General features: G+C 73.4%; 53 protein-coding genes (2 of these 53 cut by a window edge). 31 read left to right on the forward strand and 22 right to left on the reverse strand.

The window, feature by feature from the left end; all coding sequences use genetic code 11:
• Together JK356_RS18260 and JK356_RS18265 are read right to left on the reverse strand one after the other, a co-directional pair.
• On the reverse strand, nt 1–1,290 hold the 5' portion of the coding sequence (locus tag JK356_RS18260; RefSeq protein WP_307815711.1) for a PH domain-containing protein. 81 nt of this gene lie to the left of the window's left edge; only the first 1,290 of its 1,371 coding nucleotides appear in the window; the start codon lies at nt 1,288–1,290; the stop codon falls past the left edge of the window.
• 18 nt (nt 1,291–1,308) lie between these two features.
• Nucleotides 1,309–1,779, reverse strand: coding sequence for a PH domain-containing protein (locus tag JK356_RS18265; RefSeq protein WP_201869614.1), 471 nt, complete (start codon nt 1,777–1,779; stop codon nt 1,309–1,311).
• A 97-nt stretch (nt 1,780–1,876) separates the two neighbouring features.
• Here JK356_RS18265 and JK356_RS18270 point away from each other — a divergent pair, with 97 nt between their 5' ends.
• The gene (locus tag JK356_RS18270) at nt 1,877–3,037 is read left to right on the forward strand and encodes an NADH-quinone oxidoreductase subunit D (protein WP_201869615.1); all 1,161 of its coding nucleotides are present in this window, start codon (nt 1,877–1,879) and stop codon (nt 3,035–3,037) included.
• A gap of 7 nt (nt 3,038–3,044) precedes the next feature.
• Here JK356_RS18270 and JK356_RS18275 read toward each other — a convergent pair whose 3' ends face one another.
• Nucleotides 3,045–4,028 (reverse strand): SAM-dependent methyltransferase, encoded by a 984-nt coding sequence (locus JK356_RS18275; RefSeq protein WP_307815712.1) that lies wholly within the window; start codon nt 4,026–4,028, stop codon nt 3,045–3,047.
• A gap of 106 nt (nt 4,029–4,134) precedes the next feature.
• Between JK356_RS18275 and JK356_RS18280 the strand changes: the two genes are divergently transcribed.
• From JK356_RS18280 to JK356_RS18340, 13 genes are all read left to right on the forward strand, one after another.
• Nucleotides 4,135–5,367 (forward strand): sensor histidine kinase, encoded by a 1,233-nt coding sequence (locus tag JK356_RS18280; RefSeq protein ID WP_201869628.1) that lies wholly within the window; start codon nt 4,135–4,137, stop codon nt 5,365–5,367.
• 78 nt (nt 5,368–5,445) lie between these two features.
• Complete coding sequence (locus JK356_RS18285) at nt 5,446–6,108, forward strand: response regulator transcription factor (RefSeq protein WP_201869748.1); 663 nt, start codon at nt 5,446–5,448, stop codon at nt 6,106–6,108.
• A gap of 117 nt (nt 6,109–6,225) precedes the next feature.
• Nucleotides 6,226–7,173: a Rossmann-like and DUF2520 domain-containing protein gene (locus JK356_RS18290; RefSeq protein ID WP_201869630.1), complete on the forward strand. Its 948-nt coding sequence runs from the start codon at nt 6,226–6,228 to the stop codon at nt 7,171–7,173.
• Nucleotides 7,170–8,078, forward strand: coding sequence for a pantoate--beta-alanine ligase (gene panC / locus JK356_RS18295; RefSeq protein WP_201869632.1), 909 nt, complete (start codon nt 7,170–7,172; stop codon nt 8,076–8,078). Before JK356_RS18290 ends, panC begins: the two co-directional genes overlap by 4 nt.
• The gene (locus JK356_RS18300) at nt 8,075–9,796 is read left to right on the forward strand and encodes an L-aspartate oxidase (RefSeq protein ID WP_201869634.1); all 1,722 of its coding nucleotides are present in this window, start codon (nt 8,075–8,077) and stop codon (nt 9,794–9,796) included. Before panC ends, JK356_RS18300 begins: the two co-directional genes overlap by 4 nt.
• Nucleotides 9,793–10,866: a carboxylating nicotinate-nucleotide diphosphorylase gene (gene nadC / locus JK356_RS18305; RefSeq protein WP_374100673.1), complete on the forward strand. Its 1,074-nt coding sequence runs from the start codon at nt 9,793–9,795 to the stop codon at nt 10,864–10,866. The genes JK356_RS18300 and nadC overlap by 4 nt, the downstream gene beginning before the upstream one ends.
• 3 nt (nt 10,867–10,869) lie before the next feature.
• Entirely contained in the window at nt 10,870–11,667 is a 798-nt protein-coding gene (locus JK356_RS18310) for a type III pantothenate kinase (RefSeq protein WP_201869636.1), read from the forward strand.
• Nucleotides 11,668–12,124: 457 nt separating this feature from the next.
• Nucleotides 12,125–12,313, forward strand: coding sequence for a hypothetical protein (locus JK356_RS18315; protein WP_201869638.1), 189 nt, complete (start codon nt 12,125–12,127; stop codon nt 12,311–12,313).
• Nucleotides 12,314–12,397: 84 nt separating this feature from the next.
• The gene (locus tag JK356_RS18320) at nt 12,398–12,829 is read left to right on the forward strand and encodes a BlaI/MecI/CopY family transcriptional regulator (protein WP_201869640.1); all 432 of its coding nucleotides are present in this window, start codon (nt 12,398–12,400) and stop codon (nt 12,827–12,829) included.
• Nucleotides 12,830–12,838: 9 nt separating this feature from the next.
• Nucleotides 12,839–13,360 (forward strand): amino-acid N-acetyltransferase, encoded by a 522-nt coding sequence (locus JK356_RS18325; RefSeq protein ID WP_201869642.1) that lies wholly within the window; start codon nt 12,839–12,841, stop codon nt 13,358–13,360.
• A gap of 158 nt (nt 13,361–13,518) precedes the next feature.
• Nucleotides 13,519–13,851, forward strand: a complete 333-nt coding sequence (locus JK356_RS18330) for an Lsr2 family protein (protein WP_201869644.1) — start codon at nt 13,519–13,521, stop codon at nt 13,849–13,851.
• Nucleotides 13,852–14,460: 609 nt separating this feature from the next.
• Nucleotides 14,461–16,986 carry an ATP-dependent Clp protease ATP-binding subunit gene (locus JK356_RS18335; protein WP_201869646.1) on the forward strand — a complete coding sequence of 842 codons (2,526 nt, stop codon included), beginning with the start codon at nt 14,461–14,463 and terminating at the stop codon, nt 16,984–16,986.
• Between the two features lie 425 nt (nt 16,987–17,411).
• The gene (locus JK356_RS18340; RefSeq protein ID WP_201869648.1) at nt 17,412–17,627 is read left to right on the forward strand and encodes a hypothetical protein; all 216 of its coding nucleotides are present in this window, start codon (nt 17,412–17,414) and stop codon (nt 17,625–17,627) included.
• A 41-nt stretch (nt 17,628–17,668) separates the two neighbouring features.
• Here the strand turns inward: JK356_RS18340 and JK356_RS18345 are convergent, their stop codons facing one another.
• From JK356_RS18345 to JK356_RS18370, 6 genes are read right to left on the reverse strand one after another with little or no spacing between them, the layout of a single operon-like run.
• A complete protein-coding gene (locus tag JK356_RS18345; protein WP_201869650.1) occupies nt 17,669–19,162 on the reverse strand; it encodes an FGGY-family carbohydrate kinase in 1,494 nt (497 codons plus the stop codon).
• A 41-nt stretch (nt 19,163–19,203) separates the two neighbouring features.
• The gene (locus tag JK356_RS18350) at nt 19,204–20,622 is read right to left on the reverse strand and encodes an L-fucose/L-arabinose isomerase family protein (protein ID WP_201869651.1); all 1,419 of its coding nucleotides are present in this window, start codon (nt 20,620–20,622) and stop codon (nt 19,204–19,206) included.
• 35 nt (nt 20,623–20,657) lie between these two features.
• Nucleotides 20,658–21,539 carry a carbohydrate ABC transporter permease gene (locus tag JK356_RS18355; protein WP_201869653.1) on the reverse strand — a complete coding sequence of 294 codons (882 nt, stop codon included), beginning with the start codon at nt 21,537–21,539 and terminating at the stop codon, nt 20,658–20,660.
• Complete coding sequence (locus tag JK356_RS18360) at nt 21,529–22,470, reverse strand: carbohydrate ABC transporter permease (protein ID WP_201869655.1); 942 nt, start codon at nt 22,468–22,470, stop codon at nt 21,529–21,531. The genes JK356_RS18355 and JK356_RS18360 overlap by 11 nt, the downstream gene beginning before the upstream one ends.
• Entirely contained in the window at nt 22,467–23,825 is a 1,359-nt protein-coding gene (locus tag JK356_RS18365; protein ID WP_201869657.1) for a sugar ABC transporter substrate-binding protein, read from the reverse strand. Before JK356_RS18365 ends, JK356_RS18360 begins: the two co-directional genes overlap by 4 nt.
• A 16-nt stretch (nt 23,826–23,841) precedes the next feature.
• Nucleotides 23,842–24,936, reverse strand: coding sequence for a glycoside hydrolase family 172 protein (locus JK356_RS18370; RefSeq protein ID WP_201869659.1), 1,095 nt, complete (start codon nt 24,934–24,936; stop codon nt 23,842–23,844).
• 253 nt (nt 24,937–25,189) lie between these two features.
• Here JK356_RS18370 and JK356_RS18375 point away from each other — a divergent pair, with 253 nt between their 5' ends.
• Together JK356_RS18375 and JK356_RS18380 are read left to right on the forward strand one after the other, a co-directional pair.
• Nucleotides 25,190–26,218 carry a LacI family DNA-binding transcriptional regulator gene (locus JK356_RS18375; protein WP_201869660.1) on the forward strand — a complete coding sequence of 343 codons (1,029 nt, stop codon included), beginning with the start codon at nt 25,190–25,192 and terminating at the stop codon, nt 26,216–26,218.
• A 67-nt stretch (nt 26,219–26,285) separates the two neighbouring features.
• On the forward strand, nt 26,286–26,885 hold the full coding sequence (locus tag JK356_RS18380; protein ID WP_201869662.1) for a DNA-3-methyladenine glycosylase I: 600 nt from the start codon (nt 26,286–26,288) through the stop codon (nt 26,883–26,885).
• A gap of 137 nt (nt 26,886–27,022) precedes the next feature.
• Here JK356_RS18380 and JK356_RS18385 read toward each other — a convergent pair whose 3' ends face one another.
• Nucleotides 27,023–27,868 carry a helix-turn-helix transcriptional regulator gene (locus tag JK356_RS18385; protein ID WP_201869664.1) on the reverse strand — a complete coding sequence of 282 codons (846 nt, stop codon included), beginning with the start codon at nt 27,866–27,868 and terminating at the stop codon, nt 27,023–27,025.
• A gap of 104 nt (nt 27,869–27,972) precedes the next feature.
• Between JK356_RS18385 and JK356_RS18390 the strand changes: the two genes are divergently transcribed.
• Nucleotides 27,973–28,704, forward strand: coding sequence for an SDR family oxidoreductase (locus JK356_RS18390; protein WP_201869666.1), 732 nt, complete (start codon nt 27,973–27,975; stop codon nt 28,702–28,704).
• A gap of 4 nt (nt 28,705–28,708) precedes the next feature.
• Here the strand turns inward: JK356_RS18390 and JK356_RS18395 are convergent, their stop codons facing one another.
• Complete coding sequence (locus tag JK356_RS18395) at nt 28,709–28,942, reverse strand: hypothetical protein (protein WP_201869668.1); 234 nt, start codon at nt 28,940–28,942, stop codon at nt 28,709–28,711.
• A gap of 62 nt (nt 28,943–29,004) precedes the next feature.
• Nucleotides 29,005–29,253, reverse strand: a complete 249-nt coding sequence (locus tag JK356_RS18400) for a hypothetical protein (RefSeq protein ID WP_201869670.1) — start codon at nt 29,251–29,253, stop codon at nt 29,005–29,007.
• Nucleotides 29,254–29,556: 303 nt separating this feature from the next.
• Here JK356_RS18400 and JK356_RS18405 point away from each other — a divergent pair, with 303 nt between their 5' ends.
• The gene (locus JK356_RS18405; RefSeq protein WP_201869671.1) at nt 29,557–30,042 is read left to right on the forward strand and encodes a hypothetical protein; all 486 of its coding nucleotides are present in this window, start codon (nt 29,557–29,559) and stop codon (nt 30,040–30,042) included.
• An 86-nt stretch (nt 30,043–30,128) separates the two neighbouring features.
• Here JK356_RS18405 and JK356_RS18410 read toward each other — a convergent pair whose 3' ends face one another.
• Nucleotides 30,129–31,043 carry an A/G-specific adenine glycosylase gene (locus tag JK356_RS18410; protein ID WP_201869673.1) on the reverse strand — a complete coding sequence of 305 codons (915 nt, stop codon included), beginning with the start codon at nt 31,041–31,043 and terminating at the stop codon, nt 30,129–30,131.
• 153 nt (nt 31,044–31,196) lie between these two features.
• Between JK356_RS18410 and JK356_RS18415 the strand changes: the two genes are divergently transcribed.
• Nucleotides 31,197–32,036 (forward strand): hypothetical protein, encoded by an 840-nt coding sequence (locus JK356_RS18415; RefSeq protein ID WP_201869675.1) that lies wholly within the window; start codon nt 31,197–31,199, stop codon nt 32,034–32,036.
• A gap of 7 nt (nt 32,037–32,043) precedes the next feature.
• Here JK356_RS18415 and JK356_RS18420 read toward each other — a convergent pair whose 3' ends face one another.
• The 3 genes from JK356_RS18420 to JK356_RS18430 all read right to left on the reverse strand — a co-directional run bounded on the left by JK356_RS18420 (nt 32,044) and on the right by JK356_RS18430 (nt 39,086).
• Nucleotides 32,044–34,500 carry a glycoside hydrolase N-terminal domain-containing protein gene (locus JK356_RS18420; protein WP_201869678.1) on the reverse strand — a complete coding sequence of 819 codons (2,457 nt, stop codon included), beginning with the start codon at nt 34,498–34,500 and terminating at the stop codon, nt 32,044–32,046.
• Nucleotides 34,501–34,692: 192 nt separating this feature from the next.
• On the reverse strand, nt 34,693–36,651 hold the full coding sequence (locus JK356_RS18425) for an OmpL47-type beta-barrel domain-containing protein (RefSeq protein ID WP_201869680.1): 1,959 nt from the start codon (nt 36,649–36,651) through the stop codon (nt 34,693–34,695).
• Between the two features lie 32 nt (nt 36,652–36,683).
• Nucleotides 36,684–39,086 (reverse strand): ThuA domain-containing protein, encoded by a 2,403-nt coding sequence (locus JK356_RS18430; protein WP_374100675.1) that lies wholly within the window; start codon nt 39,084–39,086, stop codon nt 36,684–36,686.
• Nucleotides 39,087–39,268: 182 nt separating this feature from the next.
• Here JK356_RS18430 and JK356_RS18435 point away from each other — a divergent pair, with 182 nt between their 5' ends.
• Nucleotides 39,269–40,222: a multicopper oxidase domain-containing protein gene (locus JK356_RS18435; protein ID WP_201869687.1), complete on the forward strand. Its 954-nt coding sequence runs from the start codon at nt 39,269–39,271 to the stop codon at nt 40,220–40,222.
• Nucleotides 40,223–40,310: 88 nt separating this feature from the next.
• On the opposite strand, the gene disA is transcribed toward JK356_RS18435, so the two are convergent.
• Both disA and radA read right to left on the reverse strand, forming a co-directional pair.
• Nucleotides 40,311–41,393, reverse strand: coding sequence for a DNA integrity scanning diadenylate cyclase DisA (gene disA, locus JK356_RS18440; RefSeq protein ID WP_236671531.1), 1,083 nt, complete (start codon nt 41,391–41,393; stop codon nt 40,311–40,313).
• 144 nt (nt 41,394–41,537) lie between these two features.
• A complete protein-coding gene (gene radA, locus JK356_RS18445) occupies nt 41,538–42,929 on the reverse strand; it encodes a DNA repair protein RadA (RefSeq protein WP_201869689.1) in 1,392 nt (463 codons plus the stop codon).
• A 136-nt stretch (nt 42,930–43,065) separates the two neighbouring features.
• On the opposite strand from radA, the gene JK356_RS18450 reads away from it, so the two are divergent.
• Nucleotides 43,066–44,910, forward strand: a complete 1,845-nt coding sequence (locus tag JK356_RS18450) for a sigma-70 family RNA polymerase sigma factor (RefSeq protein WP_201869691.1) — start codon at nt 43,066–43,068, stop codon at nt 44,908–44,910.
• 12 nt (nt 44,911–44,922) lie between these two features.
• Here the strand turns inward: JK356_RS18450 and JK356_RS18455 are convergent, their stop codons facing one another.
• Together JK356_RS18455 and JK356_RS18460 are read right to left on the reverse strand one after the other, a co-directional pair.
• Nucleotides 44,923–45,615: a TetR family transcriptional regulator gene (locus JK356_RS18455; RefSeq protein ID WP_201869693.1), complete on the reverse strand. Its 693-nt coding sequence runs from the start codon at nt 45,613–45,615 to the stop codon at nt 44,923–44,925.
• Nucleotides 45,612–46,439, reverse strand: a complete 828-nt coding sequence (locus JK356_RS18460; protein WP_201869695.1) for a sugar phosphate isomerase/epimerase — start codon at nt 46,437–46,439, stop codon at nt 45,612–45,614. Before JK356_RS18460 ends, JK356_RS18455 begins: the two co-directional genes overlap by 4 nt.
• Nucleotides 46,440–46,503: 64 nt before the next feature.
• On the opposite strand from JK356_RS18460, the gene JK356_RS18465 reads away from it, so the two are divergent.
• On the forward strand, nt 46,504–47,310 hold the full coding sequence (locus JK356_RS18465) for an ABC transporter ATP-binding protein (RefSeq protein ID WP_201869697.1): 807 nt from the start codon (nt 46,504–46,506) through the stop codon (nt 47,308–47,310).
• A complete protein-coding gene (locus JK356_RS18470) occupies nt 47,307–48,044 on the forward strand; it encodes an ABC transporter permease (RefSeq protein WP_201869699.1) in 738 nt (245 codons plus the stop codon). Before JK356_RS18465 ends, JK356_RS18470 begins: the two co-directional genes overlap by 4 nt.
• Before the next feature lie 9 nt (nt 48,045–48,053).
• Here the strand turns inward: JK356_RS18470 and JK356_RS18475 are convergent, their stop codons facing one another.
• Nucleotides 48,054–49,004: a Ppx/GppA phosphatase family protein gene (locus JK356_RS18475; protein WP_201869702.1), complete on the reverse strand. Its 951-nt coding sequence runs from the start codon at nt 49,002–49,004 to the stop codon at nt 48,054–48,056.
• Between the two features lie 36 nt (nt 49,005–49,040).
• Between JK356_RS18475 and JK356_RS18480 the strand changes: the two genes are divergently transcribed.
• From JK356_RS18480 to proC, 6 genes are all read left to right on the forward strand, one after another.
• Nucleotides 49,041–49,883 (forward strand): hypothetical protein, encoded by an 843-nt coding sequence (locus JK356_RS18480; RefSeq protein ID WP_307815714.1) that lies wholly within the window; start codon nt 49,041–49,043, stop codon nt 49,881–49,883.
• A 112-nt stretch (nt 49,884–49,995) separates the two neighbouring features.
• The gene (gene ilvD, locus JK356_RS18485; protein ID WP_201869704.1) at nt 49,996–51,840 is read left to right on the forward strand and encodes a dihydroxy-acid dehydratase; all 1,845 of its coding nucleotides are present in this window, start codon (nt 49,996–49,998) and stop codon (nt 51,838–51,840) included.
• Between the two features lie 112 nt (nt 51,841–51,952).
• A complete protein-coding gene (locus JK356_RS18490) occupies nt 51,953–52,450 on the forward strand; it encodes a hypothetical protein (RefSeq protein ID WP_201869706.1) in 498 nt (165 codons plus the stop codon).
• Nucleotides 52,451–52,540: 90 nt separating this feature from the next.
• Entirely contained in the window at nt 52,541–52,903 is a 363-nt protein-coding gene (locus JK356_RS18495; protein WP_201869707.1) for a winged helix-turn-helix domain-containing protein, read from the forward strand.
• A complete protein-coding gene (locus JK356_RS18500) occupies nt 52,900–53,217 on the forward strand; it encodes a hypothetical protein (RefSeq protein ID WP_374100676.1) in 318 nt (105 codons plus the stop codon). The genes JK356_RS18495 and JK356_RS18500 overlap by 4 nt, the downstream gene beginning before the upstream one ends.
• A 76-nt stretch (nt 53,218–53,293) precedes the next feature.
• Nucleotides 53,294–54,100, forward strand: a complete 807-nt coding sequence (proC, locus tag JK356_RS18505) for a pyrroline-5-carboxylate reductase (protein WP_201869709.1) — start codon at nt 53,294–53,296, stop codon at nt 54,098–54,100.
• 42 nt (nt 54,101–54,142) lie between these two features.
• Here proC and JK356_RS18510 read toward each other — a convergent pair whose 3' ends face one another.
• The gene (locus JK356_RS18510; protein WP_201869716.1) at nt 54,143–54,589 is read right to left on the reverse strand and encodes a GNAT family N-acetyltransferase; all 447 of its coding nucleotides are present in this window, start codon (nt 54,587–54,589) and stop codon (nt 54,143–54,145) included.
• Nucleotides 54,590–54,611: 22 nt separating this feature from the next.
• Between JK356_RS18510 and JK356_RS18515 the strand changes: the two genes are divergently transcribed.
• Both JK356_RS18515 and JK356_RS18520 read left to right on the forward strand, forming a co-directional pair.
• On the forward strand, nt 54,612–55,547 hold the full coding sequence (locus tag JK356_RS18515; protein ID WP_307815716.1) for a hypothetical protein: 936 nt from the start codon (nt 54,612–54,614) through the stop codon (nt 55,545–55,547).
• A gap of 10 nt (nt 55,548–55,557) precedes the next feature.
• A protein-coding gene (locus tag JK356_RS18520; RefSeq protein WP_201869724.1) for a Ku protein crosses the window boundary here: on the forward strand, nt 55,558–56,357 show its 5' portion. 241 nt of this gene lie beyond the right edge of the window; 800 of the gene's 1,041 nt are visible here — the first part of the coding sequence; it begins with the start codon at nt 55,558–55,560; its stop codon lies off the right edge, out of view.

Raw genomic sequence — 56,357 nt, forward strand, 5'->3', positions numbered from 1 at the left:
CTCTGCCTGCGCGCTGACCTCGCCCAGCGCCTCCGCCGCGCCCAGCAGGCGCGCCGTCGCCGTGCCGCCTGCGCCGTGGTCCACATGCACGTCCGCCAGGCCGAGCAGCCGCCCCCACGGGCCCTGCGTCATGCGCACGCTCTGCACCTTGGCGTGCGGCACCAGCACGTGCCGCCGCCGCAGCAGCCCGCGCCGGGCCACGAACACCCCGTCCGTCACCCCGTGCCCGTACCCCCGGTGCCACACCGGCGCGGCCCACCGGGCGCGGCCCGGGACCGGCCGCACCGACGCCAGCGCCTTGATCACGTCCACGTCCGGCAGCACCCGCCCGACCAGCTCCGCCGCCTCGTCCCGGCCGGCGACCGGCAGCAGCGTGCCGCCCTGGTTGCCCGTGCCCGCCACGTCCAGCTCCACCCGGACCCAGCCGCGCCGCCGCCACAGCAGCGGCTCCACGATCCGCACCGCCTGCACCCGGCCCGGCGGCACCGTGGCGTGGTCCCGCTGGAGCAGCCCGTGGTCCAGCCGCAGCCCGTCCGGGGACTCGCTGACCGTCCAGCCGTACTGGGTCAGGAACGTGCCCAGGCTGCCCTGCCACAGCGCGACCAGCAGCGGCACGGCGACACCCAGCATCAGGAAGACGTTGCCCGACAGCCACCACACCACCGGCACCACCGCCGCCACCGCGAGCAGCGCCCCCCAGCCGGTGGCCAGCAGCGCCATGGCCACCGCCAGCGTGCGCGAGTCCGCCCGGTACAGCGCGCGCGACGGGGCCTCGCCCGCCTGCGGCGCCGCCTCCGGCGCGATGCCCGCCGCCCGGGCCAGCAGCTCCGCGCGCAGGTCCCGCGCCTCGCCCTCGCCGAGGAACGCCAGCTCATCCGGGGTGCCGGGGCCGCCCGCGCCGACCACCGTCATCTTCAGCTTGGCCACGCCCAGGGCCCGCGCCAGCAGCGGCCGCGTCACGTCGACGGACTGGATGCGGTCCAGCCGCAGGTGGGCCGTGCGGCGGAAGACCAGGCCCGTGGTGATGCGCAGCTCGGTGTCGGTGACCTGGTAGCGGGTGACGCGCCACGACAGGTAGCCGTACAGGGCGGCGCCCGCCAGCAGCACGATGACCAGCAGCGTCAGCCAGCCCAGGCCCAGGGCGGCGAGCCAGTCGTCGAGCCGCTCGGCGTTGTTCAGCGCGATCGCGAACAGGCCCGCCAGCGGCGCCCACGCCCGCCGCCACGGCGTGACCGGATGCAGCCGCTTGCCGTCGCCGCCGCTGCCGGAGTCACGCCCAAAGTCGCGCACGGTGCCGCCCACCGCCGCTCACAGCCCCGCCGAGCGGGCCTCGCCCAGGGCGGTGAGGCGGTCGCGCAGCCGCTCCGCCTCATCGGGCGCCAGACCGGGAATGGCCGCGTCCGTGGCCGCGGCGGCCGTGTGCAGCTGCACCCGCGCCAGCCCGAAGCGCCGCTCCAGCGGCCCGGACAGCACCTCGACCAGCTGCATCCGCCCGTACGGCACGACGGTCAGCTGCCGCCACAGCACCCCCCGGTCGATCAGCAGGTCGTCGTCGCGCTCCAGGTACCGCCAGGAACGCCAGTTCCGCCCCAGCGCCCGCCACCCCCAGGCACCGCCCGCCAGCACCGGCAGCGCGAGCAGCGCCCACGCCGGCCCCAGCAGCAGCCAGGGCACCACGGCGGCGGCCGCGGCCAGCGGCACCACCGCCGCCGCCAGCAGCCGCCGGCGCATCGTCAGCAGCGCGGGCTCAAGACCCCGCCAGCCGTCAGCGGCCGTCATGCCGCGCCCCGTCGCTGCGCCGCCCGCGCGTGCTCCCCGTGCATGCGGTGAAGCTTAGAACGGGTCCGCCGCCGCGGTGAGGTGACAGACTGGGCGCATGGCGGAGACCACGGCGCACACGACGACGGTCATCGGGGTCGGCGGGGCGGCCCAGACCACCGACATGGTGCTCAACATCGGTCCCCAGCACCCCTCCACGCACGGCGTGCTGCGGCTGCGGCTCGTCCTGGACGGGGAGCGGATCACCAGCGCCGAGCCGGTCATCGGGTACATGCACCGGGGCGCCGAGAAGCTGTTCGAGGCGCGCGACTACCGGCAGATCATCGTGCTGGCGAACCGTCACGACTGGCTGTCGGCGTTCTCCAACGAACTGGGCGTCGTGCTGGCCGTGGAACGCATGCTCGGCATGGAGGTGCCCGAGCGGGCGGTGTGGATCCGCACGCTGCTCGCCGAGCTGAACCGCGTGCTCAACCACCTGATGTTCCTCGGCTCCTACCCCCTGGAGCTGGGCGGCCTGACCCCGATCTTCTATGCCTTCACCGAGCGGGAGTGCCTCCAGCAGGTGATGGAGGAGGTCTCGGGCGGGCGCATGCACTACATGTTCAACCGCGTCGGCGGGCTGAAGGACGAGCTGCCCGCCGGGTGGACCGGCCGGGCGCGGCAGGCGGTCGCGGCGGTGCGGGGGCGGATGGGCCAGTTCGAGGACCTGGTGCTGGGCAACGAGGTCTTCCGCGCGCGCACCCGCGGCATCGGCGTGCTCAGCCCTCAGGACGTCCACGCCTTCGGCGTCTCGGGCCCGATCGCGCGGGCCAGCGGCGTCGACTTCGACCTGCGGCGCGACGAGCCGTACCTGGCGTACGGGCAGCTGGGGGACGTGCTGCGGGTGGTCACGCGGGAGGCGGGCGACTGCCTGGCCCGCTTCGAGGTGCTGCTGGAGCAGGTCACGGTCTCGCTTGACCTGGCCGACGCCTGCCTGGACCGGCTGGCCGAGCTGCCGCCGGGGCCGGTCAACCAGCGGCTGCCGAAGGTGCTCAAGGCGCCGGAGGGCGCCACGTACGCGTGGACGGAGAACCCGCTGGGCATCAACGGGTACTACCTGGTCTCCAAGGGGGAGAAGACGCCGCACCGGCTGAAGCTGCGCTCGGCGTCGTTCAACAACATCCAGGCGCTGAGCCGGGTGCTGCCCGGGACGCTGGTGAGCGACATGGTGGCCATCCTCGGCTCGTTCTTCTTCGTCGTCGGCGACATCGACAAGTAGCCGGAGGTCACCACGGCGGGGCCATGCCCACGCCGTGCGCCACCCAGAAGAACCCGCCCAGGCCGCCGGCTGACCTCAGCTCGGCGGCCTCCCCGGCCCGCGCCAGCGCCCGCACGTACCCCGCCGGATCGCGCCGCGCCCGCGCCGCGTCCGGCCGCCGCCCCGACACCCCGAGCCGTCCCAGCGCCTCCCGCTGCCGCAGCACCGTGCCGCCCGGCAGCCGCGCCGCGCACGCGTCCACGGCCACGTGCGCCGTCAGGTCCGCAGAGCCGTCCGGCACCGGCGGCACCTGCCGCCCGTCGCGGTAGCCGGTGAGCGTGCCGAACGGCGGCCGGTCCTCGCGCGTGTGCCCGTAGTCCACGGCCACGGCCAGCCCGCGCGCCAGGCAGGACACCGCCCGGGCCCACGCCTCGTCGCGCGGCAGCCCGATCTCCGCCCGCCACCCCGGCTCGTCCGGCGGCAGCGGCCACCAGCGGCGCAGCCACGCGGCGTCGGCCCCGGCCACCGGCTCCCCCGGCCGCTCCCGCCCGGCGGCGTCCACCAGCACGTACCGCGCCCGGCCGTCGTCGCCCATCTCGGCCACGTCCACCGGCACGTTGTCCAGCCACTCGTTGGCGAACAGCAGCCCGGTCACCCCGCGCGGCGGCTCGGCCCGCCACTCCACCCGGGCATCCAGCCCCGCCGGGCGCGCGGCGCGTTCCACCGCCACCGCGTGCACGCGCGCCGCCGTCCGCTCCGGCAGCGCGGCCAGCACCCCGGCCGCCAGCTCGCCGCCGCCCGCCCCCATGTCCACGAACGCCAGCCGTCCGGGCCGTCCCAGCGCCTCGTCGACGCGCACCAGCAGCCGCGCCACGGCCTGCGCGAACAGCGGCGAGGCATGCACCGACGTGCGGAAGTGCGCCGACGGCGGCTGCCGCAGATAAAAGCCGTCCGGCCCGTACAGGGCGCGCTCGGCCGCCGCGCGCCAGCCCGTCTCACCCGGTCTGATCACAGCGGCCACCGTAAGGCGTCCGTCCACCTTGAGGAGTAGATGAACGCTGAACGTATCGGTCGCCGGGCTGACTCCCCTGCCGCACCCGGTGCCTACCGTGGGTGACGTGAACCGGCTGTACGACGTCCTGCGCCGCCACCCGACGACGGTGGACGGCTTCTGGGCGTGCGTGCTGCTGGTCACGTCGCTCGCGATGATCGGCTCCACCGCCGCCGACAGCCCCGGCAGCCCGTACTTCCCCTCCCGCTGGCTCGCCGTCGTGGCCGCCGTGGCGCTGAGCGCCGTCGTGCTGCTGCGCCGGCGCGCGCCCAACCGTGCGCTGGGCCTCGCGTTCGGCACCGGCGTCTTCCAGGTCGCCGCCGACGTGCCGCCGATGCCGGGCAACTTCGCGTTCCTCGTCATCATCTACACGGTCGCCACGCTGCCGCCCCGCCTGCCGTCCCGGCTCGCCCTGGCGGGCGGCCTGGCATCGCCCGTCATCTGCGAGCTGCGCTGGCCTACCGAGGTGCTGGACGGCGACGGCTCCCGCACCAGCGTCGCCGTGGGAAACGTGCTTTTCCTCACCGTCGCCAGCTGCCTGGCCTGGGTGCTCGGCGACTCGCTGCGCACCCGCCGCGCCTACTACGCGGAGCTGGAGGAGCGCGCCACCCGGCTGGAGCGGGAGCGCGCGACCCAGGCGCGCATGGCCGTCGCGGCCGAGCGGGCGCGCATCGCCCGCGAGCTGCACGACGTGGTGGCGCACAACGTCTCGGCGATGATCGTGCAGGCCGACGGCGCGGCGTACGTGCTGGAGAGCGAGCCGGAGCAGGCCAAGAGCGCCCTGCGCACCATCTCGGACACCGGCCGCCAGGCGCTCACCGAGATGCGCAGGCTGCTGGGCGTGCTGCGCGGCGAGGACGGTGAGGCCACCAGCCAGGACTACGTGCCGCAGCCGGGCGTCGAACAGCTCGCCGAGCTGATAGACCAGGTCAGGGACACCGGCCTGCCGGTCACCTTCCGCATCGAGGGCAGGCCCCGGCCGCTGCCCACAGGCGTGGAGCTGACGGCCTACCGCATCGTGCAGGAGGCCCTGACCAACACCCGCAAGCACGGCGGCCCGCACGCCGGGGCCACGGTGCGGCTGGAGTACACGCCCGACGCGCTGACCGTGCTCGCCGAGGACGACGGCCAGGGCTCGCCGCTGGGGCGGCACGAGGAGCGCGGCGCCGACGGCAGGGGCCACGGCCTGATCGGCATGCGGGAGCGCGTCGGCATGGTCGGCGGCGTCCTGGTAGCGGGCCCGCGGCCTGGCGGCGGCTTCCGCATCAGCGCCACACTGCCCCTGGACGGCGGCGACTGACCGGCCACCGCCGCACCACAGGACCGATCACACGAAAGACGAGGGAGTCACGCCGTGCCGACCGAACCGATCCGCGTCATGCTCGTGGACGATCAGGTCCTGCTGCGCACCGGATTCCGCATGGTGCTCGCGGCCCAGCCCGACATGGAGGTCACCGCCGAGGCGGGCGACGGCATCGAGGCGCTGGAGATCCTGCGGTCCACCGCGGTGGACGTCGTGCTGATGGACGTGCGGATGCCGCGCCTGGACGGCGTCGAGACCACCCGCCGCGTCTGCCAGGGCGGCGAGGGCGGGCCCGGCTCGCCGAAGGTGCTCATCCTGACGACCTTCGACCTGGACGAGTACGCCTTCTCCGGCCTGAAGTCCGGCGCCTCCGGCTTCATGCTCAAGGACGCCCCGCCGGAGGAGCTGCTCGGCGCGATCCGCGCCGTCCACAGCGGCGACGCCGTCGTGGCCCCCTCCACCACGCGCCGCCTGCTCGACCGGTTCGCCTCCCTGCTGCCGAGCGCCGAGCCGCCGACGCACCCGGAGCTCGACCAGCTCACCGACCGCGAGCGCGAGGTGCTGGTCCTCATCGCCCAGGGCCTGTCCAACGGCGAGATCGCCGCCCGCCTCTTCGTCTCCGAGGCCACGGTCAAGACGCACGTCGGCCGCATCCTCGCCAAGCTCAACCTCCGCGACCGGGTCCAGGCCGTCGTCCTCGCCTACGAGACCGGCCTCGTCCGCGCCGGGGGGACGTGACCCACGCATCAGACGCCGGCAGTGGCGGCGCCGTAGCATGGGGCACCGACGTCCGGCCGGCGTCCGGAACCCGGCATACGGACCGGAACGCACCGAAGCTCGAAAGAGGCCCCCGCCGTGAACGCCGACGCGAACGCCCCCCGGGCCACCGAGGCGCGGCACCGCCCCGCCCGCCTGAGCGTCGGCGTCGTCGGCGCCGGCCGCGTCGGGCCGGCGCTCGCCGCCGCGCTGCGCCTGGCCGGGCACCGCCCGGTCGCCGTCTCCGGCGTCTCGGAAGCCTCCCGCCGCCGCGCCGCCGCGCTGCTGCCCGGCGTGCCGCTCGTGGAGCCGTCCGAGGTGCTGGCCCGCGCCGACCTGGTGCTGCTGACCGTGCCCGACGACGCCCTGCCCGCCCTGGTCTCCGGCCTGGCCCGCACCGGCGCCGTCCGCCCGGGGCAGCTGCTGGTGCACTGCTCGGGGCGCCACGGCATCGCCGTCCTCGAGCCCGCCCTGCGCGCGGGGGCCCTGCCGCTCGCGCTGCACCCCGTGATGACGTTCACCGGCACCTCCGTGGACGTGCAGCGCCTGGCCGGCTGCGTCTTCGGCGTCACCGCCCCCGCCGAACTGCGGCTCGCCGCCGAAGCGCTCGTCATCGAGATGGGCGGCGAACCCGAGTGGATCGAGGAACGCGACCGCCCGCTCTACCACGCCGCGCTCGCCCTCGGCGCCAACCACCTGGTGACCCTCGTCGCCCAGGCCATGGAGCTGCTGCGCACCGCGGGAGTGGCCGCGCCCGACCGCATGCTCGGGCCGCTGCTCGGCGCCGCGCTGGACAACGCCCTCCGCTCCGGGGACGCCGCCCTGACCGGGCCCGTCGCCCGCGGCGACGCCGAGACCGTCGCCTCCCACCTCGCCGAGCTGCGCGCCCACGCCCCGCACGCGCTGCCCGGCTACCTGGCGATGGCCCGCACCACCGCAGACCGGGCGCTCGACCACGGCCTGCTCAAGCCCGAACTCGCCGAGAAACTCCTCGGCGTGCTCGGCGAGACCACGCGGGGCGGAGAGGGACAGCAGGGACAGGGATGACGAACACCGCACCAGGCGGCGCGCCCGGCATAACCGTGGCCCGCCGCGCGGACGAGCTGCCGCCGCGGCCCGCAGACCCGGCCGCCCGGCGCGCCGTCGTGATGACCATGGGAGCGCTGCACGAGGGCCACGCCGCGAACATCCGCGCCGCCCGCGCCCGCGTCGGCCCCGGCGGGCAGGTCCTCGTCACCGTCTACGTCAACCCGCTCCAGTTCGGCGAGGGTGAGGACTTCGACCGCTACCCCAGGACCCTGGACGCCGACGTCGTCGTCGCCGCCGAGGCGGGCGCCGACGTGGTGTTCGCCCCCGCCGACAGCGAGGTCTACCCGGCCGGGCAGCCCCTGGTGCGGGTCAGCGCCGGACCGCTCGGCGAGGTGCTGGAGGGCGCCTCGCGGCCGGGCCACTTCGACGGCGTGCTGACGGTCGTCGCCAAGCTGCTCCACCTCACCCAGCCCGACCTGGCGTTCTTCGGGGAGAAGGACGCGCAGCAGCTGGCGCTGGTCCGCCGCATGGCCGCGGATCTCAGCTTCCCGGTGGAGATCGTGGGCGTGCCCACCGTCCGCGAGCCCAGCGGGCTGGCGCTGTCCAGCCGCAACCAGTACCTCACCGAAGCCGACCGGGCCACCGCCCTGGCGCTGTCCCGCGCGCTCTTCGCCGCGCAGGCCGCGCCGCCGCGCGCCAGCGCCGCCCGCCAGGCCGCGCGCGCCGTGCTGGACGAGGCCGCCACCGCCGAGCCGCCGCTGCGCCTGGACTACCTCGCGCTGGTGAACCCGGCCGACTTCCGCGAGGTGGACGACACCTACCACGGCGAGGCGCTGCTGGCCGTCGCCGCCCGCGTCGGCGCCCCCGGCCAGGAGACGCGCCTCATCGACAACGTCCGCCTCACGCTGGGAGCCCCGGCATGACCGCCGGACGCCCCCTGGCGCCCCCGCCCGGCTGGGCCGTCACCGCCGACGTGGCCGTCGTCGGCTCCGGCGTCGCCGGGCTGACCGCCGCCCTCAACTGCGCCGCCGCCGGCCTGCGGACCGTGATCGTCACCAAGGCCCGCCTGGACGACGGCTCCACCCGCTGGGCCCAGGGCGGCGTGGCCGCCGCCCTCGGCGAGGGCGACACCCCGGCCGACCACCTCGCCGACACCCTGACCGCCGGGGCCGGGCTGTGCGACGAGCGCGCCGTCGAAACCCTCGTCACCGAGGGTCCGGCCGCCGTGCGGCGCCTCATCGGGCTCGGCGCCCGCTTCGACACCGGCCCCGGCGGCGGGCTCGCCCTCACCCGCGAGGGCGGCCACCACCGCCGCCGCATCGCCCACGCGGGCGGCGACGCCACCGGCGCGGAGATCTCCCGCGCGCTGCTCGCCGCCGTGCGCGAGGCCGGGATCGAGACCATCCAGAACGCGCTGGCCCTCGACCTCCTCACGGACGCCCGGGGCCGCGCGGCGGGCGTCACGCTCCACGTCATGGGGGAGGGGCGCCACGACGGCACCGGCGCCGTGCACGCCCCCGCCGTTGTCCTCGCCACCGGCGGCATGGGCCAGATCTACTCGGCCACCACCAACCCCGCCGTCTCCACCGGCGACGGCGTGGCCCTCGCGCTGCGCGCCGGGGCGGAGGTCTCCGACCTGGAGTTCGTGCAGTTCCACCCCACCGTGCTGTACCTGGGGCCCGAGGCCGAGGGCCAGCAGCCGCTCATCTCCGAGGCGGTCCGCGGCGAGGGTGCCCATCTCGTCGACGACACCGGCGCCCGCTTCATGACCGGCGTCCACGAGCTCGCCGAGCTGGCCCCGCGCGACGTCGTCGCCAAGGCCATCACCCGCCGCATGCGGGAGCGCGGCACCCGCCACGTCTACCTCGACGGCCGCCACTTCGGCGCGGAGATGTGGCGCCGCCGCTTCCCCACGATCCTCGCCGCCTGCCGCGCCCACGGCATCGACCCCGTCACCGAGCGCATCCCGGTCGCCCCCGCCGCCCACTACGCCTCCGGCGGAGTCCGCACCGACCTGTACGGCCGCACCACCGTCCCCGGCCTGTACGCCTGCGGCGAGACCGCGTGCACCGGCGTGCACGGCGCCAACCGCCTGGCCTCCAACTCGCTGCTGGAAGGCCTGGTCTTCGCCGAGCGCATCGCCGAGCGGATCGCCGCCGCCTGCCCCGGCCCGCCGTCCGCGCCCGGACACCCCGGCGAGCCGCCCATGCCGCCCCCCGGCGAGCCGGCCCTGCTGCCCGACGGCGCACGCGCCGCCCTCCAGCGGATCATGACCGACGGCGCCGGCGTGCTGCGCTCAGACGCCAGTCTCGCCCGCGCCCAGGCCTCGCTCGACGCCCTGGCCGCGCCGGCCGGCGGGCCCGGCGGCGATCCCAAGCCCGCCGAGCCGGGCGCGGATGCCTGGGAGACGGCTAATCTGCACCTTGTCGCCCGGGTGCTGGCCGTCGCCGCCCGGCACCGGGCAGAGACGCGCGGTTGCCACTGGCGCGAGGACCACCCGGACAGCGACGACCGCGCGTGGCGGCGCCACCTCGTCATCCGACTGCGCCCGGGGACCGGCGGCGCCGCGTTCGACGTCCGCACGACCGACACGACCGCGTTCCCGCCTACCGGGGCGGCCGTCCCCAAGGAGAGCACGTGACCAGCCCCCCACCCTCCCGCCCGACGACCGTGGACCTCACGCTGCTGCCCATCGGCACCCGGCCCGAGGACCTGCCGGACGCCGGGGACGCCGGGGCGTGCGGCGCGGGCTGCGGCTGCGGCCACGGCGACCCGGCCGGCCTGGACATCGACCCGCTGGAGTGCGGCCTCGACCCCGACCTGGCCGCCCTGCTGGCCGCCGGCGGCCTCGACCCGGCCCAGGTCGAGGACGTGGCCCACCTGGCGCTGACCGAGGACCTGGACAACGGCACGGACGTCACCACCGTCGCCACCGTCCCCGAAGACGCCATGGCCACGGCCGACTTCACCGCCCGCCAGGCCGGCACCGTCGCCGGGATCCACGTGGCCGAGGCGGTGCTGTCCGTCGTCTGCACCGACGAGTTCGAGGTCGAACGCCACGTCGCCGACGGCGACCGCGTCGCCCCGGGCCAGGTGCTGCTGACCGTCACCGCCCGCACCCGCGATCTGCTCACCGGCGAGCGCAGCGCCCTGAACCTGCTGTGCCGCCTGTCGGGCATCGCCACCGCCACCCGCGCCTGGGCCGACGCCCTCGCCGGCACCAGCACCCGGGTGCGCGACACCCGCAAGACCACGCCGGGCCTGCGGGCCCTGGAGAAGTTCGCCGTCCGCTGCGGCGGCGGCGTCAACCACCGGATGTCGCTGTCGGACGCGGCGCTGATCAAGGACAACCACGTCATCGCCGCCGGCGGCGTCGCCGAGGCGTTCCGCAGGGTGCGCGAGGAGTTCCCCGGCGTGCCGGTCGAGGTCGAGGTGGACCGCCTCGACCAGATCGAGCCGGTGCTCGCCGAGGGGGCCGACCTGATCCTGCTGGACAACTTCACGCCCGAGGAGACCGCCGAGGCCGTCCGCCTCGTCGCGGGCCGCGCCGAACTGGAGGCGTCCGGCGGGCTGAGCCTGGAGAACGCCGCTGCCTACGCCGCGGCGGGCGTCGACTACCTGGCCGTCGGCGCGCTCACCCACTCGGCACCGATCCTCGACATCGGCCTCGACCTGCGCCCCGAGCCAGGGCCGGGGAAGGACGGTGACTGAGCGATGCTGCTGACCATCGACGTCGGCAACACCCACACCGTCCTCGGCCTGTTCGACGGCGACGACATCGTGGAGCACTGGCGCGTCTCCACCGAGGCCCGCCGCACCGCCGACGAGCTGGCCGTGCTGCTGCACGGCCTGATGGGCATGCACCCGCTGCTCGGCGAGGAGCTCGGCGACGGCATCGACGGCATCGCGATCTGCTCCACCGTGCCGTCGGTGCTGCACGAGCTGCGCGAGGTGACCCGCCGCTACTACGGCGACATCCCGTCGGTGCTGGTCGAGCCGGGCGTCAAGACCGGCGTGCCCATCCTCATCGACAACCCGAAGGAGCTGGGCGCCGACCGGCTGATCAACGCGGTCGCCGCCGTAGAGCTGTACGGCGGGCCGTGCATCGTCGTCGACTTCGGCACGGCCACCACCTACGACGCCGTCTCGGCGCGCGGTGAGTACGCGGGCGGCGCCATCGCGCCCGGCATCGAGATCTCGGTGGAGGCACTCGGCCTGCGCGGTGCCCAGCTCCGCAAGGTCGAGCTGGCCCGGCCGCGCCGCGTCATCGGCAAGAACACCGTGGAGTCGATGCAGTCCGGCATCCTGTACGGCTTCGCCGGGCAGGTGGACGGCGTCGTGGAGCGCATGTCCCGCGAACTGGCCGACGACCCGGACGACGTGACGGTCATCGCCACCGGCGGGCTGGCGCCCATGGTGCTGCGTGAGGCCACCGTGATCGACGAGCACGAGCCGTGGCTGACCCTGATCGGTCTGCGCCTGGTGTACGAACGCAACGTCGGCCGCTCCTGACGCACGCCACGCCGCGCCAATCCGGGCGGTTGGGTCCGCGCCCGGATTAATGTCGGTTTATGGCAGCTTCTCACGGGTCTCACGGGTCTCACGGGTCTCAGGGGTCTCAGGGGTCTCAGGGGTCTCAGGGTTCCTCCGCTCCCGGCGGCGGCACGGGCGGCAGCGGCGGCCGGCCACGGCGTCCGGTGCCCACGCCGGCGGAGGTCTTCCCGCCGCACCGCAAGCGCCCGCCGGCCAGGCCGCCACGTGCCCCGGAGGGCGAGTCCGGCGAGGGGGAGCGGGAGTCCGCCCCGGCGTCGCGGCCGGGCCGCACGGACAAGCCTTCAGGCAGTCCTCCGGACGCTTCCGGGGACGGCCCCGCGGACGGCGAAGGCGGGAGCGGGGGCGCCTCGGCCGAGCCGGGTCGCTAGGCTGGGGGAGGCTCCTCACCTGAGCACGCCCAAGGAGGCCGAGCACAGTGGACTACCTCGCCGCACTCTTCCCGCCCGCGGTGATGGCCGTGGCCTTCACCTGGCTCATCGTGACGATCGTCAGGTCGCAGGGCGGTCAGAACAAGTACAAGGAAGACGCCGCCGTCGACGCGGCGCTCGCGGCCCAGTCGCGCGCCGCCGAGCAAGGGCGGACGGAGGACTCCGCCGCGAGCTGAGCCGGGCTCTCCCCCGGGCGGGCGCCACGCGCCCGTCCGTGTCCGTTTTGTGGGTGCTTGTCGCGGCGCGGCTATTCTTCACTCGTGCCTCGTCCATTGGGAGAGCTGGAAGACGCGGTGATGACCCGTGTATGGGAGTGGAACCGCCCCGTCACGGTGAGAGAAGTCCTCGAGGATCTCCGGCGTGAGCGTTCGATCGCCTATACGACGGTGATGACGGTCCTGGACAACCTGCACCAGAAGGGCTGGGTGCGCCGGGAGCAGGACGGACGCGCCTATCGTTATGCCGCCGTCTCCACACGAGCCGCGTACTCGGCGGCATTGATGAATGACGCATGGGCGGAGAGTGACAACCCCGCGGCCGCGCTGGTGGCATTCTTCGGGATGATGTCACCGGAGCAGACCGAGGCATTGCGCGACGCCCTGCGTGTCGTGGATGTACCGGGTGTACGGGTGACCCCGGCCGAAGGCTCCCAGGGCGCACCCGAAGAGGAAGACGAAGACTCGCAGCGATAGCCTCCGCTTGTGCCAGAAAGCTCAGCGGAAGTCACTGTCCGCCGTGCCAGGACTACGGATGTCCCTGCTGTGCGGCGTCTCATCGATGTCTACATCAGGGACGGCATCCTGCTCGACAAGCCGACCGTGACCCTTTACGAGGACATTCAGGAGTTCTGGGTGGCGGAGCGCGATCACGATGGGCAGGTGGTGGCCTGCGGCGCGCTCCACGTCATGTGGGAAGACCTGGCCGAGGTGCGCACCCTGGCGGTTGATCCGCAGGTGAGGGGGCAGGGCATCGGTCACAAGGTGCTCGAGAAGCTGCTCGGTACGGCGCGCTGGCTTGGCGTGCGGCGCATTTTCTGCCTGACCTTCGAAGTCGAGTTCTTCGCGCGCCACGGCTTCACTGAGATCGGTGACACTCCGGTGGATGGCGATGTCTACAGCGAGCTGCTTCGTTCCCCCGATGAGGGAGTGGCTGAGTTCCTGGGCCTTGAGCGCGTGAAGCCCAACACCTTGGGTAACAGCAGGATGCTGCTGCACCTGCGTTAGCGCCGGAGGCATGGTGTTATGTCCGAATCGTCCCCTGGTGTCTTATCGGGTTCGACGTAATCCTGACCCGGGGTTTGTGTTTTCCCGGCAATGGCGGTTTGATTACATCCGCAGGTACACCTATTGGTATTCGGCGACTAGGAAAGAGGAGTAGCCCGGTGGCACAGAAGGTACAGGTCCTTCTCCTCGATGACCTCAGCGGCGGCGAGGCGGATGAGACCGTAACGTTCGCGCTCGACGGCAAGACTTACGAGATCGACCTCAACTCCGAAAACGCGGGCAAGCTCCGCTCTGCCCTGGAGCCCTATGTGAAGGCTGGCCGCCGTGCCGGCACCGGCCGGGGGCGCGGGCGCCGTGCCTCGAGCAGCTCGAGCAGCAGCCACGACACGGCGAAAATCCGTGCGTGGGCCAAGGAAAACGGATACGAGGTCAATGACCGGGGACGCGTCCCGGCCAACATTCGCGAGGCCTACGAGAAGGCTGGCGCCTGACGCGTACCTGCCGGAGGGGATCCGGCGAAGGGCGTGGCGGGACGCCGCGTCACTGTCCGGGGGCCGGCCCTGCGAGGGGCGGCCCCCGAGGTGTGTCCGGGGCCTGCGGCGCGGGCGGGGGCGGTGAGGGTCCGGTGCGGGCCTGTGTGCGGGGCAGGGGGATATGGCGGGGGTTCTGGCGAGGTGCTGGCGATGGTGTGGCCGCGTGCGGGAGCGTGCCCGCTCTGGCGGAACGCTACGCGCCGTGTCATCCGCATGGCGGACGGTAACCGCGTTCGCCTGTAGCGGATGCCGCTGGCGGTTCCGGCATGGAGTGACAGCCTTAAGGGGTAGGGAGTCCCTAATGGAACGAGGGGGCGGTGCCGTGGGGTAACAGTGTCGTCCGGGTGCGTTCGCCGACGGCGTAGCCATCTGGGGTGCCACTGCTTGGCCTGCGGGAACATCGTCTCGCACCATCGGGTTGGAACTGTTGTCGCCTGTTCGGGGCACGGGGCCGGGGACAGGAGTAGACAGTTGGAATGAGCGGTCCCCCGTTGCGGGACTAAGCTGCGGAAGGACAGGGAGGGGACCGACCCCTTTACTGCCTGACCGCTCTGAGGAGCGATAACGATGTTCGAGAGGTTCACCGACCGCGCGCGGCGGGTTGTCGTCCTGGCCCAGGAAGAGGCCCGGATGCTCAACCACAACTACATCGGTACCGAGCACATCCTCCTGGGCCTGATCCACGAGGGTGAGGGTGTCGCCGCTAAGGCCCTGGAGAGCCTCGGGATCTCGCTTGAGGCGGTCCGCCAGCAGGTGGAGGAGATCATCGGCCAGGGCCAGCAGGCTCCGTCCGGGCACATCCCGTTCACCCCGCGAGCCAAGAAGGTCCTGGAGCTTTCGCTCCGGGAGGCGCTCCAGCTCGGCCACAACTACATCGGTACGGAGCACATCCTGCTCGGCCTGATCCGCGAGGGCGAGGGCGTCGCCGCCCAGGTCCTGGTCAAGCTGGGCGCCGACCTGAACCGGGTGCGGCAGCAGGTGATCCAGCTGCTCTCCGGCTACTCGGGCGGTAAGGAGGCCGCGACCGCCGGTGCCCCCGCCGAGGGCACGCCGTCCACCTCCCTGGTGCTCGACCAGTTCGGCCGGAATCTCACCCAGGCCGCTCGTGAGTCCAAGCTCGACCCGGTCATCGGGCGCGAGAAGGAGATCGAGCGGGTCATGCAGGTGCTGTCCCGCCGGACCAAGAACAACCCCGTCCTCATCGGCGAGCCCGGCGTCGGCAAGACCGCCGTCGTGGAGGGCCTGGCGCAGGCCATCGTCAAGGGCGAGGTCCCCGAGACCCTGAAGGACAAGCACCTCTACACGCTGGACCTCGGCGCCCTGGTCGCCGGCTCCCGCTACCGGGGTGACTTCGAAGAGCGCCTGAAGAAGGTCCTCAAGGAGATCCGCACCCGCGGCGACATCATCCTGTTCATCGACGAGCTGCACACGCTCGTCGGCGCGGGCGCCGCCGAGGGCGCGATCGACGCAGCGAGCATCCTCAAGCCGATGCTGGCCCGCGGCGAGCTCCAGACCATCGGCGCGACGACGCTGGACGAGTACCGGAAGTACCTGGAGAAGGACGCGGCCCTGGAGCGCCGCTTCCAGCCGATCCAGGTGGCCGAGCCGTCCCTGCCCCACACGATCGAGATCCTCAAGGGCCTGCGCGACCGGTACGAGGCGCACCACCGCGTCTCCATCACGGACGCCGCCCTGGTGGCGGCGGCGCAGCTCGCCGACCGCTACATCTCCGACCGCTACCTGCCGGACAAGGCGATCGACCTCATCGACGAGGCCGGCTCGCGCATGCGCATCCGCCGCATGACCGCGCCGCCGGACCTGCGCGAGTTCGACGACAAGATCGCCGAGGTGCGCAGGGAGAAGGAGTCGGCGATCGACTCCCAGGACTTCGAGAAGGCCGCCTCCCTGCGCGACCGGGAGAAGCAGCTCCTGTCGGCCAAGAGCCAGCGGGAGAAGGAGTGGAAGGCCGGCGACATGGATGTCGTCGCCGAGGTGGACGAGGATCTGATCGCGGAGGTGCTGGCCGCCTCCACGGGCATCCCCGTCTTCAAGCTCACCGAGGAGGAGTCCTCGCGGCTGCTCCGCATGGAGGACGAGCTCCACAAGCGGGTCATCGGCCAGGACGACGCCATCAAGGCGCTGTCGCAGGCCATCCGCCGTACCCGTGCCGGCCTGAAGGACCCGAAGCGTCCGGGTGGCTCGTTCATCTTCGCCGGGCCCTCCGGCGTCGGGAAGACGGAGCTGTCCAAGACGCTGGCGGAGTTCCTCTTCGGCGACGAGGACGCGCTGATCTCCCTGGACATGTCGGAGTTCGGCGAGAAGCACACCGTCTCGCGGCTGTTCGGCTCCCCGCCCGGCTACGTCGGGTACGAGGAGGGCGGCCAGCTGACGGAGAAGGTGCGCCGCAAGCCCTTCTCGGTGGTCCTCTTCGACGAGGTCGAGAAGGCGCACCCGGACATCTTCAACTCGCTGCTCCAGATCCTGGAGGACGGTCGCCTGACCGACTCCCAGGGCCGGGTCGTCGACTTCAAGAACACGGTCATCATCATGACGACCAACCTCGGCACCCGGGACATCTCCAAGGGCTTCAACATGGGCTTCGCCGTCGCCGGTGACGTGAACACCGGGTACGAGCGGATGAAGGCCAAGGTCAACGACGAGCTGAAGCAGCACTTCCGGCCGGAGTTCCTCAACCGCGTCGACGACACGGTGGTCTTCCACCAGCTGACGCAGGACGACATCATCAAGATCGTCGACCTGATGATCAGCCAGGTGGACGACCGGCTCAAGGACCGGGACATGGGCATCGAGCTGAGCCAGGACGCCAAGGAGCTGCTGGCGAAGCGCGGCTACGACCCGGTGCTGGGCGCCCGGCCGCTGCGCCGGACGATCCAGCGGGAGATCGAGGACGTGCTGTCGGAGAAGATCCTCTTCGGCGAGCTGCGGCCCGGTCACATCGTGGTCGTCGACACCGAGGGCGAAGGCCGGGACAAGAAGTTCGTCTTCCGCGGCGAGGAGAAGTCCGCGCTGCCGGACGCCCCGCCGGTCGAGCAGGCCGCCGGCGGCGGGCCCAACCTCTCCAAGGAGAGCTGACGGCCCCGTCGCCGCCGCGACACCCAGGCGCCCCCGCCGTTCCGCACGGGACGACGGGGGCGCTTCGCTGTGTCCGCAGGCAGTGACGGGCGCACGATCCGGGGCGGGCGTACACCCCTATGGGGGGTTCGCCGGTCTGACGGGGCACGGGGGAGCGGAACACCAGACGCAAGGGGCTGACGGCCGCCGCCTTCCCGCCGCGCCTGGCGACCGGCGGCGACGCCCCGCGCGTCACCGGGACGCTCGCGGCGGCGCCCGATCCCGGCGCGGCGCTGGCACGGCTGCTGGCCGCGGCGCCCCGGGCGGCTGCCTGGGCCCTCCCCGGGCCGGGGCGTTCCCTCACCGCCCTGTCGCGACAAGATGCGGGCCCGCGGCGGACGCGGAGGATGGAAGGGAAGCCACCCGAGGGAGGAAGGGGCCGGGACATGCGGCACGCGATGCGGGCGGAGTACCGGAACGAGGACGGCGACGCGGACGAGATCGTGTCCTGGCACATGGTGCGGCGGGGCGACGAGGGACGCGGCATGTGCGGCAGGGAGCTGCGGCCCGACGCCAGGGGGCTCCCCGAGAGCGAGTGGGGCCGCACCGCCGAGCCCTTCTGCCACACCTGCGGCGCGCTGTACCTCCGGGAAGTCGCCTGAAACCCCGCCCTCCCGGGGCAGGGGGGCGGGGCCAGCGGGAGTCAGCGCGCGTCGGCGCGCTGGCGTGCCGCGAGGACGTGGGCGGCCTCGCGGGTGGCCGGGTACAGGCCGCGGTACAGGCCGTACAGCTCCTCGTACACGGCCGAGGCAGCCGGGTCCGGCCGGACCGTATGTGCCACCGGGTTCCAACCGGCGATGTCCCCGGCGGCGGCGCGCCCCGTCCCCACCGCCGCGAAGAAGGCGTCGCCGTACGCCGCCCCGATGGTGTGCCGGGGGACGTCCTGCGCGTGCCCCGTCACGTCCGAGACGATCCGCGTCCACAGCTCCCGGGCGCCGCCGCCGACCGCGACCAGGCGGCGCACGTCGCCCCCGGCCGCGGTCATGGCGGCCAGGTTGTGGCGCACCCCGAACGCAGTCCCCTCCAGCGCCGCCCGGTACAGGTGCCCCCGGCCGTGGCGCAGCGTGAGGCCGAGCACGAGGCCCCGCGCGTCCGGGTCGAACAGCGGCGTCCGCTCGCCCGCGAAGTACGGCAGCATCACCAGGCCCTCGGCCCCGGGCGGCACCGCGGCCGCCTCGGCCACGAGCGTGCCGTACTCCGCCCCCGTCAGGTCGCGCAGCCAGCCGGTCACCGCGCCCGAGGTGGCCATGCCCGCCGCCAGGCAGTACGTGCCGGGGAACGCGCCCCGCGTGCCCCACAGGCGCCGGTCGGCGACCGGTTCGGGGACGACGTTCACCAGGAACATCGTCGTGCCGTACATCAGCATCAGGTCTCCCGGCGCCGTGGCCCCGGCGGCCGTGGCCTCGGCCCAGGCGTCGATCGTGCCCGCCACCACCGGCGTGCCCGCCGGGAGCCCGGTGGCCGCCGCGGCGGCGGGCGTGATCTCCCCGGCCGCCTCGGCGGGCCACAGCAGCCGCGGCCACTGGAGCCCGGGCGCGATCTCCTCGCACCACTCCTCGATCCAGGCGCCCCGCCGCGGGTCGTACAGCGGGGTGCACTGGCTGGCCGAGTGGTGGTCGAGGACGTACGCGCCGGTGAGCCGGTGCACCAGGTAGGAGCTGGCCATGAACCACCGCCGGGTGCGCCCGTACACCTCCGGCTCCTCCTCCCGCAGCCAGGCCAGCTTCGGGCCGATGGCCTGGCTGGTCAGCGGCGAGCCGCAGCGGGCCAGCACCTCCTCGTCGCCGTACCGCTGCCGCTGCGCCGCGATCTGGGCGCCGGCGCGGGTGTCCACGCCGTACAGGATCGCCGGGCGCAGCGGCTCGCCGTGCGCGTCGGCGGGCAGCACGCACGGGCCGATGCCGCTGACGCCCACGGCGGCGATCCGTTCCCCGGCGGGGACGCGCGCCAGCAGCTCGGCCGTCAGCGCGGCGAAGTCGCCCCACCACACCTCGCGGGCGTCATGCTCCGCCCAGCCGGGGCGCGGGGAGGAGGTGGCGTGCTCGCGCGCGGCCTGGGCGTGCAGCGTGCCGTCGGGGCGCACGAGCACGCCCTTGGAGCCCGAGGTGCCGATGTCGATGCCGAGCAGCAGGGTCATGGTGGTTTCCCGGTCCCCTCGTGGTGGTCGGTGGCGCGGCGTCAGGCGGCGGAGCCGAATCCGTCATACCGGATGCCGAGGTAGCGGCACACGGCCCGCAGCTCCGCCACGTAGTCGCCCGGCACGGCGTGGATGTGGTTGGAGCCGAAGCGGCCGAGGAACTCGCCGGCCGGGGCGTCGAGCCGGGCGAAGGCGTGCGGCCACTCGAAGGTGGAGGCGCGCATCAGCCGGTCGTTGGTCGCGTCGTCGTAGGTCTCGGTCGCACCGCGCATCACGTGCATGCGGTACGCGCCGTTCTCGCGGGTGAGGCGGGCGAACGTCATCTCGCCGGGGGCGGCGAGGTGCTGCACGGAGGCGCCGCCGGCCGGGAAGTAGAAGACCTCCGGGTAGAAGTTGACGCGGGAGAGGTTCTCGGCCGGGTCGTCGGAGCGCGCCGCGTACCAGGTGGCGTGCTGGCCGGAGTTGCACAGGTCCCAGATGTCGCGGTCGGCGTGGTAGTGGCGCACGTCGGCGAAGAGCACCGGGTCGCCGGAGAGCAGCTTGAGTATCTGCATGGTCAGCGCGCCGTCCATGTCGGCCTCGGTCGCGGTGACGTGCGTCTCCTTGGGGCCCTCCCAGTCGTAGGGGTCGTTGAGGAACGCCTCGGCCAGGTCCATGGTGCAGAAGTTCGCCGTCAGCTCCGGCTGGCCCTTGATGCCGGAGAAGTCCAGGCGCCACTCCTCGATCAGCTCCCGCATCGCGTAGTAGGTGCGGATCTGCCGCTCCAGCAGCTCGGGGGTGAGGCGGTCGCCGTCGTAGTGGACGCCCGCCGCGTGCTTCTCCAGCCAGTCACGGGCGGCGGCGACGCGTGCGGCGTCGGCGTTCTCGGCGCGGCGGACGATCTCCCACTGGTCGATCTCCTCGACGTCGACGCCGAACTGCTTCATCCACTGGTCGGTGTTGGCCACGGCGGTGTACATGCCCATGGGGCGTCCGCCGATCCGGCCGAAGGTGGCGCCGCGCAGCCCCTGCACGGCGCCGGCCGCCCTGACCTCGGTGAGAATCCGGTCGCGCACGGCGGGGTCGGACAGGTCGCCCCAGGCGCGGGCGTGGACGCGGCCGATCTGGTCCAGGCCGCCGCCGCCGGCGAGCATGCCGACCATGCCCGGGTACTGCGGGTCGATGTTGGCGACCAGCAGCAGCGGGGTGGGCGTGGCCTCGGCGGCCAGCATCGTGAAGTGCGGGAACGTCCACACCGAGTGGTGGAAGACCGTCAGGTCCACGTGCTGGTCGGCGAGCCAGCGCGCCTGGCTGGTGGCCAGGGCGTTGCTGCTGACCTGCTCGGGGGCGACGATCACCTCGTGCCCCGCCTCGCGGAGCATGCCGGCCAGGTCGTCGGCGGCGCGGGCGACGTGCTCGGTCACGTCGCGGTGGACGTAGTCACGGCCGTCGGAGATGGAGAGCAGGCCGATGCGTGCCATGAGGGTGTACCTCCAGGTGCGGGTGGTGGGGTGCGTTACTTCATGCCGGAGGTCTTGATGGACTCCGTGATCTGGCGCTGGAAGGTGAAGAACAGCGCCAGCATGGGCAGCGCGGCGACGGTGGCCGCCGCGAGGAGGTAGTTCCACTGCGAGCCGTACTGGTCCTGGAAGGAGGCGATCCCCAGCTGCACGACGTTCAGGTCCTGGTCGTTGGTGGCGACCAGCGGCCAGGCGAAGGAGTTCCAGTTGGCGAGGAAGAAGAACACCGCGAGCGCGGACAGGATCGGCCGGGACATCGGCAGGACGACGTTCCAGTAGACGCGCCAGTAGCCGCAGCCGTCGACGATCGCGGCCTCCTCCACCTCGCGCGGCAGCCCCAGGTAGAACTGGCGCAGCAGGAAGATGCCGAAGGCGTTGAAGATCGCCGGGACGATCAGGCCGGCGTAGCTGTTCAGCATGCCCAGTTCGCGGACGACGATGAACAGCGGGATCAGCACGACGGGCGCGGTGATGAGCAGCGTGGAGAAGATCGTCAGGAAGACGGCCTCGCGGCCGGGGAAGCGCAGCCGGGCCAGCGCGTAGGCGGCCATGGAGTGGAACAGCAGCGCCACGACGGTGATCACCGAGGCGGTGAAAAAGCTGTTCCACAGGTACCGGGCGAACGGCACCTCGGTGAAGACGTAGACGAAGTTGTCGAACGTCAGGTCGTCGGGCAGCAGCTTCCCGTCGTTGACCGTGGCGCGGGTCTTGAACGCCGAGGAGACCATCCACAGCAGCGGGAAGACCGTCGCCACGGAGACCAGGACGGCCAGCCCGATCAGCCCGGCGCGGCTGGCGCGGCGCCGCGCCAGTGCCGCCGCGGCGGACCTGCTGGGCGCCGGGGACCGGGAAGCCAGCGAAGAGATGTCAGCGGTCATCGTCGAACCTCCCGCCGCGCGTGAGCGCGAAGATCACCGCCGACAGCACGACCATGATGAGCACCAGGAAGGAGCCCATGGCCGCGGCGTAGCCGAACTCCCCGAAGAGGAACGCCTGCTGGTAGATGTAGTAGATCGCCAGCGAGGTGCCGTTGGCCGGGCCGCCGTCGGTGAGGACGAAGATCAGGTCGAGCCCGCCGGTGAGCGCGGCCACCGTGGACATCAGCAGCACGAAGAAGCTGGTGGGCCGCAGCAGGGGCCAGGTGACGCAGCGGAACGTCTGCCACGGTCCGGCGCCGTCGATCCGCGCGGCCTCGTAGTACTCCTGGGGGATGTCCTGGAGCCCTGCCAGGAAAATGATCATGTAGTAGCCCATCATCACCCAGACGGTGACGGCGATGAGGGACAGCAGCGCCAGGTCGGGCTTGCCCAGCCAGGACTCGCCCTCGCCGCCGAGGGCCCGGATGGCCTGGTTCACGACCCCGACCTGCTCGTCGAGCATGAACTTCCACAGCAGGCCGACGACGACCAGGCTGACGACGTGCGGCAGGAACAGCATCGTCCGGTAGGCCGAGACGCCCGGCAGCTTCTGCTTCACCAGCAGCCCGAGCCCCAGGCTGACGCAGAACAGCACGGGCACGAGCACCAGCACGTACACGGCGGTCAGCCGCATCGAGTCCCAGAACAGCGGATCGTTCAGCATCCGCTCGTAGTTGCCCAGGCCGACGAACTCGTAGGAGCCGAAGCCGCTGACCTGGAAGAAGGCCAGGACGACGGAGAGCACCATCGGGATGCCGACGAAGACCAGCAGGCCGATGCTGTCGGGCAGCAGGAACAGGACCGCGGCCAGCCATTCGCGGTGCTTGCGGGACAGGCGGCGGCCGCGCGCGGGGGTGGCCGCCGGTGCGGGGGCGAGGTCCTGCGTGCTCATATGACGCTCGCCCCCTGGTAGCTGCGCAGGTAGGCGTCGATGGCCTGGGCGGCGCGCCCGGCCTCGCTGGCCACGTCGCGCCCGGCGAGCATGGTGCCCTGGATGGCGTCGGAGACGGCCTTGTACAGCACGGGCGGGTAGCGCGGTTCGGGCCGCCCGGCGGGGGCGATCTCGTCCTTGAACTTCCGCATCGCCCAGTGGTCGTAGCCGCCCTGCTCGGTGGCGCGGCGGAGCACGGACTCCCGCGGCGCGATGTCGGTCTTGGCGACGGTGCACCACTCGACCATGCGGTCCACGCACGCGTCGTCCATCGTGCCCAGCGCCCACGCGCAGAACCGGGCGGCGGTCTCGGGGTCGCGGCCCTGGGCGTTGGCGCAGAACGCCCAGCCGCCCAGGCACGTGGTGTACTCCCCGCCGGGCGGGGTGGGCAGCGGGAAGACGCCGTACTCGAAGTCGGGCGCGTACTCGCGGAAGTTGGCGACCTCCCAGATGCCGGACTCCCACATGCCGGCCCGGCCGGTGGACATGGCGCCGATGAAGTCGCCGGCGGCGGGCAGCGTGCGGGGGGCGATGCCGTGCTCGACGGCGTCCTGCCACAGCTGGAGCGCCTGGCGGGTGGCCGGCGAGTCGAACGTCACCTCGCCGCCGGGCCGCACCACCTCGCCGCCGCCCTGCCACAGCCACGGGTACCAGGTGAAGTTCTGGTAGTAGCCCTGAGTGGTGTCAAAGACCAGGCCGGCCCGCTCGGGGGTGCGCAGCCGGTCGCCGACGTCGAGCAGCTGGTCCCAGGTGGTGGGGATGTCGCCCTCGGACAGTCCGGCTTCCTCGAAGGCGGCCACGCTGTAGTACATCGCCAGCGGCTCCACCTCCATGGGCAGGGCGTAGACCCGGTCGCCGACCATGCGGCTGCCGAGGTGGGAGCCGTAGTCGGCGATGGCCTCGCGGTCCATGTACGGGGTGAGGTCGGCGAGGACGCCGCCGTTGTAGTAGCGGAGGAAGTCTCCCGGGCTGATCAGGAAGATGTCGGGTCCCTGGCCGGCGGCGAACGCGGCCGGGAGCTTGGTGCCGTTGGTGTAGGTGGAGCCGGGGATGAAGACCAGCTCGACCTTCCGGCGGTGGGTGGCGTTCCAGTCGGCCACCAGCTGCTCGAACCACCGGGCCTGGGCCTGGATGGCCGGGTTGGCGGAGCGCTGGGGCGCGTAGGTGTTCCAGAACTGGAGCGGCCCGTCGCCCGCGCTGGCCGCGCCGCAGCCGGTCAGCAGGGCGGGAGCGGCGGCCGCCGCGGTGGCCGTGCCGGCCGCGGCGAGGAAACGCCGGCGTGAGGGAGATGACCCGGCTTCGTGGTGTGCGCGCATGGCTGTACCCCCGCCGTCAGTCCACTTCGAGTTCCAGCAGGCCCGGGGTGTCCGGCCGGGAGCCGGGTGCGCTGGGCGCGTCGAGGTAGAACAGCGCGGTGCTCGCGATGTCGTCGCTGGTGGGGCGGTAGCGGTGCGGCAGGCCGTTGTGGTGGCCGGGGCCGATGCCGAGGCTCTGCACGGTCACGCGCAGGTCCTGCGTGAAGCGGATGGGATCGGGGATGTGCCAGCGGTACATCCCGAACCGCTGCTGGCTGGCGTACAGGCCGTCGGGGCGCAGGATCTGGTTCAGGCCCAGGTAGGGCGTGGTGTAGGCGGTGTAGCCCTGGCCCGGCACGTCGAAGTTCCAGGCGCCGCCGAAGTAGTCCTCGGTGCCGGTGCCGCAGATGGTGGGGAACTCGTCGTCGCCGTCGAGGTAGAACTTCACCTCGCCCTCGCCCCACCAGCCGGGGTCGTTGACGCCCCACGCCAGGTAGGTGCCGACGTAGTGGCCCGCGCCGGTGACGCCGTCGAGCAGGGTGTGCACCTCGCCGCGCGGCACCGGGTGGCTGCGCCGCCACTGGGCGTGGAACCACGCCTCGTCCTCGGCGACCTCGCACAGCTCGTAGTCCACCTGGTAGTAGAGGGTGAGCTGCTCCGCCATCAGGTTCTCGAGGGTGATCCTGGCGGCGCGGCGGAACGGCATCGGCCAGTAGGAGTTGAAGCCGCCGTTGGGGTTGGCGGCCACGGGCACGGAGGAGACCTGGCTGAAGGTGTTCCAGCCGTTGCAGAAGAAGTCGCCGAGCGGCACCTCGACGGCCGGCTCTTCGGCGTCCTCCCAGTAGATGCGCAGCAGGGTGCCGCGCCAGGCGCGGTGCGGGGCCGTGGTGCACCACAGGTGGCGGATGACGCCGGGACCCTCGATCTCGGCGAGGGTGGCCGTCTCACCAGGGGCGATCTCGATGCTGGGGGAGATTTTCCAGCCGCGGCCCAGCAGGCTCGCGGCGCGGGCACCGGTGCCCTCGGTGGCCATCGCGCCGGCGCCCTTGGCGCCGGTGGGGTTCTCCGCGCTGATCGAGCGGGACACCGCTGCCGTGCGGCGTGACAGACCGTGCAGTCCCCATGCCGTCATCGTTCGCCTCACCTCGTCGTGAAATCGATTTCAAATAGGAGTGTTCGGATCCCTCGTCTGGCGAGGGGTCTTGGGTGAGTTTGCCGCACACATCCCAGGCGTGACGGGCGGGAGCGGCCGAAAATTCAGCTTGAAATCCTTTTCGCGGGACCCTAGGCTCGGCACCTGACCCTGTCAAGACTCCGGTCGCCGGGAACCTCGGGGGAGCGCGCCGCCTCGGACGACGGAACGACGGAAAGGCGACCTAGCGTCCATGACGACCATCAACGACGTGGCCCGCGCCGCGGGCGTCTCCCCCGCCACGGTCTCCCGGGTCTTCAACGGCGGGCGCGTCACCCCCGAGCGCGCCGAGCGGGTGCGGCGCGCCGCGGAGGAGCTGGGGTTCGCCCCCAACCGCGTGGCCCGCTCGCTGCGCACGCAGCGCGGCAGCGTGATCGGTCTGGTCATCCCCGACATCGAGAACCCGTTCTTCACCTCGCTCGCCCGCGGCGTGGAGGACGCGGCACAGCAGACCAACCTGTCCGTGGTGCTGTGCAACAGCGACGGCGAGGTGGACAAGGAGCGCCGGTACCTGTCGATCGCGCTGGCCGAGCACATGGCGGGCGTCATCGTGGCCGCCGCCTCCCGCGACCGCACGGACCTGTCGGCGCTCACCGACCGGGGCATGCCCGTCGTCGCGGTGGACCGCCGACCGCGCGGCGCCTCCGTGGACGCTGTGCTCGTGGACAACATGCACGGCGGGGAGGCCGCCACCGAGCACCTGGCCGCCCGCGGCTACCGCCGCATCGCCTGCATCGCCGGCCCGCCCGGCGTCTCCACCGCCGAGGAGCGCCTCGCCGGCTACCGCGACGGGCTGCGGGCAGCGCTGCGCGCGCGGGACGTGCCGGAGGATGAGATCGACGACGTGCTGGCGACGCTGACGCGCCACGGCGACTACCGCGTGGAGGGCGGGCGCGCGGCCATGGCGGAGCTGCTGGCCCTGCCCGAGCCGCCGGACGCGGTGTTCGTGGCCAACAACCTCATGACCGTCGGCGCCCTTCAGGCGCTGCGCGAGGCCGGGCTCGGCCCGCCGGACTTCGGCGTGCTGTCCTTCGGCGACGTGCCGTGGGCGCCGCTGATCACCCCCAGCCTCACCGCCGTCGAACTGCCCTCCTACGACCTGGGGTGGACGGCCGCCGGGCTGCTCCAGGACCGGATAGCCGGGCGGAAGAAGCCGCTCCAGACGGTGGTGCTGCGCACCGCGCTGCGGGTCCGCGACAGCACGGCCGGCCCCCGCCGGTAGCCGCGCGGGCAGCCGCGGGCCGCACCGGACCGTGTCCTTTGTCAGCGGCCTGGTGCAGACTGCGGGCATGGAGGAGAAGGACGGCGGCCGGGGCGCCCGGCCGGGGGAGGACGGACTGCTGCGGTGCCCCTGGGGCATCGCGCCCGACGACTACCGGGAGTACCACGACACGGAGTGGGGCCGCCCGGTCTGCGGTGACGACGCGCTGTTTGAGCGGCTGTGCCTGGAGGCGTTCCAGTCGGGGCTGTCGTGGCTGACGGTCCTGCGCCGCCGCGAGGGCTTCCGCAAAGCCTTCGCCGGCTTCCGCATCGCGGAGGTCGCCGCCTTCACGGAGGCGGACACCGAGCGGCTGCTGGCCGACACCGGGATCATCCGCAACCGCCGGAAGATCGAGGCGGCGCTGCACAACGCCCGGATAGCCGCCGGGTGGGCCGAAGGGGAGCTGACCGAGCTGATCTGGTCTCACGCCCCGGCGGCCGGAGCAGCCCGGCCCGCGCCCCGCACGCTGGACGACGTCCCGGCGACCACGCCCGAGTCCATCGCGCTGGCCGTGTCCCTGAAGCGGCGCGGCTTCCGGTTCGTCGGCCCGACGACCGCCTATGCGCTGATGCAGGCCTGCGGCCTGGTCAACGACCACCTCGCCGACTGCCACGTCCGCCGGGCGTAGCTGTGCCGTGCCCCCGGCCGCCGCGCGCACCCGGCGGGGTGGGCGCGCGGCCCCGTCACCGCCGCGCCCCGCGCGACGTCAGGGGGAGAGGGAGCCTCAGCGAGCGGGATCGCGAGACCCGCGGGAAGGGCGGCGGCTCAGCCGGTGAGCAGCTGGGTGCCGAGCACGGTGACCAGGGCGAGGCGTTCGGCGTCCTCGGTGCCCGGCTCGGCCGTGTAGACCATGATGCGCAGGTCGCTGCCAGCCACTGTCAGCACGTCACAGTCCAGCGTCAGCGGCCCGGCCTGCGGATGCTCGATCGTCTTGCGGGCCGACTCGTGGTGCCCCACCACCCCGGAGTCCCACAGCTCGGCGAACCGCTCGCTGGCCTGACGCAGGTCGGCGACCAGCCGCCGCAGCTGCTGGTCGCCCGGGTACCGCTCGGCCGCCTGCCGCAGATCCGCGACCAGCGCGGACTCGAACTCCCGCCGCTCGGCGGGCGTCTGCCGCGTCCGGTTGCCCGAGCCCACCAGGTTGCGCCACACCGCGTTCCGCTCGTTGCCGCGCCACCCCGACGGGTCGCCCATCAGCGCCGCGTACGGCGGGTTGGCCACCAGCAGGTTCCAGGCCGCGTCGTAGACCGCGACGGGCGTCTCCCGCAACCGGTCCAGCAGCCGCTGCACGCCTGGCGTGAGGTACGCGGGCACCGTCTCGGGACCGGGCGGCACCAGCCCGGCCAGCCGGAACAGGTGCGCGCGTTCCGGCCGCGACAGCCGCAGCGCCCGCGCCAGCGCCTCGACGACCTGCGGCGACGGATGCGAGGCGCGGCCCTGCTCGAGGCGGGTGACGTAGTCCACGGAGATCCCGGCCAGGAAGGCCAGCTCCTCGCGCCGCAGCCCCGGCGCCCGCCGCCTTCCGCCGGACGGCAGCCCGGCGGCCTGCGGCTGCACCCGGTCGCGCCACCGGCGCACCGCCCGCCCGAATCCCGTGTCTGCCTTGGCCATGACACCAGTGTGCGCGGCTGGGCGCCCGGCGCGCCTGGTACCGCGAGTCCCAGGAAAACGGGACGTCTGGCTGCGCCCCCCCGCGCGGGCGAAGACTGGCGGACATGACGACAGCAACGCAGACGACAGCAAAGAGAATCCTGGTCACCGGGGCCAACAAGGGCCTCGGCCACGAGACCGCCCGCCGCCTGATCGAGGCGGGCCACACCGTGTACGTGGGCAGCCGGAACGAGGAGCGCGGCCGCCGCGCCGCCGACGCCCTGGGCGGCCACTTCGTGCAGCTCGACGTGACCGACGAGGCCTCCGTGGCGGCGGCCGCGAAGAGGATCGAGGCCGACGGCGGCCTCGACGTGCTGGTCAACAACGCCGGCATCGAGGGCCGCACCCCCGACGGCCAGGTCCCCGGCGCCGCCGACCTGACCGCCGAGGCAGCCAAGGAGATCTTCGAGACCAACGTCTTCGGCATCGTGCGCGTCACGCACGCCTTCCTGCCGCTGCTGCGCCGCTCGGCCGCGCCCGTGATCGTGAACGTCAGCAGCGGCCTCGCCTCGCTGGCGCGCGTCACCGAGGAGGGCACGCCGACGTACGCCTACCCGGGCGTGGCCTACCCGGCGTCGAAGGCGGCGGTCAACATGCTGACCGTGCAGTACGCCAAGGCGTTCCCGCAGCTGCGCGTCAACGCCGTCGAGCCCGGTTACACCGCGACGGACCTGAACCACCACACCGGCATCCAGACCGTCGAGGAGGGCGCCGAGATCATCGTCCGCATGGCCCAGGTGGCCCCGGACGGCCCGACGGGCGGCTTCTTCGATGTGAACGGCCCGCTGCCCTGGTGACGCGTTACCGGTCCCTGCCGTAACGCGAGCGAGGCGTCGTCTCCACCGTCACGCCCGGCAGGGCGTCGCGGTTGGTGACGGCGCCTGCCGTTGCCAGCCGCACGTGCCGCAGTCCGGTCAGACCCCGCAGTTCACTGCGGCCGGTGGTCTTTCTGTCCCACAAGAAAAGCCTGCGGAGACGGGGCACGGCACGTGTCGGAACGGTGAGCTCGCCGAGCTTGTCCGCTTCTGCGAGCACGAGTGACTCCGTGCGGGTAAGACGCTCGCCGGATGCCAGCAACGAGAGGACGGCGGTGCTGGTCAGAAGCAGACGATCCGCAGCGCCGCCTCGTACAGTGCCTCCCGGCCGCGGGGCAGGTAGCCGTGGCTGGTGCGGTGCAGGGCGCACATCAGGGGGTTTGCCGCCAGGCGGGTGAGGTACACCAGCGCGCCGATGCGCACCGGCCGGTCCGTCAGGCCGGCGCCGGGTTCGTCCTGCCGGAACAGCCGTTTCACCAGCGGGGCGACCGCGCTCGCCGCCAGCCGCGGCCCGTTGCCGCTCACGTCCATGCGACCCACCCTCCTGCCGCCGCAGCGTACCGCGCCAGCGAAACCCCGCATTGACTTGTCCATGTCTTTGAAAGAGCGAACTGTTTTCCGCCAGCCTCGTTTTGCTCTCGGTGCGGCCCATTGCTAGCGTGAGCAACGACCCTTCGGGGCCTGCAAAGCCGCATGTCAAGCGGCTTATGCCGCCCAATCCCGGGACGAAGGGCACAGGGAAGTGAACATTCCGCGGGTATCGCGTGGTGGGGGACTGGGGGTTGTTGATTTGCGCCCGCGCGATGCCGTCTTATGTGAATTCAAGGGGGATTCGTGGCCAAGAGCCTGATCACTCGTCGCCGCACGACCGTGCTCGCCGTCGCCGCGGCGGCTCTCGCGCTGCCGCTGGCCGCTGCCGCGCCCGCGGCGGCTGCCGCCGCGCCGGCGCCGCAGAGCGCGGTGGCCGTGGCGCCGAGTGCCGAGTCGGCGTCCGAGCAGTTCGTGCTGGACTTCTACAACGAGTACGCCGAGGCCATCCGCACCGGCGACCAGTCCGCCAAGAACGAGCTGCGCGCCACCCGGCTCACGCAGGGTGCCCGCGACCAGATCGCGGCCTACGAGGCGGCCAACCCGGGCCTGGACGGTGTGGTCTTCGCCGACCGGGCGCCGGTCAGCGTGACCATCGAGGGCGCTGAGGGCACTGCCGGGACGATCTGGTACCAGGTCTTCCTGAACTGGGGCGACGGCAGCGGCACGCTGCTCGACGTCGGCTACAGCAACGTCGAGCACCTGATCAACAACGTGCGCATCGTGCACTGAGACCGGACACGATCCGGGCACCAGGAATACGGGGCCGCGCCCGCTCGGGGCGCGGCCCCGCGTCACCGCAGCGCCGCCGAGTGGCGTCAGCGCGTGCCGGGGAGGCGGTAACGGCCGTCCGGGGTGCGCTCGGCGAGGCCGTCCGCAACCAGGCCGGCGAGCGCGCGGGCGCGCTGCTCCCGGTCGTGCCAGACGCGGTCGAGCACGGCGGCCGGGACCGGCACCGGCGAGGTACGCAGCACCGCGAGCAGCTTGCCGCGCACCTGGCGGTCGGTGCCCGCGTACGTCTGCACGCGGCGCGGCTTGCCCTGGTGCGGCGGGCATCCGGCGCGCCGCCAGGCGCACACCGAGGCGATGGGGCAGCCGTCGCACCGGGGGTTGCGCGCGGTGCACAGCAGCGCCCCCAGCTCCATCGTGGCCGCCGCCCAGCGCGAGGCTGTCTTCTCGTCCTCCGGCAGCAGCATCCGCGCGAGCCTGCGCTCGGCGGCGGTGGTGGCGTTCGGCGGGAACTCGGTGCCGCTGACCGCGCGGGCGAAGACCCGGCGCACGTTGGTGTCCAGGACCGCGTGGCGCTGGCCGTAGGCGAACGACGCCACCGCCGAGGCGGTGTACTCGCCGACGCCGGGCAGCGCCAGCAGCTGGTGGTGGTCGCGGGGAACGTCACCGCCGTGGCGTTCCACTATCGCCGAGGCGGCGGCGTGCAGGCGCAGCGCGCGGCGCGGGTAGCCCAGGCGGCCCCAGGCGCGTACCGCCTCTCCGGGTGACTCGGCGGCGAGATCGGCGGGGCGCGGCCAGCGGGCGAGCCACTCCTCGTACACGGGCAGCACGCGGCTGACGGGAGTCTGCTGGAGCATGAACTCGCTGACCATGACGCCCCAGGCCCCGGCCTCCGGCCGACGCCAGGGCAGGTCACGGGCGTGCTCGGTGAACCAGTCGATCACGGGGGCGTGCAGGTCGGCGGGCTGGGCGGGGGTGGTGGGCGTCTGCGTGGTCGTAGTCATGGCAGTGCGATCCTGGCACGCCGAGGGCGCGGTACAAAGCGGGGCGGGCCGCGCGTGTTGGGTGCGTCGCGGCGGTGTCGCGGGGCGGTGCCGGGGGAGCGGCGGACGGGAGGAGGGGAAACGCGGGCACGTCAAGTTGCGTAAGGTTTCCCCGTGGGATCTCTGCGCACTCCTGTCGGGCCGCTGCCGTCCTCGATCTACTGGCGCCGCAGGGCCGTGGTGATCGGGCTCGCCGCGTTGCTCGTACTGCTGCTCGTTTGGGTGTTCAACCTGGGCGGCGGCGGGGGTGATGAGGAGCCGGCGGGCCGTGACGACAACAGCGCGGGTGACGGTCCCGCCGAGTCGATCACGCCGGGGCCCTCGCCGTCGGAGTCGGTGATCGACGAGCGGCCGGGCGGGCGTGAGGAGTCCGGCGACGACGAGGAGGACGACGACGCCTCCGGCGGGTCCGATGACGCCTCCGGCGCAGGCGGCGACGGGGACGAGGACGGGGACGGTTCCCCAGGGGACGACGGCCGGAACGGCTCCGGCGACGGCGCGGGCGGCTCCGGCTCGGCGGGCGGCACCACCGGCGACTACGGCGACCCCGCGGGGCTGCCCGGCTGCGGGCCCGATGACGTGGAACTCTCGCTGCGCAGCGACCGGAACGATTATCCGATCGGCGAGCACCCGCTGCTGCGGCTCACCGTCAGCAACGTCAGCGGCTCCGACTGCCAGGTCGACTTCGGCACCCGCACGCTGACGCTGACCATCGCCAACGCCCAGGACGAGCGCGTGTGGTCCTCCACCGCCTGCCCCGAGGACCCCGGCTCGATCCCGGCCGCCGTGCCCGCCGGCGGCAGCGTCCAGCACACGATCGAGTGGAACCGCCGCCACACACCCTCCGGCTGCGAGGGGCAGGGTTCGCCCGCCGCCGCGGGCACGTACCTGGTCGAGGCGGAGCTCGGCGACCTGCCGGTGGCGCAGACCTCGTTCCGCCTGGACCAGGACTGACCACCGCTCAGCCGGCGGTGAGCACGTAGGTGTGACCGCGCCGCGCGCGGAAGGTGAGGGTGTCGCCGTCGCGCGCGGCGCCGGCCGGGCGGCCGCCGCGGGCATCGCGGATCCGGTACCGGCGGCGGAACACCCCGCTTCTGACGGTCATCTCGCCGGTACGGCCGGCGCGCAGCGCGGCCCGCACCACCTGGCCGTCCCGCCACCGCAGCGAGACGGTGACGTCGCCGCGCGCCCGCAGGCCCGTCACACTGCCGTGCGGCCAGGCGCCGGGCAGCGCGGGCAGCAGGTGGATGGCGTCCGCGTGGCTCTGCACCAGCATCTCCGCGATCCCCGCCGTGGCGCCGAAGTTGCCGTCTATCTGGAACGGCGGGTGGGTGTCCCACAGGTTCGGCAGCGTGCTGGAGCGCAGCTGCCCGGCGAGCAGGCTGTGGGCGCGGTCGCCGTCCAGCAGCCGCGCCCAGAAGCTGATCTTCCACGCCTTGCTCCAGCCCGTGCCGCCGTCGCCGCGCGCGGTCAGTGACACCCGGGCCGCCCGCGCCAGCTCCGGGTCGCGCTGCGGCGTGATCCGCCGCCCGGGGTGGAGCGCGAACAGGTGGGAGACGTGCCGGTGGTCGCTGCCAGGGTCGTCCCAGTCCTCCTTCCACTCCTGCAACTGCCCCCAGGAGCCGATGCGCAGGCCCGGGTCGAGCCGGTCGAGCGTGCCGCGCAGCTGGGCCAGGAACTCCTGGTCCTGCTCCCCGGCGGCCTGGGCCACCGCCGCGGTGGCGGTCAGCAGCTCCCACACGATCTGCTGGGACATCGACGCCCCCGCCGAGAACTCGCCGTGCTCCGGCGAGAAGCTGGGTGAGACCACGAGCGTGCCGTCGCGCGGGTCGGTGACGAGGGTGTCGGCCCAGAACCGCGACAGCGACTTCATCACCGGATACGCGCGCTCCCGCAGAAACGTCTCGTCGCCGGTGAACAGGTAGTGCTCGTAGTAGTGCTGGGCCAGCCAGGCGCCCGCCTCGGGGAACCAGAAGGCCGTGGGCCAGTCATGGACTCCCGTGAAACCGAAGGGTGTGGTCTCGTTGTGCACCACCCAGCCGCGGCTGCCGAACATCTCGCGCGCGGTGACCTGGCCCGGCGCCATCAGGGAGTCGGCGTAGTCGAACAGCGGGGCCGTCGTCTCCGTCAGGTTCGTCGTCTCGGCCGGCCAGTAGTTCATCTGGAGGTTGATGTTGACGTGGTAGTCGGCGCTCCACGGCGGCTCGGCCGAGTGGTTCCACACGCCCTGGAGGTTGGCGGGCAGCGAGCCGGGGCGGGACGAGGAGATCAGCAGGTAGCGGCCGTACTGGAAGTACAGCGTCTCCAGCGACCTGCGCCCCGCCTCGTCCAGCGTGCCGTCCTGGTAGGCGGCGAGCAGCGCGTCCGTCGGCAGACCCGGGTCCGCCGCCTCGCCGAGGCGCAGCCGCACGCGGCCGAACAGCTCCTGGTAGTCGGCCCGGTGCTCCCGCCGCAGCGCGGCGAAGCCCCGGGCAGCGGCCGCGTCGACGCGCGCGGTCACCGGGCCGTGCGGGTCGGTGCCGGAGCGGTAACGCGGGTACCGCGGGGCGTAGTCGGTGGCCGCCGCGAGCAGGAGGGTTACGGCATCGGCGCCCGAGACGGTCACCGAGCCGCCGGGGTTGTCGGTCCGCGTGCCGCCCTCGTTGCACACCAGGACCTGCGACGCGAACCGCAGACCGTTGCTGTCCAGGACGCCCGCGAGGGTGATCCGCCCGCCGCTGGCGGCCAGCGTGGCGGTCCGGTTGGCCCCGGTGGTGACCGAGACGGTGACGCTGACCGCGCCCGGCTGGTCGGCGGTGAACCGGGCGGCGATGACCCCGGCCGGGGCCGAGGCGAGGTACTCGCGGGCGTACGTCACGCCGCCGGCGGCGTAGCGCACGCCGCCGACCGCCTCGGCGATGTCGAGGTACCGCCGGTAGCCGGTCACCCCGCCGGGCCCGGCGGGGCACTCCACCCACACGTCGCCGAACGGCTGGTAGGCGCCGTATGCCGTCCTGGGCTGGCCGAGGCGCTCGGCCACCCACTCGGGACTGGCCCGCTGCTCCTCGTTGATGCGGGCACGCACCTCATCGAGGGCACCGGGCCGGGGTGAGCGCCAGTTGCCGAAGTCGTAGCCCGCGGCGCCCGGTCCGCCGGTCCACAGCGTCTTCTCGTTGAACTGGAGGCGCTCACGCGCGGGGTCGCCGAAGAAGCAGACGCCCATCGCGCCGTTGCCCAGGGGAAGCGCCTGCGATTCCCAGTCGGTGGCGGGGGATTCGTACCACAGGGTCATACCGGGAGTGCCTGGTGACGGGCTGGGACGGCCGGCCGCCGCGGGCGCGGGGGAGGCGGCGGAGGCGGGGGCGGCCGTGCCGAGCGCGGCGGCGGCGCCGGTCACGGACGCCACGAAGGCGCGTCGGGGCAAGCCGGTGTCGGTCATCGCGGGTACCTCGTTCCCGGGAGGGACATCTCGCGGCGGACGGTAAGGTCGGATGTATATGCCGTCAAGGTCCGTGTTTGTGCGGTCTGTTGGGCGTAGCCGCGGGACAGACATCCGATCTTCTCACGCGCGGCAGGGGCCCGCCGCGTGCACGCGGCGGGCCCCTGCGGGTGAGCTGCCGGAGCTACACGGTCACAGGTTCCGGATGCGGATGTCCCGGAAGGTCATCGTGTCCGAGGTGCTGTGAGCCTGGAGCCCGATGTAGCCCGAGTCGTTCTGCCGCCCGTCGGTGCCGGGGTCGTCGGCGCGCGGCGGGGAGAACAGCTGGCCCGGGGCGTTCTCGAACTCGTTGATCAGCAGCCCGTTGCGGTAGATCCAGTAGTGCTGGTCGACGACGCGGATCTCGTAGTCGTTCCACACGCCCTTGGGCGTCGTCCCGGCCTCGCCGTGGTTGATGAGGTCGAAGCCGTAGACGGAGCCGGTCTTGTACTGGTCGCCGGTCGGGCCGTCGTAGATCTGGATCTCGTGGCCGTACTCGATGGCGACCCACTCCGGGCGGTCCTCCTCCGGGTGGTTGTGCACCCTCGGGAAGCGCACGAAGACGCCGCTGTTGGCGCGCCCCGAGGCGGCGTCATCGCGGAACTGGAAGCGCAGCGAGAAGTCCTCGTACTCCGTCTCGGGGAACCACAGCATGCCCATGCCCTCGACGGAGGTGCTGGAGGTGATGGTGCCGTCGTCGTTCAGCTCGAATGCGCCGCCGCCGACGTGCGACCACCGGTCGAAGGACTGCGCGGTGCCGTCGAAGATCTTCTCGTAGCCCTCGCGGTTGCCCGGCTCGCCGACGTCCGAGCGGTCGGCGGCGTCCCTGATCTCCTGGCGGCCCGCCTCGTCGATGACGCCGTCGGCGACCAGCTCGGCGGTCACCTCCCGCACGTGGGTGAGGAACGAGCCGTGGGAGGACCAGCCGCGCTCGTCCTCGATCACCTCGTTGACCGTGCAGCCGTCGGGGGTGACGCGGTTGGGGACGTTGGTCCACTCCTCGCCCACGACCACCAGCGGGCGGCCGTCGGCCTCCGGGCAGGTGGCGGGCTGCTCGCCGCCCCCGCCGTCGTCCGCCACGATGGTGAACTCCACCGTGCCGGGCTCCGAGGAGTTCCCCGCGTTGTCGGTCGCGCGGTAGTGCAGGGTGTGCTCGCCCGCGCTGTGCACCATGACCGGCTCGGTGTACTCCGTGAACTCCTCGCCGTTCAGGGCGTACTCGATCAAGGCCACGCCGGAGTCCGCGTCGGTGGCCGCAAGCGTGACGGTCGCCATGTTCAGGTAGGCGCCGTCGTCGTTCCGCTCGCCGTCGACCGCGGCGGTCACCTGCGGCGGCGTGGTGTCGTCGCCGGAGGGCGCGACGACTTCCACCGTCGTCGTCTGCTCCTCGGAGGCGTTGCCCGCCACGTCGGTGGCGCGGTAGGCGAGGGTGTGCTCGCCCGGCTCGCTGAGGACGATGGGGGACTCGTACGGCTGGAAGTCGCCGCCGTTCAGGGCGTATTCGATGGTGTCGACGCCCGAGCCGGTGTCGGTCGCCGTCAGGGTCACGGTGGCGCTGCCGATGTAGGCGCCGTCGTCGTTCTGCTCGCCGTCGACGGTGGCCGTGACCTCCGGCGGAGTGGTGTCCTCGCCGCCGCCGCCGTCCTCAGTGACGACCAGTTCGCCCTGCATCTGGCCGTGTCCGGGGATGGTGCAGTGGTAGTGGTAGACGCCGGGGGACAGGGTGACCTGGACCTCGTAGCGGCCGCCGTTGGCGTCGTTGGGGCTGGCCATGATGTTGACGCTGACGTCGCTGTTGTAGTCGGGGTTGGACGTCGTGAACGTCAGGGTGTGCGGCATGCCGGTGGTGTTGCCGGTGGCCGCGCTGTTCTCGAAGACGATCGTCGCCTCGCCGGCGACCGCCGTCTGCGGTGCCGACTTGTAGCGGGTGATGTCGTCGTCGGCGGTCCACGTCAGCACCTGCTCCTGCCGCACCTCACCGCCTGAGGTCTGGTCGGCGCGGGCCTGCGGCAGCGTGCCCAGGGCAAGCGCCGCCAGGCACAGGGTCACCAGCAGGGCCAGCAGCCGCGGTGCCGCGGGTGCGGACCGCGGGCGCGGACAGCGCGTGGTCATCGCTCATTCCTCCCTTCTGGTCCTTCTGGTGATCACGGGCGGGCGAGGTCGGCGGGCGCCGGCGTGGGCGGGCCGCCCTCGTAGGTCACGCGCCACAGCGCGGCCTCGTCGTCGACGGTGAAGAAGCCGCGGCCGTAGTCGAGGACGTACAGCGAGCCGTCAGGGGCGAACTTCCAGTCCATCAGGTTGCGGATGCCGCCCTCGCCGGCCGGGATGATGCGGTCCAGGGACTCGGCGTGGACCGGCAGGCCGCCGTTCTCGACCGTGCCGGGGTCCATCACCACGGCGTGGCGCGGCTGGTCGCCGTCGTAGAAGTCGCCGACGAACCACTTGCCGTCCCAGTACTCGGGCCACTGGACGCCGCTGTCGGCGGACTCGTCGTAGCGGTAGACCGGGCCGTTCATGGTGGCCTGGCCGCCGCCGGTCAGCCACGGCAGCAGCAGCGTCTGCTCGTCCAGGTCGTAGCTGGGCACGCCGTTGGCGTCGCGCGGGAAGTCGGGAGCGCCGCCCTGGGGCGAGTACCAGATGTTGTTCGGCGAGGCGGGGGGAAGCTCCACCAGGCCGTCGTTGTGCGGGGACTCGTTCCGGAGGTTGTCGCAGTCGTACCAGTCGAGCGGCTGCGACGGGTCGGGCAGGTTGCGGTCCCGGTAGGGCTGGTTGTTGCCCATGCAGTACGGCCAGCCCTGGTTGCTCGCCTCGGTGATGACGGCGAACGTGTCGTACTTGGCCGGTCCCCAGACGGGGCTGGGTTCGGAGGCGTCCGGGCCGACCCAGCCCGCGTAGAGCCAGTCGGTCTCGGGGTCGATCGCGATCCGGGCGGGATTGCGCACGCCCATCACGTAGATCTCGGGGCGGGTCTTGCCGCCGCCTTCCTCCTCGCCGGTGAAGAGGTTGCCCTCGGGGATGGTGTACGTGCCGTCGTCCTCGGGGTGGATCCGCAGGATCTTGCCGTTGAGGTTGTTGGTGTTCCCGGCGGTGCGGCGGGCGTCCGCGAACGAGACGCCCTCGAACTGCGGCTCCGGGTTGTTGCCGGAGTAACCATCGGAGAATCCCGAGGAGTTGTTGTCGCCGGTGGCGATGTAGAGGTTGCCTTCCGAGTCGAAGTCCATGCCGCCGCCGGCGTGGCAGCAGCTGTGGATCTGCACCGGCCAGGACAGCAGGACCTGCTCGGAGGACAGGTCGAGCGTGCTGGACTCCGGGTCGAACGTGAAGCGGGAGACGCGGCGTTCGGCCATGTGCGTCTCGCGGTCGATCTCGGAGTGCGGCGTCCAGTGCAGGTAGATCCAGTTGTTGTCGAGGAAGCCGGGATCGAGGGCGATGCCAAGCAGGCCCTCCTCGTTCTTGACCAGCTCCTCGCCGTTGCCCTTGTTGCCGAAGACCTCCAGCGAGGCCGCGAGCGACACCTCGCCGGTGGCGGGGTCGTAGACGTGCACGGTGCCCTGGCCGAGCCCGACCTGGGGGTCGTCCCAGTCGGTCACCACGGGGGCGTCCGGTGCGGCGCCGCCGCGGCCGATGTAGAACACCCGGCCGTCGTCGGCGATGTCGAGGCCGTGCGGCTCGCCGATCTGGTCCAGCTCACCGGGCGTGTTGGGCTCGGTGAGGCGTTCCGCCACGTAGTTGGCGTCGATCGTCGCCTGGCAGTCGGCCCGGGTCAGGCGGCTGGTCCACAGCAGCGCGCCGCGCAGGTGCTTGCGGAAGCTCTCCTCCGTGAAGCTGGAGACGGTGCCGCCCATGCCGGTGTAGAACGACCGGCCGCCGTCGTAGTCCCGGCACCAGGAGATCGGGTGGTCCCAGCCCTCGGCGCCCTCGCCGGGCTCGTAGCTGGACTCCCGGACCCGGGCCAGGGTGTGGACCTGGCCGGAGGGGTTGGTCTCCCAGTTGAACCACACGTCGCGGCGGGACCACTCCAGCGGGATGCCGCGGGTGGCCGGGTTGACGCGGTCACCGGTCTCCACGACGGCCGTCTGGACCTCGCCGGTGCCGCCCTCGGGGCGCGCCCCGATCAGCCCGGTGAACCACTCGGACTCCGGCTGCGCGAGCGCCGCGTCGTGCACGCCGACGAAGCCTCCGCCCATCCGGATGTAGTTCTGGAGTGCGGATTCCTGACTGTCATTCAGCACCGCGCCCTCCGCCGAGAGGAAGACGACGGCGTTGTAGTCCATCAGCTCGGTGGGGTGGAAGACGGCGGGGTCGTCCGTCGTCTCCACGTCGAAGTGCTCGTCGCTGGGGCCCTGGGCCGAGATGGCCTCAACCGCCTCGATTCCGGCCTGTGTCCGCTCCGGCGGCGCGTCGGGGCCGTGGAAGACCAGCACCGTGGGAGTCTCGCTCCCCGGCAGCTGGCTGGCCTCCTCGGCTCCCGCTGCGGCCGGGACCGTCCCCAGCATGGTGACCAGCATGGTCACCGCGAGCGCCACAACCTGTGGCTTGCGGCCCATAGCTCGCCCGCCCTTCTCAGGTGACAGCAGCAACGTTCTAGGAAGCTAGACACCTTTTGCCGAGTAGCCAATGACTTTGACCGTGAAGATTGAAACTTTGTCCAAGGGCTGGACAAACTTCGGGCGAGATCTAGCATGAGGCGCCGTCGGACTGAACAGGTGATCGAGGAAGGCGCAAGCACATGCGGCGACCAGTCTTCTCCCGACGATCATTCACCAGCGGGGCCGCCGCGGCGGCCATCGCACCCGCCGGCCTCGCGGCGGCGATCGGACAGGCGTCGCGCCAGCCAGCGGCGGCTCCCGCCCAGGGCGAGGTCCGCCGCATCACCATGTACGCGGAGCCGCTCCCCAACGGGGAGATGGGCTACGGGCTCGAACCGGGCAAGGCCACGATCCCCGGCCCGCTGCTGGAGATGTACGAGGGCGACACGCTCCAGATCGACCTCGTCAACAACCTCGATGTCCCCGTCAGCCTCCACGTCCACGGCGTGGACTACGCCATCGACAGCGACGGCACGGCGATGAACGACGGCGCCGTGCAGCCCGGCGAGAGCCGCCTGTACACCTGGAACACCCACGCCCCCGGGCGCCGCGAGGACGGCACGGTCATCCCCGGCAGCGCCGGCTACTGGCACTACCACGACCACGTCGTGGGCACCGAGCACGGCACCCTGGGCCTTCAGAAGGGGCTCTACGGGCCGCTGGTGGTGCGGCGCCGGGGCGACATCCTGCCGGACAAGCAGTTCACGATCGTCTTCAACGACATGACGATCAACAACCGGACGGGAGACGAGACACCGCACTTCACCGCCAAGCTCGGCGAGCGCTGCGAGATCATCATGATCACGCACGGCGAGTACTACCACACGTTCCATCTCCACGGGCACCGCTGGGCCGACAACCGCACCGGCATGCTCGTCGACGAGAACGACCCCAGCCGCATCATCGACAACAAGATCACCGGACCCGCCGACTCGTTCGGCTTCCAGTTCATCGCGGGTGAACACGTGGGCCCCGGGCACTGGATGTACCACTGCCACGTGCAGAGCCACTCCGACATGGGCATGGCCGGCATCTTCACCGTCACCAACGAGGACGGGACCGTCCCGGGCGACCCGCCCGGCGGCCACGGCTGACCCGCGCGACCGCGCCCCGGCCGCCCCCCGCCTGTGCCCCGCGGGGCGGCCGGGCCCGCGGCCGGGCAGCGGCGCCGGCCCGCGCCGGCTACACGTACCGCTCGAGGATCGACGACTCGGCCAGCCGGGACAGCCCCTCGCGCACGGACCGCGCCCGCGTCTCGCCGACGCCGTCCACCGCCTGCAGGTCGTCCACGCTGGCGGCCAGCAGCTTCTGGAGCCCGCCGAAGTGGTCCACCAGCCGGTCGATGACCAGGCCCGGCAGCCGCGGCACCTTCGCCAGCAGCCGGAACCCGCGCGGCGAGACGGCACTGTCCATCGACTCCGGCGTCGCGCTGTACCCCAGCGCCCGCGCCACCGCGGGCAGTTCCAGCAGGTCGGCATGGCCCAGCGCATCGAGCTCCGCGATCGCCGCACTCACCTTCCGCGACCGCTTGCCGCCCGTCTCCGGCAGGTAGTCCCGCACGATGAGCTGCCGCTCCGGCTCCACCCCCGCGATCAGCTCGTCCAGCTGAAGCGACAGCAGCCGCCCGTCCGTGCCCAGCTCCACCACGTACTCGGCGATCTCGGCGGCGATCCGGCGCACCATCTCCAGCCGCTGCGCCACCACCGCCACGTCCCGCACCGTGACCAGGTCCTCGATCTCCAGCGCCGAGAGCGTGCCCGTCACCTCGTCCAGCCGCAGCTTGTACCGCTCCAGCGTGGCCAGCGCCTGGTTGGCCCGCGACAGAATCGCGCCCGAGTCCTCCAGCACCCGCCGCTGCCCGTTCAAATACAGCGCGACCAGCCGCATCGAGCGGCTCACCGACACCACCGGGAAGCCGGTCTGGATCGACACCCGCTGCGCCGTGCGGTGGCGCGTACCCGTCTCCTCGGTCGGGATGCTCGGGTCGGGCACCAGCTGCACGCCCGCCCGGACGATCCGGGAGATGTCACGGTCCACGATCACCGCGCCGTCCAGCTTGCACAGCTCCCGCAGCCGCGTCGCCGTGAACTCCACGTCCAGCACGAAACCGCCCGTGCACAGCGCCTCGACCGTGCGGTCCATGCCGAGCACGATGAGACCGCCGGTGTTCCCCCGCAGCACCCGTTCGAGCCCGTCCCGCAGCTGCGTGCCGGGGGCGACGGCGCTCAGCGCGGCGCGCAGCGTGGGCCGGTCGCTGGCTGCCATGCGCTCCTCCGGTGACCGAACAGCGGACTTCCTCGACGAACTGGCGGCAGCGCCTCGCGGACACGGATCCAGCGGACGAATCTGCCCTTTGCGCCCACGAGTCTACCGGCGCACCACGCCGCGCCCTCCGCCGATCCGCTCCCCTCAGTCCTCCTCCGCCGCCCGCTGCGCCCGCCGCGCCCGCGGCAGCACCCGCAGCGCCTCGCCTATGTCCGCCACCTCCCGCACCCGCATCCCGGCTGGTACGTCACCCGAGTCCACCGGCACCAGCGCGTGCGTGAAACCGAGGCGGGCCGCCTCCGCCAGCCGCCGCTGCACGCCCGTCACCCGCCGCACCTCGCCCGCGAGCCCCACCTCGCCGACGGCCACCAGGTTCTGCGGCAGCGGGGTGTCGCCCGCCGCGCTGGCCAGCGCCAGGGCCACCGCCAGATCGGCGGCCGGCTCCGTCAGCCGGACCCCGCCCACGGTCGCGGTGTAGATGTCGTTCTTCCCCAGGGCAGGGATGCGGCCGCGCTGCTCCAGCACCGCGAGCACCATCGACACCCGGGAGGTCTCCAGGCCCGACGTGGTGCGCCGCGGCGAGGGGATCTGCGTGGCCACCGTCAGCGCCTGCACCTCGGCCACCAGCGGCCTGCGGCCCTCCAGCGTGACGGTCAGGCAGGTCCCCGGCACCGGCTCGTCGCGCCGGGTCAGGAACAGGCCGGAGGGATCGGCGAGCGAGGTGATCCCCTCGTCGTGCAGCTCGAAGCAGCCCACCTCATCCGTCGGCCCGTAGCGGTTCTTCACGCCCCGCACCAGACGCAGCCGCGCGTGCCGGTCGCCCTCGAAGTGCAGCACGACATCGACCAGGTGCTCCAGCAGCCGCGGGCCGGCGATCGCGCCGTCCTTGGTGACGTGCCCCACCAGCAGCGTCGACATCCCGCGTTCCTTGGACGCCCGGATCAGCGCCCCCGCCACCTCGCGGACCTGCGCCATGCCGCCCGGCGCGCCGTCGATCTCCCCCGAGGCCACCGTCTGCACCGAGTCCAGCACCAGCAGATCCGGCTTCACCGTGTCCAACTGGCCGAGCACGGAAGCCAGGTCGGTCTCCGCCGCCAGGTACAGGTGGTCGCGCAGCGCGCCGATGCGGTCCGCGCGCAGCCGCACCTGGCCCGCCGACTCCTCCGCCGTCACGTACAGCGTCCGGTGCTGCTCCGTGGCGGACTTGGCGGCGACATCCAGCAGCAGCGTGGACTTGCCGACGCCCGGCTCACCCGCGACGAGCACCACCGCGCCCGGCACCAGGCCGCCGCCCAGCACCCGGTCGAGCTCCGGCACCCCCGTGCTCCGGGCCGCGACGCGCTTGCCCTCCACCTGGCCGATGGGCACCGCCGGTGAGGCCACGCGCGCGGCGGCGGCCGTCCGCACCGCCGGGGCGGCGCCCACCTCCTCGACCGTGCCCCACGACTGGCACTCGGGACAGCGGCCGAGCCACTTCGCCGTGGTCCAGCCGCACTCGGAGCAGCGGTACGAGGAACGGTCTGCCTTGCGCGCCATACCCGGAACGCTACCGCCCGCCACTGACAGCCAGCCCCGTGCGGCCGTCGCTCGGATGCCCGCCACTCTCACCCGATCGGGGGAACATCGCCGGTGCGGGTTCGGCGCGCACCCGCCCTGCGCCTACGGTCACGGCGTGACCACACGCAGCCGCGAACGACCCGAAGCCCTGTCCGGAGCGAGCCGGACGGGTCACCGGGCGACCGAGCACTCCGGCCGCGCGCGTGCGCGCCCCGCCCATGCCGCCCACGCCGCAAACGCGGCCCCCACGGCCCGCACGGCCCAGGCAGCCTCCGCCGGCCGGGGCCGGCACGCGACGCGCGGCGCCGCCGCCGCGCCGGACGCGCCGGACGGGACGGACGGCAGCACCGCCAGCCGCGCCGCGGCCTACGACGAGGCCTATCTGGACGGCCTGTTCACCTACTGCCTGTCCATCATGTGCGAGCACGACGCGGCCACGGCCGCGCTCGGCGAGGCGCTGGCACTGGCCGAGCGGCAGCATGAGCGCGGCCGCCGCCCCGCCGACCCGCGGCTGCGCCGGGCCTGGCTCTACGCGCTCGCCCGCTGGGCCTGCCTGCGCCGCCTGGCGGAGAACCGCGACGCCGCGCGGGGACGCGGCCGGAAGCGGAAGCGGCACGGCGCCGAGCCGTACGTGCCGCGCCCCGCCGGCGAGGACGCGCAGCGGCGGCGGCAGGAGCTGGCCGCGCTCGCCTGGCCCGAGGCCGCGGGCACCACCCCGGACCAGCGCGAGGCGCTGGAGCTGGCGGTCCGCCACCAGCTGGCCGCCGAGGAGATCGCGCGCGTGCTGCGGCTGACGCCTGAGGCCGCGCGCTCGCTGCTGACCGCCGCCGCCCGCGAGGTGGAGCGCACGCGCGGCGCGCTGGCCGCCGTCGAGAGCAGCGGCTGCCCGGCGGCGGCCTCGCTGTCGGGCGAGGATCCCTGGCTGCTGCTCGGCCCCTCGCTCCGCCGGGAGCTGGTGCGGCACGTGGACGAGTGCCCCTCCTGCCGCCTGGTCGCCCAGCACGCGCGGGCCTCCGCCGGCGGGCACCGCCCGGCCCGGCGCGGCTCGCGCTCTGCCCGGCTGCCCGTGCTCGCCGCCCCGCTGCCCGCCGTGCACGCGGCGCGGCTCGCGCTGCGCCGGGCCCGCTCGCAGCACACCCCGCGGTACGACCGGGCCGGTTTCCCGCTGCCCGAGCGCGACCGGGCGGCGCGGCGCGAGCGGCTGCGCCACCGCGCCATGACGGGCACGGTCGTGGTCACCGTGCTCGCGGCGCCCGTGATGGCGCTGTGGGCCGCGTACGAGAACGCGCCCCGCACCGGCGAGGCACGGACCGACGGCCCGGCGGCCGCCGCCGACGGCGAGACGACCGCCGGGACCGGCTTCGGCGCGGGGTTCGAGAACACCGGGCGCAGCCGCGACGGCGGCCCGGCGGCGGACGGCGGCGGGGCGGCGCGCGAGGACGGTGACGCGGCGTTCCCCTCGGGCCAGGCGGCCGACGGGGCCGCGCCGGGCCCGGGCGGCGGGGCGCCGGAGGACGGCGGCTCCGGCACGGCGGGGACCGGCCGGCCCCGGGACGAGGCGGAGGCTGCCCCCGGCCGGCTCACGGCGCACGCCGTGGCCACGGCTACCGGAACGCGCATCACGCTCACCGCCTCCGGCGGCTCTGATGTGTCGTGGACCGCCCGTTCCGACGTCGAGTGGCTGCTGCTCAGCGACGTGTCGGGCACGCTCAGTCCGGGGGAGACGGCCGTGATCGAGGTGACGGTGGACCGGGAGCGCGAGCCCGCGGGCGCCTGGCAGGGGCAGATCACGGTGGAGCCCGCCGCCGCGGTGATCACCGTCGAGGGAGAGGGCAGCGGCGGCGGGGAAGCCGGGGACCCGGGCACCACGCCGCCCGGGGATCCCGGTGAGCCGGAGGATCCCGGGGATCCGGCGGGCACCGAGCCGCCCGCCGAGGACCCGGCCGGGCCGGCGGCCTGAGCCCCGCCCGGTTCAGGCGCCCCGACCGCCGGTGACGCCGTCGCGGGAACCACCGGTGAGGTGGTGGCGCACGGCCGGCGCCAGCCGGGTGATGAGCTGCTCGGCACTGGCGCTGGCGAGGGGCTCCACGCGCAGCAGGTAGCGCAGCAGCATGGCGCCGACGAGCTGCGAGGCGGCCAGTTCCGCGCGCAGCCGCTCGTCGCCGCCGCTGCCCGTGGCCTTGCCGGCGACCTGGGGCACCAGGTGGGTGGCCACGAAGTCCCGGACGATCCGGGTCGCGGTCTCGTTGGTCAGCGCCGAGCGGATGAGGGCCAGCAGCGGGGCGCGCAGCGCCGGGTCCTCCCAGACGCCGACGAAGACGCGGGTGAACCGCTCGCTGAACTCGTCGGGGCCGTAGTGCCGCACCGACGCCAGTGCCTCGGCGGCCGGTCCGGCGGCCTGCGCGACGGCGGCGGAGAAGACGCCTTCCTTGGTGCCGAAGTAGTGGTGGACCAGCGCGGGGTCGACCCCGGCGCCGCGCGCGATGGCGCGCACCGATGCCTTGTCGTAGCCGCTGGCGGAGAAGGCCTCCCGCGCCGAGGCGAGGATGCGCTCGCGCGTCGCGGGGCCTCCGGCACCGTCGGGCGCGCGCCGGGGGCGCCCCCGGCCGCGGCGGGGCGCGCCGTCCGCGTCTGCGCCGGCCGGCGCGCCGGCCCGCGCGGTCACGGCGACTCCCCAAGGGGCGCGGGTGACGTCTTTAGATGCCGGCGGGCGAAGGCGAGCGCCTCCGCCAGCTGGGCCTCCCGCACGGCCGAGGACATCGCGCGCCGCGTGTTCACCTCGACGACGACGTGCCCGCCGTAGCCGCGCGCGGCCAGCAGCTCCAGCAGCCGCGCGCAGGGCTGGGCGCCGTGGCCCGGCACCAGGTGCTCGTCCTTGCCGGAGCCGGTGCCGTCCCCCAGGTGCACGTGGGCCAGCCGGTCGCCCATGCGGTCGGCCATCGCCAGCACGTCGGTGCGGGCGGTCGCGGCGTGGGAGACGTCGAGCGTCATGTGGCGGTAGTCGTGGGCCGTGGGGTCCCAGCCGGGGGCGTACGCCTGCATCTCGCGGTCCCGGTAGCGCCAGGGGTACATGTTCTCCACGGCGAACCGGACGTCGGTCTCGCCGGCCATCCGCCCGATGCCCGCGACGAAGCCGCGCGCGTAGGCCCGCTGCCACCGGAAGGGCGGGTGCACCACGACCGTGCTGGCGCCCAGGCGCTCGGCGGCGGTGCGTGCCCGCTGGAGCTTGCGCCAGGGGTCGCTGGACCACACCCGCTGCGTGACCAGCAGGCACGGGGCGTGCACGGCCAGGACGGGCACGCCCGTGCGCTCGGACAGGTGGGCCAGCCCGGCTATGTCCTGGCTGACCGGGTCGGTCCACACCATCACCTCCACCCCGTCGTAGCCGAGACGGGCCGCGATCTCGAAGGCCGCCTCGGTGTTCTCCGGGTACACGGAGGCCGTGGACAGGGCGACCTTCGCGTGGGAGTCCGGTACGTGACGTGACACGGCGACCAGCCTACGGGTGCCCTTCCGCTTGACAGGTCCACCAGCGGCGAGAAGTATTCAACGCATGATGAATAAAACGGGTGAGGGTGCCCCGCCCGGCAGCCCCGCAGAACCGGCGGTCTTCGCCAGCGGCCTGCGCGTCGACCGCGGCGGCAGCCGGGTGCTGGCAGACCTCGGGTTCTCCGTGCCCCGCGGCACCGTGACCGGCCTGCTCGGCCCCTCCGGCTGCGGGAAGACGACACTGATGCGGGCCATCACCGGCGCCCAGGCCAGGGTCGCCGGCACCCTCCAGGTGCTCGGCCAGCCCGCGGGCAGCGCCGCGCTCCGCCACCGCATCGGCTACGTCACGCAGGCGCCGTCCGTCTACAACGACCTCACCGTGCAGCAGAACCTCGACTACTTCGCCGCCGTGCTCGGCGTCCCCCGCGACGAGCGGCCCCGACAGGTCGAGGCGGCGCTGCGCGACGTGGATCTGGCGCCGCAGGCCGGGCAGCTCACTGGCAGCCTCTCCGGCGGCCAGCGCTCCCGCGTCTCCCTGGCCGTCGCCCTTCTCGGCACCCCCGAGCTGCTGGTGCTCGACGAACCGACGGTCGGCCTCGACCCCGTGCTCCGCCGTGACCTGTGGAACCTGTTCCACCGCATCGCGGCGGAGCGCGGCGCCACCCTCCTGATCTCCTCGCACGTGATGGACGAGGCCGACCGCTGCCAGCGGCTGCTGCTGATGCGTGAGGGCCGCCTCCTCGCCGACGACACGCCCGAGGCGCTGCGCGCGCGGGGCGGCGGCACCGTCGAGGGCGCGTTCCTCCGCCTCGTCGACGAGGACCGCGAGGACGGCCAGCCGATACGACACGAGGAGCGAGGTCCGCGATGAGCCCCGTCCGCACCACCGCCACCGCCCGCCGCGTCCTGCGCCAGCTCGGCCACGACCGCCGTACCATCGCGCTGCTGCTGCTGGTGCCGGTCTTCCTGCTGGTGCTGCTCTTCTACGTCTTCGACTCCGAACAGGCCGCCTTCGACCGCATCGGCGCCTCGCTGCTGGGCATCTTCCCGATGGTGACGATGTTCCTGGTCACCTCCATCGCCACGCTCCGCGAACGCACCTCGGGCACGCTGGAGCGGCTGCTGGTGATGCCGCTGGGCAAGGGGGACCTGATCGCCGGCTACGCCCTGGCGTTCGGCCTCTTGGCCGTGCTCCAGGCGGGACTGGCCACGGGCGTCGCCCTGTGGTTCCTCGACCTGGACATCGCGGGCTCGCCGTGGCTGCTGCTGCTCGTGGCCCTGCTGAACGCCCTGCTCGGCACCGCGCTCGGCCTGTTCGTCTCGGCGTTCGCCGCCACGGAGTTCCAGGCCGTGCAGTTCCTGCCGGCCGTGATCTTCCCGCAGATCCTGCTGTGCGGGCTGTTCGCGCCGCGCGACTCCATGCAGCCGGTGCTGGAGTACGTCTCCCACGTGCTGCCGATGTCCTACTCGGTCGACGGCATGAACGAGGTGCTCGCCAGTGCCGGCGTCACCGGCGACTACGTGCGCGACGTGCTCGTCGTCTCCGGCACCGCACTCGGCGTCCTGGTCCTCGGCGCCGCCACGCTCCGCCGCCGCACGCCCTGAGCGCGGGCCTCAGTCGCCGTTGCCGCCGTCCCCGTTGCGCATCCGGTCCAGGCGCCGCAGAATCACGCCCTCCCGCAGCGCCCACGGGCAGATCTCCACCGACTCCACCCCGAACAGGTCCAGCGCCGCCTCCGCCACGATCGCCCCCGCCGGCAGCTGCGGCGCGCGGCTGGCCGAGACCCCCGGCAGCTCCGCCCGCTCCCGCACCGTCATCCCGGCCAGCTTCGCGCTCCAGCTCCGCAGGTCGTCACGGTTCAGGTCGCGGCGCACGTACAGCCCCTCGCCCGAGCGAGCCGCCCCCGCGATCCGCGCCAGCTGCCGGAACGTCTTCGAGGTGGCCACGACCCGGTGCGGCGTCCCGAGCCGGGCGAACCTCCCCACCACGTCGGCGACCTGGCCGCGCACGTCCCGCCGCAGCGCGCGCACGTCCGCCGGCGCCGGCGGGTCTCCCGGCAGCCGCGCCGCCGTCAGCCGCCCCGCGCCCAGCGGCAGCGACACCGCGACGTCCGGCGCCTCGTCCGTCCCGTACGCGATCTCCAGCGAGCCGCCCCCGATGTCGAACAGCAGCAGCCGGCCCGCCGACCAGCCCAGCCACCGCCGCGCCGCGAGGAACGTCAGCCGCGCCTCGTCCTCGCCGGAGAGCACCGTCAGCCGTACCCCGGAGCGCTCCTCGACGGTGTCCAGCACGGCGTCCGCGTTGCTGGCGTCCCGCACGGCCGACGTCGCGAACGGCAGCAGCTCCGCCACCCCCTGCTCCTCCGCGACCGCGCGCGCCTCGCGCACCGTCTCGGCGAGCCGTTCCACCCCGTCGGGCCCTATCGCGCCCTGGTCGTCGAGCAGCTCGGCCAGCCGCAGCGTGGCCTTGTGTGAGTAAGCGGGCAGCGGGCGCGCCCCGGGATGCGCGTCAACCACCAGCAGATGGACGGTGTTCGACCCCACGTCGAGAACCCCGAGTCTCATGGACGACCACGCTACCGGGCGGCTTACGCTGGCGGGGTGGCCAAGACGAACAGGGCGAAGCAGGCCAGACCGGAGCGGTACGACGGCGCGCGGCGGCGCGCCGAGGGCGAGGAGGTCCCGCTCGACCACCCCCGGGCCTGGGTGGAGTTCCCCGACCCCGACGACCCCGAGCAGGTCTTCCGCTGCGACCTGACCTGGCTGACCTCGCGCTGGCACTGCGTCTTCGGGCGCGGCTGCCAGGGCATCGCCGCCGGGCGGGCCAGCGACGGCTGCTGCACCCTGGGCGCCCACTTCTCCGACGAGGAGGACGAGGCCCGGGTCGCCTCCCACGCCGCCCGCCTCACCCCGCAGACGTGGCAGTACCACGCCGAGGGCACCTCCCCGCGCGGCTGGACCGAACTCGACGAGGACGGCGAGCGGCGCACCCGCCGCGTCGACGGCGCCTGCGTCTTCCTCAACCGTCCCGGTTTCCCCGGCGGCGAGGGCTGCGCGCTCCACACCCTGGCGCTGGCCGAGGGACGCGAGCCGCTGGAGACCAAGCCGGACGTGTGCTGGCAGCTGCCGATCCGCCGCACCTTCGAGTGGATCGAGCAGCCCGACGGCGAGCAGCTGCTGTACATCTCCATCGGCGAGTACGACCGCCGCGGCTGGGGGCCCGGCGGCCACGACCTGCACTGGTGGTGCACCGGCTCCCCGTCGGCGCACGGCGCGGCCGAGCCGCTGTACGTCACCTACCGGCCCGAGCTGACCGAGCTGATGGGCAAGGCCGCCTACGACGTCCTCGCCGGGCTGTGCGAGCAGCGCCTGGCGCACTCCCTGCCGCTCCTGGCGCCGCATCCGGCGGACCCCGCGGACCCCGCGGACCCCGCCGGGGCGTGACGGCGCCGGCGGCGTCTCGGATCGCGGGAACCCGGTTCCCCCTGGCGGCGCAAGGCGTAGCCTCGTGGGCATAGCCATTCGCCGAGAGCCTGAGAGACGAGAGGGCAGCATCATGGCGGAACTGAGGTCCCGGACTGTCACCCACGGCCGCAACATGGCGGGCGCCCGCGCCCTCCTGAGGGCCGCGGGCGTAGCGCGCGAGGACTTCGGGAAGCCGATCATCGCGGTGGCCAACAGCTTCACCGAGTTCGTGCCCGGGCACACCCACCTCCAGCCCGTCGGCCGCATCGTCTCCGAGGCGGTCAAGGCCGCCGGCGGCGTGCCGCGCGAGTTCAACACCATCGCGGTGGACGACGGCATCGCCATGGGCCACGGCGGCATGCTCTACTCGCTGCCGTCCCGCGACCTGATCGCCGACTCGGTCGAGTACATGACCGAGGCGCACTGCGCCGACGCCCTGGTCTGCATCTCCAACTGCGACAAGATCACGCCCGGCATGCTGATGGCGGCGCTCCGCCTCAACATCCCGACGGTCTTCGTCTCCGGCGGGCCGATGGAGGCGGGGAAGGCGACCCTGGTCGACGGCACGGTCCGCACCGGCCTGGACCTCATCCACGCCATGTCGGAGGCGGTCGCTCCCACCACGGGCGACGAGGACCTGCTCCGCATCGAGGAGGCCGCCTGCCCCACCTGCGGCTCCTGCTCCGGCATGTTCACGGCCAACTCCATGAACTGCCTGGTCGAGGCGATCGGACTGGCCCTGCCGGGCAACGGCTCCGTCCTGGCCACGCACACCGCCCGCCGCGCCCTGTACGAGGAGGCCGGGCGCACCGTCGTGGAGCTCGCCAGGCGGCGCTACGAGGAGGACGACGAAGCGGTGCTGCCGCGCTCGATCGCCACCCGCGCCGCCTTCGAGAACGCCATGGCCCTCGACGTCGCCATGGGCGGCTCGACCAACACCGTCCTCCACCTGCTGGCCGCCGCGCAGGAGGCGGAGCTGGCGTTCACCATGGCGGACATCGACGCGATCTCGCGCCGCGTGCCCTGCCTGTCCAAGGTCGCGCCGAACAGCAGCTACCACATGGAGGACGTCCACCGCGCCGGCGGCATCCCCGCCATCCTGGGCGAGCTGAAGCGCGGCGGGCTGCTCAACGAGGACGTCCACGCCATCCACAGCCCCTCGCTCTCCGACTGGCTCAAGACCTGGGACATCCGGGGCGGCTCGCCGTCGGCCGAGGCCACGGAGCTGTTCTACGCCGCGCCCGGCTGCCGCCGCTCCGCCGAGGCGTTCTCGCAGTCCGAGCGGTGGGAGTCGCTGGACACCGACGCCGTCAGCGGCTGCATCCGCGACGTCGCGCACGCCTACACCGCCGACGGCGGCCTGGCCGTCCTCTACGGCAACCTCGCCGAGGACGGCTGCGTCGTGAAGACCGCGGGCGTGGACGAGTCGATCTGGACGTTCGAGGGCCCGGCCGTCGTCGTGGAGTCGCAGGAGGAGGCGGTCGAGGCCATCCTCGGCAAGCGCGTCAAGGAGGGCGACGTCGTCGTCGTCCGCTATGAGGGGCCGCGCGGCGGCCCCGGCATGCAGGAGATGCTCTACCCGACGGCGTTCCTCAAGGGCCGCGGGCTGGGCGCCAAGTGCGCGCTGGTCACCGACGGCCGGTTCTCCGGCGGCACCTCGGGCCTGTCCATCGGCCACGTCTCCCCCGAGGCAGCGGCCGGCGGCACCATCGCTCTCGTCCGCGACGGCGACCCGATCCGTATCGACATCCCCAACCGCACCATCGAGCTCAAGGTCAGCGACGAGGAGCTGGCGGCGCGCCGCGAGGCACTCGGCGGCCGGTACGCGCCGGCCGCGCGCGACCGGAAGGTCTCGCGCGCCCTGCGGGCCTACGCCGCCATGGCCACCAGCGCCGACAAGGGCGCGGTGCGGGACGTCACCCTGCTCGGCGAGTAACGCGACCCGGACGCACCGGTGGCCCCGGCCCGCACCACGCGCTGGCCGGGGCCACCGGCGTTGTGACGGACGTCCTGCGGGGCCTGGGAGCGGGATCGCCATAATCGTGCGCATGCCGAAGCCGACATCGCCCATACCGGACTCCGACCGCGCCCCCGCACCCGAGCCGATCCGCTTCTACGGCACGTCCTGGGTCGACCACACCGGCGGCTACGCCGTGCGCCGTCTGGGCCTGGGCCTGGCCGCGCTGGTACTCGCGGCCGGCGGCACGGTGCTGCTCACGCTCGTCTTCGGCGGCGTCGGGACGAGCGGCTGGCTCCAGGTGCTCGCGGTCATCGCGCTGGTGCTCTGCGCCGTCATGGCGTTCACGCGCACCTGGAACGGCTACACCCAGCCCGCCGAGAGCGGGGCGGACGAATCGGCGTTCCGCAGCATCAAGGTCGTCGGCTTCGTCGGCGTCTTCCTGGCCTACGCGCTCCGCACGGTCGTCGAGGCGCCGGGGGAGCGGCTGCGGCGCGCGGACTACGAGGCGGCGCTCGAACGCCACCGCCGCCGGATCGCCAGGCGCTCCGGCAACCCGGCCCGGCGGCGGCGCGCCGGGAAGCGGTGACCTGTCGCGGCACGCCGGCACCTGTAAGAAAGAATTGACACCACCTGCCGGGCAGTGCGAAGCGGCCGGGTACAGACGGGAGGAGGCACGGTGCCGGAACCGGACCAGCCGCCGACCGGCGACCAGCTGCTGAAAGTCCTCAACGCCCTCAGCAATCCGCACCGGATGCGCATCGTGGCCGCACTCGCCGCCGAGCGGAACTACGTGAGCCGGCTCGCCCGCCAGATCGGCATGAGCCGCCCGCTCCTCCACATGCACCTCCAGCGCCTGGAAGCCGCGGGGCTTGTCACCGGGACCATGGAGCTGTCCCAGGACGGCAAGGCCATGAAGTACTTCGACGTGGCCCCCTTCCTCTACGAACTGACCCCCGCCACCATCGCCCAGGCCGCGCGGACACTCACGGACGACCAGGCCGGCAGCACGCAGCAAGCGCAGAAGGAGGAGGCCACGTGAACGCCGTCAACGCGGTGACGCACCTCGCCACCCGTGAGGACATAGCGGCCTCGGACGACCTCATCGGCCTGGGAGCGGCCACGCTCGGCACGGCTGGCTTCTTCGCCCTGCTGATCGTCCTGGTCTGGCAGATCGCCGCTACCTGGCGGGCCCGGATGCTGGCGTTCCGGGAGGACGAGTACCGCAAGCTCGCGGCCAAGTACGCCGAGCTGCTGGAGGACAACACCGAGATCATGCGCCGCTACACCGAGGAGATGGCCCAGACCCGCCAGTCCCTGGCCGCCGTCGAGCGCATGATGCGGGAGATCGACTGACCGGGCCCGGCGCAGCGGGCCTCCGCCCCTGCCGGCTCGTTGCGGGCGGCCCCGCCCTGGGTGCGAGGATGAGGCCATGACTCAGAAGATCGCCGTCCTCGGCGCCGGGAAGATGGGGGAGGCACTGCTCGGCGGCATGCTGCGCGCGGGACGCGCGCCCGCCGACCTGCTCGCCACCGCCCGCCGCCCCGAGCGCGCCGCGGCGCTGCGCGAGCGGCACGGCGTGGAGACCGTCACCAACGCCGAGGCCGCCAAGACCGCCGACATCCTGATCCTCGCCGTCAAGCCGCAGGACATGGGCGCCCTGCTGGAGGAGCTGTCGCCGCACGTCCCGGCCGACCGGCTCGTCATCTCCGCGGCCGCCGGCGTCACCACCGCGTTCGTGGAGTCCAGGCTGACCGCGGGCATCCCGGTCGTCCGCGTCGTGCCCAACACCCCGGTCCTCGTCGACGAGGGCATGTCCGTCATCTCGGCGGGCAGCCACGCCACCGAGGAGCACCTGGCACACGCCGAGGAAATCTTCGGCGCCGTCGGCAAGACCCTCCGGATCCCGGAGCACCAGCAGGACGCCGCCACCGCGCTGTCCGGCTCCGGGCCCGCCTACTTCTACTACCTCGTCGAGGCCATGACCGACGCGGGCATCCTGCTCGGCTTGCCGCGCGACAAGGCCCACGACCTCGTCGTGCAGGCCGCCGTCGGAGCCTCGGTCATGCTGCGGGACACCGGCGAGCACCCGGTGAAACTGCGGGAGGCCGTCACCTCGCCGGGCGGCACCACCATCGCCGCGATCCGGGAGCTGGAGAACCACGGCGTGCGGGCCGCGCTCATCGCCGCGCTGGAGGCGGCACGCGACCGCAGCCGCGAACTCGGCGCAGGGCGCTGACAGCACCGCCGCCGGTGACCGGCGGGGCACCGGCGGCGCGGCCTACCGGAGCGGTTTGACCCAGCGCCCCCACTCCTCCTGGAGCACGTAGCCGCGCGCCCGCCATGCCCGCTGGGCCAGGTCGTTGCGGTGCAGCACCATGGCGTCCGCCCGCCGCCCGCCCAGCGCGGCGAAGCGCCGCTCCGCCGCCGCCAGCAGCGCCGTGGCCACCCCGTGCCGCCGCCACTGCGGCGCCACCGCCAGGCGGTACAGGTGGCAGCGCCAGCCGTCGAAGCCGGCGATCACCGTGCCCACCAGCTCGCCGTCCCCGCGCTCGGCCAGCAGCAGTGCGCCCGGATCACGCGCCAGGAGCCGGCGCACGCCCGCCTCGTCGTCGCTGATGCTCACGCCCTCCGCCGCGCGCTCCCAGAACGCCAGCACCGCGCCCGTGTCCGCCGCCTCGCCGGCGCGGACCGCGACACCGCCGTCGCCGTCTCCACGTCCGCTCATGCCCCCGCCCTATCACGGCCCGGTGCCGCGCCGCAGCCGCGTTTCCGCGCCGCCGCAACCCCGGCCGCCCGGGTGCGGGGGCGGCGGCCCCGGCCCACACTGGGCGGAGAACCACCGCGTCACCGGGGAGGTCCAAACGGAGCTGGAGGACATCGCCGACCGGCTGTACCGGCTGCGGCCGGGCGACTTCACGGCGGCACGCGACGAGGCCGTGGCCCGGGCGCGGTCGGACGGCGACCGGGAGCTGGCCCGGACCATCGGCCGGCTGCGGCGGCCCACCCTGGCCGCGTGGGCGAGCAACCTCCTCGCCCGCCAGCTGCCTCAGGAGGCCGACCGGCTGCTGAGCCTGGGCGAGGCGCTGCGCCAGGCGCACCACGAGCTGCAAGGCGAAGAGCTGCGGCGGCTCGCGCACCGCCAGCGCCAGCTGACCGGCGCCCTCGCGCGGCAGGCCGTCGAGCTGACCGCCGCGGCAGGGCAGCGCATCGGGCCGGACGCGCAACGCGAGGTCGAGGACACGCTGCGCGCCGTGCTGGCCGACCCGGAGGCGGCCCGCGCCTGGGCCGAGGGCCGGCTGACCAGGCCGCTCCACGCCCCGGCCGGCTTCCGGGCACCGGCCGAAGGAGCCGCTGCCCCGCTCCCGTCCGGTGGCCAGCGCCGGCGGCGGAACGAGCGCGCCGAGCGCGCCGAGCGCGCCCGCGAGGCGGCGGAGGCAGCGGAACAGGAGCGCCGCGCCCGCGCCGCGGAGCGGGACGCCGCCCGCGCCTCGGCCCGCGACGCGGCCGGCCGGCTGGACGACGCCCGGCGGACGGCCGAGGAGGCCGCCGAGCGGCTGCGCGAGGCCGAGGCGGCGGAGCGGCGGTCCCGGGAACGGCTCGCGGAGGCCGAGGAAGCGGCCCGGGCGGCGGCCGCGCGCGCCGAGCGGCTGGCCGGGGCGGCGTCGGCGGCGTCAGCGGCGTAGGGAGAGACCGATGGCGAGACCCATCTGGAGCGGGGTGCTGACGTTCGGGCTGGTCACCGTGCCGGTGCGGCTGTTCACGGCGACGGAGGACCACACCGTGCACTTCCACCAGTTGCAGCGCGGCACCTCCGACCGGGTACGGCGCAAGCAGGTCAACGAGCGCACCGGGAAGGACGTCTCCTACGACCAGATCGTCAAGGGCTACGACCTGGGCGAGGGCGAGCACGTGATCGTCGAGCCCAGGGAACTGGAGGACATCGCGCCGGGGAAGTCGCGGACGATCGACATCAGCGGCTTCGTCGACCTCGACGCGATCGAGCCGGTGTACTTCGTCCGCACCTACTACGCGGCCCCCAGCGGCGAGGAATACGGCAAGGTCTACGAGCTGCTGCGGCAGGCGCTCGAACGGTCGCACAAGGCGGGCGTGGCCACGTTCGTCATGCGCGGCAAGCAGTACCTCATCGCGCTGCGGGCCCAGGCGCGGTGCCTGGTCCTGCACACGCTGCACTGGGCCGACGAGGTGCGCGACCCCGTGCGGGAACTCCCGGAGCTGCCGCAGGCGGCACAGGCGTCGGAAGCCGAACTGCGCACCGCCGAACAGCTCATCGACGCCCTGACCATCGACTGGCGGCCGGAGGACTTCCACGACACCTACGAGGAGCGGGTCTGCGACCTGGTGCGGGCGAAGGCGGAGGGCAAGGAGATCGTCACGGCCGAGGGGCCGCCCGAGGCCACCAATGTCGTGGACCTGATGGACGCGCTGCGGCGCAGCGTGGACCAGACGCGCGGGCGGGGCAGCGAGACCTCCGG

Origin of the sequence: Streptomyces sp. 7-21, assembly GCF_016741785.1 — a bacterium.
Taxonomy (GTDB): Bacteria; Actinomycetota; Actinomycetes; order Streptomycetales; family Streptomycetaceae; genus Streptomyces.

What these genes read in the sequence shown, in the direction of transcription:
- JK356_RS18365 (WP_201869657.1), bottom strand. Translation starts at nt 23,825, where the DNA reads ATGCGCGCACACCACGAAGCCGGGTCATCTCCCTCACGCCGGCGTTTC.
- JK356_RS18470 (WP_201869699.1), top strand. Translation starts at nt 47,307, where the DNA reads ATGAGCCCCGTCCGCACCACCGCCACCGCCCGCCGCGTCCTGCGCCAG.
- JK356_RS18340 (WP_201869648.1), top strand. Translation starts at nt 17,412, where the DNA reads ATGCGGCACGCGATGCGGGCGGAGTACCGGAACGAGGACGGCGACGCG.
- JK356_RS18350 (WP_201869651.1), bottom strand. Translation starts at nt 20,622, where the DNA reads ATGGCACGCATCGGCCTGCTCTCCATCTCCGACGGCCGTGACTACGTC.
- JK356_RS18375 (WP_201869660.1), top strand. Translation starts at nt 25,190, where the DNA reads ATGACGACCATCAACGACGTGGCCCGCGCCGCGGGCGTCTCCCCCGCC.
- JK356_RS18430 (WP_374100675.1), bottom strand. Translation starts at nt 39,086, where the DNA reads ATGGGCCGCAAGCCACAGGTTGTGGCGCTCGCGGTGACCATGCTGGTC.
- JK356_RS18345 (WP_201869650.1), bottom strand. Translation starts at nt 19,162, where the DNA reads ATGACCCTGCTGCTCGGCATCGACATCGGCACCTCGGGCTCCAAGGGC.
- JK356_RS18370 (WP_201869659.1), bottom strand. Translation starts at nt 24,936, where the DNA reads ATGACGGCATGGGGACTGCACGGTCTGTCACGCCGCACGGCAGCGGTG.
- JK356_RS18310 (WP_201869636.1), top strand. Translation starts at nt 10,870, where the DNA reads ATGCTGCTGACCATCGACGTCGGCAACACCCACACCGTCCTCGGCCTG.
- JK356_RS18420 (WP_201869678.1), bottom strand. Translation starts at nt 34,500, where the DNA reads ATGACCGACACCGGCTTGCCCCGACGCGCCTTCGTGGCGTCCGTGACC.
- JK356_RS18380 (WP_201869662.1), top strand. Translation starts at nt 26,286, where the DNA reads ATGGAGGAGAAGGACGGCGGCCGGGGCGCCCGGCCGGGGGAGGACGGA.
- JK356_RS18475 (WP_201869702.1), bottom strand. Translation starts at nt 49,004, where the DNA reads ATGAGACTCGGGGTTCTCGACGTGGGGTCGAACACCGTCCATCTGCTG.
- proC (WP_201869709.1), top strand. Translation starts at nt 53,294, where the DNA reads ATGACTCAGAAGATCGCCGTCCTCGGCGCCGGGAAGATGGGGGAGGCA.
- JK356_RS18465 (WP_201869697.1), top strand. Translation starts at nt 46,504, where the DNA reads ATGATGAATAAAACGGGTGAGGGTGCCCCGCCCGGCAGCCCCGCAGAA.
- JK356_RS18285 (WP_201869748.1), top strand. Translation starts at nt 5,446, where the DNA reads ATGCTCGTGGACGATCAGGTCCTGCTGCGCACCGGATTCCGCATGGTG.
- JK356_RS18355 (WP_201869653.1), bottom strand. Translation starts at nt 21,539, where the DNA reads ATGACCGCTGACATCTCTTCGCTGGCTTCCCGGTCCCCGGCGCCCAGC.
- JK356_RS18300 (WP_201869634.1), top strand. Translation starts at nt 8,075, where the DNA reads ATGACCGCCGGACGCCCCCTGGCGCCCCCGCCCGGCTGGGCCGTCACC.
- JK356_RS18390 (WP_201869666.1), top strand. Translation starts at nt 27,973, where the DNA reads ATGACGACAGCAACGCAGACGACAGCAAAGAGAATCCTGGTCACCGGG.
- JK356_RS18435 (WP_201869687.1), top strand. Translation starts at nt 39,269, where the DNA reads ATGCGGCGACCAGTCTTCTCCCGACGATCATTCACCAGCGGGGCCGCC.
- JK356_RS18400 (WP_201869670.1), bottom strand. Translation starts at nt 29,253, where the DNA reads ATGGACGTGAGCGGCAACGGGCCGCGGCTGGCGGCGAGCGCGGTCGCC.
- panC (WP_201869632.1), top strand. Translation starts at nt 7,170, where the DNA reads ATGACGAACACCGCACCAGGCGGCGCGCCCGGCATAACCGTGGCCCGC.
- JK356_RS18410 (WP_201869673.1), bottom strand. Translation starts at nt 31,043, where the DNA reads ATGACTACGACCACGCAGACGCCCACCACCCCCGCCCAGCCCGCCGAC.
- JK356_RS18510 (WP_201869716.1), bottom strand. Translation starts at nt 54,589, where the DNA reads ATGAGCGGACGTGGAGACGGCGACGGCGGTGTCGCGGTCCGCGCCGGC.
- JK356_RS18335 (WP_201869646.1), top strand. Translation starts at nt 14,461, where the DNA reads ATGTTCGAGAGGTTCACCGACCGCGCGCGGCGGGTTGTCGTCCTGGCC.
- ilvD (WP_201869704.1), top strand. Translation starts at nt 49,996, where the DNA reads ATGGCGGAACTGAGGTCCCGGACTGTCACCCACGGCCGCAACATGGCG.
- JK356_RS18425 (WP_201869680.1), bottom strand. Translation starts at nt 36,651, where the DNA reads ATGACCACGCGCTGTCCGCGCCCGCGGTCCGCACCCGCGGCACCGCGG.
- JK356_RS18385 (WP_201869664.1), bottom strand. Translation starts at nt 27,868, where the DNA reads ATGGCCAAGGCAGACACGGGATTCGGGCGGGCGGTGCGCCGGTGGCGC.
- JK356_RS18270 (WP_201869615.1), top strand. Translation starts at nt 1,877, where the DNA reads ATGGCGGAGACCACGGCGCACACGACGACGGTCATCGGGGTCGGCGGG.
- JK356_RS18360 (WP_201869655.1), bottom strand. Translation starts at nt 22,470, where the DNA reads ATGAGCACGCAGGACCTCGCCCCCGCACCGGCGGCCACCCCCGCGCGC.
- disA (WP_236671531.1), bottom strand. Translation starts at nt 41,393, where the DNA reads ATGGCAGCCAGCGACCGGCCCACGCTGCGCGCCGCGCTGAGCGCCGTC.
- radA (WP_201869689.1), bottom strand. Translation starts at nt 42,929, where the DNA reads ATGGCGCGCAAGGCAGACCGTTCCTCGTACCGCTGCTCCGAGTGCGGC.
- JK356_RS18490 (WP_201869706.1), top strand. Translation starts at nt 51,953, where the DNA reads ATGCCGAAGCCGACATCGCCCATACCGGACTCCGACCGCGCCCCCGCA.
- JK356_RS18265 (WP_201869614.1), bottom strand. Translation starts at nt 1,779, where the DNA reads ATGACGGCCGCTGACGGCTGGCGGGGTCTTGAGCCCGCGCTGCTGACG.